This window comes from Martinezella miluonensis (assembly GCF_900094545.1).
Classification (GTDB): Bacteria; Pseudomonadota; Alphaproteobacteria; order Rhizobiales; family Rhizobiaceae; genus Rhizobium; species Rhizobium miluonense.
Genome location: NZ_FMAH01000026.1, coordinates 1 through 55,690 on the forward strand (window position 1 = coordinate 1; position 55,690 = coordinate 55,690).

Here is a 55,690-nt window from a genome sequence, read left to right on the forward strand (position 1 = left end):
TCGCGATTTGCGCTGGTAACGCGGGGTGGAGCAGCCCGGTAGCTCGTCAGGCTCATAACCTGAAGGCCGCAGGTTCAAATCCTGCCCCCGCAACCAAATCTTACAGCCTGGATCAATAAGTCCGGTAGCTCCTCAGCCGCAGAACCTCAAGCGGGGGCCGCCCTCGAGCATAGCGAAATCGAACAGGGCTAAGCAGGACTGCGCGAAGCTACAAACAGGGCTAAGCAGGACCAAAAACCAGTGTCAAAATGCCCGCGTCCTGCGGGCTTTTGTATTTGGTGACGCGTCGAGGATTGAACGACTTCTCAGGCCCCCGCAAGCAGCCTAAGCCGACAAAGCCCAGCTCGATCGAACAGCCCCACTGGATGCGCGCTTCGCGAAAGTTGGACAGTTATTCCGCCAATTCCCGGACAACAGTTTCACTAAAGTCCGGACAGTTTGACGAGGTTGGCCCTCGGCAGCCTGGTTTCTATCAGGGTTGATTGATTTCGCCGTTTTCAGCAGCCGTCAAGAGGGGTGCGTTCTTTTGCTTTCGCATGCTCTCGCCCCGCAGCGTAATGCGATGGGCATTATGCACGATGCGGTCGAGTATGGCGTCGGCGACCGTGCTGTCGGCAATAAGGTCGTGCCAGCTTGCCACTGGGACTTGGGCTGTGATCAGGGTGGACTTTCTCTGATAGCGTTCCTCGACGATTTCGAAGAGATGGAAGCGCTGCTGATCCGAGAGCGCATGTGTTCCAAAGTCGTCGAGGATGAGGAGCTGGACGCGGGTGAGCTTGTCGATGAGGCGGGGAAAGGAGCCATCGAGGCGGGCAAGTGCGAGATCCTCGAACATGCGCGGCACGCGCACATAGAGCACGGAGTGCCCGAGTCTGGCCGCTTGCCTGCCGAAGGCACAGGCCAGCCATGATTTGCCGGTGCCGGTGTGGCCGGTGATGATCAGGCCCTCATGGGCGGTGAGCCACTGCCCCTGGGCCAGCGCCATGGTGTTGCGCCGGTCGAGACCACGGGCGGCGGCGAAGTCGATATCTTCAATGCAGGCCTGGGCGAAGCGTAGCTTGGCGGAGGCGAGCCGGTTGCGGATGCGCTTGTCGGCGCGCAGGGTAACTTCGCGGTCGAGCATCAGGCCGAGCCACTCATCGCGGCTGAGCTCATTAGTGCCGGACTGCTCGGTCAATTCGCGCCAGGCGGCGGCCATGCCCATCAGCCCGAGGGCCTGCATCTGGTCGAGGGTGGGGTTTGTCAGCATTCTTGCTTCCTTCACTGATAGTAGGATCGGCCACGGATATTGGTATGCGCAGGCGTGGCGGCCGCATGTTCCGCCTGCGGTCTTTCCCGGTCGAGGCCGGATTTGAGGATAGAGGCGACGGAGGAATAGGTGATGGCATTGATGGTAAGCGCCCGCTCACAGGCCGCATCGAGGCGCTGCGATCCATAGCGTGGCGCCAGCGACAGAATCCCCATGGCCGAGCGGTATCCCTGTTCCGGATGCGGCCTGTCGCGCATCATGCGTTCGACCAGGATGGCGGCATTGGGGCCGATCTGGGTCGCACGGCCGATCAGATTGGCTGGCGTGGTGTTGGCATAGCGCTGATGCGCCTTGGGCATATGGTCGTTGACAGTGACGTGCCCAGAACGCTGGGAGCGGCGAACGTGGCTGGCGACACGCTGGTGATCGTGGAAGATCTCGACCACCCGGTGGGTGAGGCGCACCTGGAGGGTGCATCCGATCAGCCGGTGCGGCACCGAGTAGAAGGTCTTGTCGACCTCGACATGATAGTCCGGGTGAACCTTCGCCGCCTTCCATTCCGCATATTCGAACGGCATCACTGGCAGGGGCTTCAAGGCTGCCCGTTCGATCTCCTCAAACAGTTCGCGGCGGCTTTTGCCGACATGGCGCATCGGCCGGTTGTTCAGCTCCTCGAGCAATTCGGCAATCGCCGTGTTGAGGGCGGCAAGCGAGAAGAAGGTCCGGTTCCGAAGCCGAGCCAGGATCCAACGCTCGACGATCAATACCGCTCCTTCGACCCGGCCTTTGTCACGCGGTTTCCGGCTGCGGGTCGGCAGAATCGTGGTGTCGTAATGCTCGGCCATGGCGGCGAACGTTGCAGTCAACGTCGGCTCGAACCAAAGGGCCTTGGCCACCCCCGCTTTGAGGTTATCGCACACGATTGCCTTGGTGACCCCACCATAGAAAGTCAGCGCGCGCACCTGGCCGTCAATCCAGTCCGGCAACTGCTGGCTAAAGCTGGCATGGGCGAAGGTCAGGTTGGAGGCGCCCAGCACCGCGACAAAGATTTGGGCCGGATGGAGGACACCGGTCGCCGGATCGATCACCGGCACCGTCGGTCCGGCATAGTCGGTCTGCATCACCGCGCCCGCCGCGTGCCGATTACGGAACGCTACACTCGTGCGCTGCCGAAAGGCGGCAACCTGTTCGCAGAACCACGTGAAGCCGTAACCATCAGGATGGCTTGCACGGTATTCCTGCCACAAAAGCGTCAGCGTCACGCCTTTGCGCTTCAGCTCCCGAACCACCAGCGCCCAGTCCGGTTCGCTGAGATCGCGCGGCGGTCGACCGGCTCGGCCGAACAGCCGCCGCTCCAGCTTTGCATCCTCGTCCGAGCCAGACGGCAAGGGCCACGAAAGCCCGGCTTCCCGAGCTCGCAGCAAATAGGTCGATACCGAGCTCTTGCCGATCTTCAGCCGCTCGGCAATCTCGCGCACCGAAAGACCCTCTTCGTGGGTCAGGCGCAGAATAGTCCGGATATCCCTCACTGTCGTTCGTCTTGCTTGCTTCCGTCTCGGCATCGGCCCCTCTCAACGTTGTCGTGAGAGGCCTAACCAACAAGACGGCGCAGCCGCGAACCAACCGTCAAACCGCCGCCGGAAACTGTCCGGGATTTAGCGGAATCACTGTCCGGGAATTACTGAAAACTGTGTCCGGAGATTACCGGAAATCCTGTCCGGACTTTTCCGAAACCCGCACACTGGACCCTCATGAAGCAATAAGCAGCGCCCCCAGCGAGGCCATAAGCCTAGAAATGGGTATACGGTTCGACGGTGACGTTGGCTACGGCGACTATGTTGTTGGCTGCGCGCCAGACGGGTCCGTTAGGACTTCACCATTTCCGTCCTGCATCGCGGTCGGTTTCGATTGATGCCTCACGGCGCCGACCTTCGAAATTCCCAGTCCATCTTCAGCAGACGCAGCTGTGGCATGCCCCGGAAGGGGAGTGTCTTGACGCTATAGCTTTGGTCAAATAATAAACAGAGTACGCGCTTTATTTAAGGGGCATCAATGCGTACTCGCGATCCCGAAAAACATGCCCTGCAACTGGAGGCTATCCTTGAGGCTGCCAAGATCTGCTTCGCCCGGACCGGCTTTCACAGGACCAGCACCGAAGCCATCTGTGGCGAGGCTGGTGTGAGTTCCGGAAAATTGTTTCACTATTTTCCGAACAAGAAGGCGATCATCCTCGCCGTCGTCCACGAACAGACGAGCCAGACGGCGACCTATATTGGCGAGTTGCTTCAACAGGCGGATTTGGCGGCAGCCCTGCTGGATTTCTTTGATGTCGTTCTGCACCTAGCCGCGGATGCGCTGGAGAGGCGGTTGATATTGGAGATCGCGGCTGAAGCAACGCGAGACGAGGATGTCGGCGCGCTCAATGCCGCCGGCGACAGGCTTCTCAGGGATGGTCTCACAGCGCTTTTGAGCGGCGCGGCCGAGCGTGGCCAAGTCAAGCTTATGGTACCGCTCGAACATGCCGTTCGGTTTCTGATGATCGTCATCGACGGGATCTTCAACCGCGCGTCGATCGATGCCAGCTTCGATCCCGCTGAAGAGCGTGCTTCGCTCCGAACCATCATCAGCAACGTTCTTTGCATCACCGGGGAAAATCCCGATGCGTGATCGTGGTCGCATTACCAATATCGACCCATTGCGCGGCTTTGCCCTGTTCGGGATATTACAGGTCAATATTCTCGCGTTCTCCTCGGTCTATTATGGCACCGGTCTTCAGGCAGCGGATGGGTGGTCGTCGCTCGACGCTGTTCTGGCTTTCGCGATTTCGGCTGTCTTCGAGCTGAAATTCTATCTGCTCTTTTCGTTTCTGTTTGGCTACAGCGTCACGCTACAAATGCAATCGGCGCAAAAGGCGGACGTGGCTTTTCTGCCGCGCATGTTGCGCCGTCAGGCCGGATTGTTCCTGATCGGGGCCATTCATGCGCTCGTTCTGTTTCACGGCGACATACTCACCACTTACGCTGTCCTCGGCTTGCTGCTCCTCGCCGTGAGAGAGGTGCGCGGCGGCTTCAAGATCCGCTTTGCGGCAACGCTCGTCGCTGTAACGGCGGTGCTTTGGTTCGTTTTCGCGCTTCTGCAATGGAGTATGCCGGATCAGGACGATAGCGCTCTCGTGATGGACCATGCGCAAACGGCGCTCGCCGCCTATCGGGGAACGCCTCCTTCCATCATGGGGCAGCATAGGGAGGATATCGTGTCGTTCCTGCCGATGCTGTTGCTGCTTCAAGCCCCCTGTGCATTGGCCATGTTCCTCATCGGCTTCGTTTTCGGGCGGCGAAAGCTGCTGGAAAATCGGGATCTCTATCGACCGTATCTCGGCCGGATGATTGGATGGGGACTGGCAGTCGGTTTGCCCGGCGGTGTTGCGTACGCCTGCGCAACACAGTTTGCTCCCGGCAGCTCGCTGGAAACGGCAGGCTTGGCGCTCTCCATTCTCACCTCGCCATTCCTGACTGGAGCCATCATCGCAGGGGTGCTGACGGCGTTGGATTCCGGCCGGATGGGCAGTTGGCGCGATTATCTGGCAAGCGCCGGACGTATGGCGCTGTCAAACTATCTCATGCAATCGGTTGCCTGTGCCCTGATCTTTCATGGTTATGGTTTCGGACTGATCGGCCAACTCTCTTTCGCCATGACGCTGGCTGTGGCCGTCGTCCTCTTCGGTGTTCAGCTTCTTCTCAGTCGCTGGTGGCTTCGGCGCTTCAACTATGGACCGGTCGAATGGCTGCTTCGCGCGGTCACCATAGGTCATTGGCCCCGATGGGATTCGAGCGGAAGCAGCAATCTCTGAGGGCGTGAACATCCGTCCATGCGACAGAGCTTTGCCTCTCTGAACGACAATCGCTGCCATCCGCAAAATGAAACTGCCCGTCTGGAACCAGACGGGCAGTTTTTGGCTTAGGGCTTATGTGGCCGAGAGATCAGCTGCGCGGCTTGAGGTTCTCGGCGTCGTAGAGCGGCTTGTAGCCGACGGCGACGACTTCGACTGGGTAGGTCTCGCCGAAATATTCGACCTTGAGCTTGCGTCCTTCCTGGGCGTAGGACCAAGGCAGGTAGGTCAGCGCAATGTTCTTGCCGATGGTCGGGCCGTAGGCGATCGAGGTGGTGAAGGAGCGGCGGCCGAGTTCGTCGACCAGCGTTTCGCCGGTTTCGGGATCCATGACAGGCAGGATGCCGACCGGGTAGCGGGCCACGCCGTTGGAGTCCACATTGTCTGTCATGACGAGCGTGCAGAGCATGGCCGGCTGATGCTCGCGGGCGCGATATTCGAGATGCTTGGCCTTGCCGCGGAAATCGGCTTCCTTGACCTTCGGGCGGGCAAGATCGGCTTCGAGAAGATTGTATTCCGTCAGCAGGTCGGCATTCTGAAGTCGGAGGCTCTTTTCCATGCGGCGGCTGTTGGCATAGGTTTCGACGCCGACGGCGATGGCGCCCGTCGAGCGCAGTGCGTCCCAAACAGCGAGCGCATCACCATAAGCCATATGCAGTTCCCAGCCCTGTTCGCCGACATAGGAGATGCGGAATGCCGTGACGTTCTTGCCGGCGATCCGGATCTGCTTGATCGCGGCGAAGGGGAAGTTTTCCTGCGACAGGCTTTCCGGGTTCTCGACCACCTTCTGCAGGTTGGCGCGGGCGTTCGGCCCCCAGATGCCGATCGTGACGTAGCGTTCGGTGACATCGGTGATGGTGACGTCGAAACCCTTGTCCTCAGCGACACGGCGCATGTAGTGGAAGTCGCGCGGGCCGGCATCGGCGCCGTCGATGAGGCGGCAGCGGTCGGCCATGCGGATCACGGTGAAGTCGGCACGCACCATGCCCTCGTCGTCGAGGAAGTGGGTATAGATGCCCTTGCCGATATTGGCGTCACCGCCGATCTTGGCCGCGCAGAGCCATTCCAGCAGCTCGACATGATCAGGCCCCTCGATGTCGTACATGGCGAAATGCGAGAGGTTGATGATGCCGCAATCTTCGCTCAGCGCCAGATGCTCGGCATTGGAAACGCGCCAGAAATGGCGGTTGTCCCATTCGTTTTCACGCACCGGTATGCGATCGCCATATTTTTCGAGCAGGTGCTCGTTTGCCGCGTAGCCGTGAGCACGCTCCCAGCCGCCGAGCTCCATGAAATAGCCGCCGAGCTCCTTCTCGCGCTCCCAGAAGGGCGAGCGGCGGACACTGCGGCCGGTCGCATAGGGTTCGCGCGGATGGACGGCGGGATTGTAGATCTTCTGGGCAGCCTCGGTGCAGCGGCTTTCGATGAAGCTCTCCTCCAGCATATGCGGGTAGAAGCGGGAATAGTCGATCCTGTTGTGGTCGATCGCCGTGCGGCCGTCGGTCATCCAGTCGGCAACGAGCTTGCCGAAGGCTGGACCGTCCTTCACCCAGATGGCAACGCAATACCAGAGGCCCCGGACCTTCTGGCTTTCGCCGACGGATGGGCCGCCATCGGTCGTGACTTGCAGCAGACCGTTGAAGGAATGACCTTCGTTGTAACCGAGTTCGCCGAGGATCGGCGTCAGCTCCATGGCGCGTTCGAGCGGCTCGATGATCTGCTCCATGTCGAGGTCGCGCTGCGAGGGCGAAAGACGGGCCTCGTGCTTTTCGAGGAGATCACGGGGATGGCAGAGGCGCGGGTTCTTTTCTTCGTAGTAACCCCATTCGATCTGGCCGCCTTCGGCCGTCTTCGGGTCGCCTGTGTCGCGCATATAGGCGGAGTTGCCCTGGTCGCGCATCAGCGGGAAGCCGATTTCCTTGCCCGTGCCGGCAAATTCGTTGTAGGGGCCGAAGAAGGTCAGCGGGTGGTCGACGGGCATGACCGGCAGGTCCTCGCCGACCATCTCGGCGATCAGGCGACCCCAGAGGCCGGCACAGACGATGACGTATTCGGCCTCGATGGTGCCGCGGTGGGTGACGACGCCGGAGATGCGCCCGTCCTTGACGATGAGAGATTGGGCGGGCGTATTGGCGAAGGAGAGGAGCTTGCCGCTCTTTTCGCCTTCATCGATGAGCTTGCCGGCAACCGTCTGCGAGCGCGGGATGACGAGGCCGGCATCAGGATCCCACATGCCGCCCTGCACCATGCTTTCCTCGATCAGCGGAAACTTTTCCTTGATCTCGGCGGGGTCGACCAGGCTCACGCGCGTGCCGAAGGCCTTGCCCGAGGTCACCTTGCGCTTGATTTCCGCCATGCGGTCGTCGTCGCCGACGCGGGCGACTTCCAGGCCGCCGACGCGGGCATAATGGCCGAGCTTATCGTAGAAATCGATGGAATAGAGGGTCGTCCAGCAGGACAGGAAATCATGGCTGGTCGTGTAGCAGAAATCGGATGCGTGAGCGGTCGAGCCGATATCCGTGGGGATACCGGACTTGTCGATGCCGACAATATCGTCCCAGCCGCGCTCGATCAGATGGTGGGCGATCGATGCGCCGACGATACCGCCGAGCCCGATGATTACGACCTTCGCCTTTTGAGGAAATGCTGCCATTGCGTGCGACCCTGATTGATACTGGAGGCGGATTTTATGATGTGTGCGGCGGCGACCAGAGCCTGTCTACGACATATTCAAGATGCTTGCACGACGACCTGCGGGCCGTCGCAGTCGAGAAGCGGAGGATTTTACCGCAATGAACGCATTCGGTAGATGTCGCAAAGGCGATGGCAAGCTTCCCGCCTGTGTCCGCAACGCTATTGCGGGATGGATTGCATCATGACCTCGCGGCGCAAGATCGGGCCTTCATTGCCGAAATAGGTCGCAAGCAGCTTCGTGAAATCATCCGACTGGTAGAGATCGGTCAGCGTCTGATCGACGAGCAGGCGAAAGGCCGAGTCATCCTGCCTGAGCGCGATCCCATAGGGTTCGTGCGTGAAGAGGCGATTGCCAATGGCGAGCGTGAAAGGGTTGCGGGCATGGGCTGCGAGGTCGAAGAGTAGCGCGCGATCGGCGAAATAGGCATCGATCTTCCGGCTTTCGAGGGCGGCCAGGCCGTCCTGATGGGTGGCAAAATCCTCGATGCGTGTTTGCGGCACGTCAGGTCCGAGCGCCTCGCGCAGCGTCGCGCCGGTGGTCGTGTCGGAGCGGACGCCGATCGTGCTCTTTGTCGGCACCTGCTTGCTGGAGGCAAGGGTCGGCCGCTTGTCGAGGAAAAGCACCATCAGATAGTCGGGCGAATCTTTGCGTAGCAAGGCGCTTGCGCCGGTCAGGAAGATCGGCTGCGAGAAATCGACGCTTTGACGTCTGGCGAGATTGATGGTCAAGGCGCCGCAGAGGAGGTCGATGCGGCCGTCTTTCACGGCATTGAAGCCGTCGGCGAGGGTCATTTCGACATAATCCCGCTTCAGGTCGGTAACCTTGCGGCCGACGGCGTCCGCGATCTTGCCGCAGATATCGACGGCATAGCCGGTGGGACTACCGTCCTTCTTCCTGAAGGAGAATGGCGCCTCGTCGTTGATATAGCCGATACGGATCAAGCCCTTTTGCGCGACGATATCGAGCGTCTGGGCGGCCGTGGCTGCATAGGCTGAGAGGCCAAGGGCAATGCCTGCCAAAATCAATCGTCTCATGCAGTTCGCCAGCATGGTCATGATCTCCTGGAGAATGGTGGCGATCGCAAAGGCTTAAGCGCAGATTATGGTCTGGCTGACTTTTGTCAACGATGGATTGTCTCGGGCGATTGCCGGTCGAACAAGGGTAGCAGCCGTATCGTCGTCATATTCGCTCATTCCCGGTATCACGAAGAGTTTCGTTACCCTGCCGCGATTTCCGGCCTATCTATCCTGCAGGGTTGTCTACCCATGAGAACGCTTGCACAGGAGACGAACGTGATGCGACAGCCAAGTGCCACGACCCGGAAAGCGGTCTTTACCTTCAGTTCCTGTTTTGCAGCTTTTTGTACGGCCTTCAGCCCGGTGCTGACATCGCCGGCGATGGCGCAGACGATCATAGACGAGTGGCATGAGGCGAAACCGCCTGCACCGCCGGAGCTGAAGCCCGTCACGATCGATCCGAAGACGACGGCATTGCTGATCCTTGATTTCAATGGCGCACAGGATCCGACCAAGGGGCCTTGCAACGAGAAAACCAAACCGCGTTGCCTCGCCTCCGTGCCCAAGGTCAAAACCCTGCTGGATCAGGCGCGAGCCAAAGAGATGCTTGTCGTTTTCAGCTTGGCCGGCGCCGGCCAGCCGCAGGATATCGCAACGGCTCTGGCGCCTTTGGCGAGCGAGCCGATCGTCAAATCCGGGGCTGACAAATTCATCGGCACCAATCTGCGCAGCATTCTCGCCGACAAGGGCATCAAGACCGTCATCGTGACGGGCACGGCCTCGGAAGGCGCCGTTCTCGATACGGCGACGGATGCCGCTTTGAACGGCATGAACATCGTGCTGCCCGTTGACGGCATGTCGTCCACCGAACTTTATGGCGAGCAATATGTCGCCTGGCACATGGTCAATGCACCTGGCGTTTCGCAAAAGACGACATTGACCAGCATCGGGCTGATCAGATTCTGATCCGGCAGCGGCTCCATGGCCTTTAGACCGGGTGGAAAACATCGCGCTTTCGGCATGACAGCGCGATGGTGGTATCGTTTGACTATGCCAAGGCTTCGCCGAACAGATTCAGAAGGCGTTTCCAGTGCCTTTCGGCGCCGGTCTTGTCATAGACGCCATGGTCCGGCACCGTCCATCCGTGCGCCATGCCGACGTAGTTTTCGATGATATGGTCGACGCCGCCGGTGCGAAGCGCCTCGGCGAGACGGGCGGATTGCTCCGGCGGAAAGCTGTTGTCGATACCGGCAACGCCGACATAGACGCGCGCCTTGATATCGGCCGCAAGGCGGTGCGGGCTGTCTTCCGCTTCGCTGGCGGGATTGCCGCCGTGGAAGCTGGCCGCCACCGTGATACGCTCGGGATAGGCGGCAGCGGCCGTCAGCGCGCGAGCGCCACCCATGCAATATCCGACTGCGCCAGCTGGACCCTTGGCGCCTGCGGCAGACAATGTGTCGAGGAAGGCGGCGCTGTCGTTTCTCGTCATTTGTTGCGTCGTTCCGCGCAACATTGTCATGATGGTCTCCCGCGATGCCGGATTGCCGAAGGCGCTGCCGTCGAAGGGGCCATAGGCGCCGAAGCGATAGAAGAGGTCCGGAAGCAGCACGATATAGCCGGCATCGGCAAGCCGCTGCGCCATTCCGTAAAGCGAGGCGCGGGGACCCATGGCATCCATGTAGAAGATCACGCCGCTCTTGGCCGGAGCATCGTTGCCGGGGCGGAAGAGGGTGGCTTTGGCAACACCGTCGGCCGTCTTGATGTCGATGTCTTGTTTCATCGTCGTATCCCTTACGATTTTCTGTTGTCGGATTGGTTTCCCCGAGGCTGTCGCCAGACTGGCAAATGGTTGGTGGGGGCTCAATAGTATCGCTTGCTGAAAATGACGTGATCGACGGATCGGCGATCAATATGTCTTGAGTTTCCGTGCTTGCCTGCGGTGACATAGTATAGCCGGCAATGACGGCTATGGCCGGACCTTTGAGGATAATTCCGATGTCTCTTCGCCAGATGATTCCGAGCTTGTTATTGGCGCTCTCGGTGATGTCCATGCCGGCTTTTGCCGCGTCGCCGGAGCAGCCTCATACGGTGCGGGAAGGTGGCGGGGGTGTCCTCTCGCTGCTGCCGCCCGATGCGGTGAGCGACCATATGCTGAATGCCGGTGGCAAGAGCATTGCCTATACGGCGACGGCCGGTACACTCGATCTTTTCGGGCAGGATGGCCAGCGCAGCGCAGCGATCTTCTATACCGCCTATGCCGCGAAGAACCGCGACGCCGGCCGGCCTGTTACCTTCATATTCAATGGTGGGCCGGGAGCCGCATCGGCCTTTCTCAATCTCGGCCTCGTCGGGCCGAAGATTCTCGATTTCGGTCCGGATGGCCGCGATGGCGCCAATGCCAAGCTGGTCGATAATGCGCAGAGCTGGCTCGATTTCACCGATCTCGTCCTGATCGATCCGATCGGCACGGGCTGGAGCCGGACGGTGAAGCCGGACGATGCGAACGACTTCTACACGGTGGAGAGCGATGCCGAGAGCCTTGCCAAGGCGATCGCCCTCTATGTCGCCCATAATGGGCGCGCGGCCTCGCCGAAATACATTCTCGGGGAAAGCTATGGCGGCTTCCGTTCGGTCAAGGTCGCCAACAGCCTGCGCGAGGACCAAGGCATACTGATCTCGGGCATCGTCATGCTCTCGCCCTTGCTCGAGGGCCGGCTCGTTTTCGGTGGTAGCAACGATGCGCTTGGTGCCGCCCTGATGCTCCCTTCGCTGGCAGCAGCCGAACTGGAGCGGCGAAACGCGTTCAGCGATAAGGCGGTTCAGGCCGCCCAGGCTTTCGCTCTCAGCGAATATCTGCCCGCACTTGCCGGCCCACCGCCTTCCGGAGACGCCGGCAGAGCCTTCTATGCTCGGGTCGCGAAACTGACCGGCATCCCCGACGATATCGTCGCCAGGAGCCAGGGGTTTATCGGTGGCGTCTATCAGAAACATTCCGATGGCGGCGGTGGCGAAGTGGCGAGCGCCTATGATGCTTCCTTGCTGGCGCCCGATCCCTATCCGCAGTCGGATTCCGAGCGCGGCGGCGACCCCATCCTCGACGGTTTCGTTCGAGCTTATGGCGGCGCCTATTCGAGCTATGCGCGCGATGAACTCGGCTTTCGTACCGAGATGACCTATACGCTCCTGTCGACATCGGTGAACAGGCTGTGGAAATGGGGCGGGCGTGACGGCGGTTCGCGCCTCAGCGCCGGCGTCACCGACGATCTCAAGGAACTGCTGTCGCTGTCACCCTCGTTCCGGCTCATGGTGGGGCAGGGCTACAGCGATCTCGTCATTCCCTTCGGGGTCAACAAATATGTGCTCGACCATATGCCGGCGGCCTTCGCCGATCGCGTGGCGCTGAAACTCTATCGCGGCGGCCATATGTTCTACACCCGTCCGGCATCGCGCGAGCAGTTCACCATGGATGCCAAGGCATTCTTTGCGGCACAGAGCCAGGCTGCACCGACGGCGAAGTCGAACTAGCGAGGCTCAACATCGGTGTCGTGGGACCGAGCGTTATGCATCTGCACCGCAGCGACCTCGACGTCCGGGCTGCACCTGGCCGAAACGCAGGATGTGGCCTAGTCATGCTGCTGCAGCTGGAAGAGATGTTTGATGCGGGAGCTCAGCGAGCTGACGGGAGCGCCGTTGACCAGCACATCGGCGCTGGCGAACAGATGGTGCTCGGCCTCGATGCGTTTTGCCATGATGGCACCCAGCTCCTCGGCAAGGGCCGGCCGGTCATGCAGCAGTGGCGACAGGCAGTCCTCGCCGATTTCATAGGTGACGACGAAGGTCAGGGCGCGAACCGTCCCGACTTCGCCCGATCCCATCAACAGGCCGTTCTCCCCGAAGTAATCGCCGGGAGCGAGGCGGGTCAGCTCGATCTGCCGATGTCCTTCGCGGCGGGTGATGCTGACGACGCCGGATCGGACGATCGTCAGCGCGCGAAGCTTGGCATCCTGTTCGGCGATAACAGCATCCTTGCGATAGGTGCGGCGCTGCATGTGCGACGCCAGATGCTCCTTCTCGTCCTCGGTCAGCGATGAGAATAGCGGGATATTGCTGACCAGCCGCCATGGCGTTCCCGGAGCATGCTGCTGATCGGCGGGCGTTTCCGTTGTGTGCTCGGTGGTAACCGTGATCGTGCCGGGAGGTCCGGCTAGTTTCAAACCACCGGCCTTCGAATGACGGTAAAGAAGATCGTAGATCTCGTTCTTTGCCGCTATCGTCATCGATATATCGCGCACGCGGAACGAAAGCAGCAGCTCGATCGCCTGCCCGTCGACGGAAGTGATGGCGACGCTGGGCTCAGGCACTTTCTGGATCGAGTTGCAGCTGATCAATACATTCTCCATCAGATCGGCGATGATGCGCGGAAGAGTGGTCGGCTGAACGCGCACCGTCACCGTCGCGCCGTGGCTTTCCTCCGGTGAGGAGAGATTGGTGAGCCGCGTCTTGGCAAGGACGCTGTTGGGGATCACCACGAGATCGTTCGTGCCGTTCAGCAGGTGCGTTGCCCGCCAGTTGGTCTCGACGACACGGCCCTGAATATCATTTTCGAGCACGATCCAGTCGCCGACGGAGTAGGGCCGGCCGAGATTGAGCGCGATGCCGGAGAAGACGTCGCTCAACGTGCTTTGCAGGGCGAGACCGAGAATGATGGCAAAGACGCCCGATGTCGCGATCAACGTGCCGATCGGGACGCTGAACACGTCGCCGACGATGGAGAGGATCGCGCCGAGATAGATGATGCCGACGATCAGATCCTGCAGCAGCCGGCCCTCGCGGGGCTTGCGCTCGAAGATCAGGAACAGGCGCACGAAGGCGATCAGCACCCATGCACCGTTGATCCACCAAATGATCTTGGCAAAGCCCGTGAAGGTGCGCAGCGTCACCGAGTCTTGCGGCGGGCTCGGTTCATAAGGAATGATGCCGTGATAGAGCAGCAGCACGGTCAGGGAAACGAAGAAGACGATCTGCCCAATGAGACGTCCTGCACGCTGATGGCGCAGCATGATGCGGCTGACGAATGTGCCGATGACGACCAGAATGCAGAACTGGACAATCGGATCACCAAGAAGTGCAATGGACATGGGGGCTTGGCCGCACTCTGTCTTTCGGATGGACGCTAAATTGGCACGAAAGTGGCCGCAACGCCATATGGCGATGGATCGCCTGTTTTCGACTTCCGCGATGCTGCGCCCAAAGGTCGCTGGCGCCTCGATCTCGCTGTTTCGGTCTTGATAATTAGATGACGATTATCATCTTACATCTGTCGTCTCATCCTGCTATCTGCTCTCGCGAGCGCACCTTCCGGTGCTTCGACATCATCAAGGAATATCCATGACCCAGTCTTTTGTGATTAACGGCGATTTGCTGATCGGCGCGGATTCGACCGGCGAAAACAGAACCGCGCGCGCCATCAATCCGGCAACGGGCGCCAATCTGGAGCCGGCCTTTGCGATTGCCAGCGAGACCGATGTGGCAAAGGCCTGTGAACTGGCGGCTCAGGCATTCGACACCTATCGTGCGACCAGCCCGGAGCAACGTGCGGCATTCCTCGAAAGGATTGCCGACAATATCATGGAGATCGGTGATGCGCTGATCGAGCGGGCGACGGAAGAGACCGGCCTGCCGGTGGCGCGGCTGCAGGGCGAGCGCGCCCGCACCGTCGGCCAGCTTCGGCTGTTTGCTGAGGTGGTCCGCGCCGGCGAGTGGCTCGATCTGCGCGTCGATCCGGCATTGCCGGAGCGTAAGCCGATGCCGCGGTCCGATTTGCGCCTGCGCCAGATCCCGCTCGGCCCGGTCGCCGTTTTCGGCGCCAGCAATTTCCCGCTCGCCTTCTCGGTTGCCGGCGGTGATACGGCCTCGGCGCTCGCCGCCGGTTGCCCGGTCGTCGTCAAGGGTCATCTTGCTCATCCGGGCACGGGCGAACTTGTGGGACGCGCTATCCGTGCTGCCGTTGCCGCTTGCGGTCTTCCGGAAGGCACGTTCTCGCTGTTGACCGGTGCCAATGAAACCGGCGCGGCGCTGGTGCGTGATCCTCGCATCAAGGCTGTCGGCTTCACCGGTTCGCGTGGCGGCGGCATGGCGCTTGGTGCCATTGCGGCAGCGCGGCCGGAGCCGATCCCGGTCTATGCCGAGATGAGCAGCGTCAATCCCGTTTTCCTCTTTCCCGCCGCGCTTGCCGCGCGCGCCGAGGCGATCGGTACAGGTTTCATCGATTCCCTGACGCTTGGCGCCGGCCAGTTCTGCACCAATCCGGGCCTGCTTTTCGCCATCGAGAGCCCCGATCTCGACCGTTTCGTCCAGGCCGCCAGCGATGCCCTGACCGGCCGCGCACCGGCGCCGATGCTGACACCGGGCATTCACGCCGCCTTCGACAAGAGCGTTGCCGCATTGGCCGAGCATGAAGCGGTCAAGACCGTCGCTCACGGCGCGCCGGCCGAGGGCGTCAACCGCAGCCCCGGCATTTTCTTCGAGACGGATGTCGAGCCCTTCCTGGCCGACGAGCGCCTGGGTCATGAGGTTTTCGGCGCCGCAAGCTTGCTGGTGCGATGCAAGGACATCGAGCAGATGATCGCAGTTGCGGAAAAGCTCGAGGGTCAGCTGACAGCGACCTTGCAGATCGAAGCGGATGACTATGCCACGGCCGCGAAGCTGGTGCCGGTGTTGGAGCGCAAGGCCGGGCGCATTCTCGCCAATGGCTGGCCGACAGGCGTCGAAGTCTCCCATGCCATGGTGCATGGAGGCCCGTTCCCGGCCACGTCCGACAGCCGCACGACGTCGGTCGGCACGCTTGCCATCCGTCGCTTCCTGCGCCCGGTCTCCTATCAGGATCTTCCGGAGGGACTGTTGCCATCAGAGCTTCGCGACGATGGCGTCAAGTCGCTGCCGCATCTTCTCGATGGCGTGCGCAAGGGCAGCTAAGCCGTTATCCCGATGAGGTAAAATAACGTCTCCGGAGCGGGCCTAATTGGCCCGCTTTCCTATGCGCGATGCTAGGCGGCCGAACCTTGAAGACGAGCTTCGAGATGTGCCTTGTAGTGCTGGAGAGAGAGTTCCGCTCCGAGATGAGAAAGCTCGGTAGCGACGGCTTCGGCGGCATGTTCGGCAGGCTCGATGACGCGTTCGAACATGTCCGTTTCATAGGCTTTGACGGCCTTTTTCCAGTCGCCGCCTTCGAGAAGCTGACGTGCAAGTTCCGCCGCGTCCAGCATGGCCGCATTCACACCTTCGCCGCCGAATGGCGACATCACATGCGCTGCGTCGCCAATGAGCGTTATGCCGATACGGTTCTGCCAATGATGACCGACCGGCAGCGCGTAGATCGGCCGCGAAACGATGTGATCGTTACTGGCTTCGATAAGGCCGACGATCTCTGGCGCCCAGCCTTCGAATTCGGCAGCGAGCCGCGCGCGAGTTTTCGCCGGTCTAGCAAGGTCGAAGGTCTTCTCAGCCCAGTCGGTCGGCACGCGGAAAATCGCGTAACCCCTGACATGGGCGTTGCCATTGCGCTGCACGATCAAGCCGCGCCCATCAGCCTCGACGCCGATCTTGCCATGTCCGACAAGGGCTGCGAGATCTGGATGACTGGAATCAACGTCGTCGATGCCGAATTCGATGAAGGTGATGCCGCTATATTGCGGACGATAGGAGGATACGAGCGGCCTGACTTTGGACCAGCTGCCATCGGCGCCGACGACGAGATCGAAGGGGCCGATCTTTCCGCTTTCGAAGATCAGATCGTAGGCGCCATCGTCGCGTGGGATAACCTCTCGCAGGCCGTGATTCCAGCGGATGATCTCTTCCGGCAGGGAGGCCAGCAGGATCTGCCGCAGCGCCGTGCGATCCACTTCCGGTCTTTCTGAATCGTCGGCATCGTCATCGGCAAAGAGTAGCGTGCCGTCCTTGTCATAAAGCCGGCTTCCCTGATCCTCGTAGCGTGCGATCTTCAGGAATTCCTCGTAGAGGCCGGCGCGGCGCAGTGCGAGCTGGCCGGAGTCCAGATGCAGATCGAGCGTGCCGCCTTGCGGCCGGGAAAGCGCGTGTTCTTCGCGTTCGAAGACGGTGGCTGCAACGCCGGCCTGATGGAGGATGCGAGCCAGCGTCAGGCCGCCAGGGCCGGCGCCGATGATGGCGATGCGGGGATGGGATGGCATGGACAAAATTCTCTTCTTCCTGTAGATAGGTGCCTATATAGATTAACATAGGTACCTATTCAAGTGACGAAAATATGACCGATTGGGACTTGTTCGAAAACCCGGCACCGCTCATCAACATGGCCTCCCGCAGCTTCGCGCGGCTGGGCGAGCGCCGGGTGAAGGCGCTGGGCTTCAACATTGGCCAACTGCCAGTGCTCTATCTGCTTCGCAACGGAGCGCAGATGTCGCAGAAGGAATTGGCGAAGTTCGCGAAAATCGAGCAGCCTTCCATGGCGCAAATGCTAGCCCGCATGGAGCGTGATGGTCTGATCCGGCGGACGCCCGATCCGACGGATGGACGTAGCAGCCTCGTATCCCTGACCGAGACGGCTTTGGAAAAGCTTCCAGCTGCCCGTCACGCCTTGGACGAGGGGCGGGGGGCGGTTCTTGCCGGGTTCAGTGAAGACGAGGTTCAAACGCTGCTGCAATTGATGCGGCGGCTTAACCGGAACCTCGACCGGATGGTAGCCGAAGAGGATGCATCGTAGGCGCGCTGGTCCGCGCGCCTACGATTTCCAGCAGTCAGATTTCGGCGTAGACGATGCCGGTGAATGAGCCCGCATGATGCAGGAGCTCCCGCTCGCCCGAGCCATCGAGGCTCGCGGAATAGAGATTACCGCCGATATCGGTGAAGAACATGCGATTACCAGGCAGATCGAGCGACAGGCCGATGCCTTCGTCGAGACCTTCGAGAACGACCTCTGACGTTGCGGCGATATCGTCCATCTGAGCGCGGTTGACGGTATTGCCGCGCGGAAGATTGCCGCGGTCGGTCCAGTAGATCGTGCGGGTGGCAAGGTCCAGTTCGAGATCGATCGGTTCCGGCAGCTTGTCGAGCAGGATCTCGATATCGCTGCGGTTTGTGGCGGTTTCGCCAGTGGGGATATTGATGCCGGCGCGGAAGATGCGGCCGAGGCCGGCATCCGGCGGCCCCTTCTGGGTCCAGTAGATCTGGCCGAGCGGCAGATCGAGGGCGATGCCGACGCACCAGCGCTCGATATCGGCGCTGTCTTCCGGGCTATCGCCATTCTGCACGAGGGTCTCGATATCGCTGCCGTCGATATTGGCGCGCATGACGCGCATGCCTTCGCGGTCGCACCAATAGAGCTTGCCGTTGTCGCGATCGATCTGGATCTGCTTCGGCGTGACCAATGTGCTGCCCGACGGGATCAGGGTGATATGGTTGCCGCCGTCGAGGTCCATGCGCTCGATCGAGCCGTCATGGGCATTGTAGTCATTGCCCATTTCCGTCCAGTAGATCCAGCCATTCTCGCTGTCGACGAGAATGCCGTCCGGGCTGCGGCCCGGCCGCTGGACGATGAGCTTGAGATCGGTGCCATCGATGGCGGAGGAGAGAATGCGTCCATCGTTGATATCGAGGAAGAACAGTCTTTCGGTCTTGTCGGTGGAAGTGGCAGGCGTCCGTGCTTCTGCTTCTGACATGAGAGCATCCTTTCGAGGGGGCGGATCTGCGGATCACAGCGCGGCAATCATGGCATCGGTTGATGACAGCATCATTCGCCGCTGCGATCCCGATAATGATCTGTTGCGCCGCAGCGAAGATCAAGGGGCTGAATGTCGCGGCTGGAGCACCCCTCCGTCAAATAACTGTCATTGCTCTGATATAAATCCCCATCATTTCCAGGGGCTGTTCCAATCGGGGCTGAAGTCCGAAGCCGGAGGTGCTTGATATCATGTCGACGCTCCAGCAGGTCGCTTTTCGTGCCGGCTGTTCGGTCGCGACCGCCAGCCGCGTGCTGAACCGCAACGGTCCCGTCAGCGACGAGATGGTGCGCCGCGTGCGCCGGGCGGCGGCGGAACTCGGCTATCGGGCGGGTGGGCGTACCGGCAACGGGCGGCCGGCAATCGGCGTGCTCATTCCCAGCGTTACCAATCCCGTTTTTGCGGCGTCGCTTTCCAGCATCCAGAACCGAGCCTTTCATGCGGGTCACAGCGTGTTGATTGCGCAGTCGAACTATGACCCGGCGCAGGAGCCGGACGCAGTCGCCTCGCTTCTTCAGCAGCAGCCGACCGGCCTCATCCTCACGGTCTGCGATCCCGAACGCAGTATGGCTCTGTCTTCCGCCCTGCCGCCGACCGTGCTGCTCGGCAATCTGCCGACGACCCGTTTCACCGCCGCCGTTGCGACCGACAATTTCGGCGCGGGCCGAGATCTGACGGATCATCTGCTGCAGAAGGGCCATCGGCGCATCCTCTTCATCTCCGGCCATTTCGCCGCATCGGATCGGGCAAAGCTGCGCTATCTCGGCTATATCAAGGCGATGGAGGCGGCGGGGCAGCAACCTCTCGCCGCCCTGGAGATCTCCTTCGTGTGCAGTCTGGAACAGCTCGATCTTTCCGACACGATCTCTCGCCTAGACCCGACGGCGATCATCGCTTCCAACGATCTTCTCGCGCTCGGCGTGATGGGTGCGCTGCGGCGACAGGGTTTTTCGATCCCGCACGATATCTCGGTTGCCGGCTTTGACGGCATTTCCCTTGGTTTTCTGGGTGAGGTTTCGCTAACGACGGTGGAGATTCCGGACGGAACCATGGGAGCGGCGGCCGCCTCGCTGCTGCTCGATATGGCGGAAAATGCCGCGCCACCGCGCCATCTGATCGTCCCGTATCGGCTGCGCTCGGGCGGCACGGTGCGCAATCTTGCCAATTAGAGCATTTCCGCTTTTCTTCGAATCGCGAAAACGCTCTATCTTCTTGTTTCTTTACGCATTCCGGACGGAAAACCGCTGCGCACTTTTCCTGGAAATGCTCTAACGTTTCTTGGAAACGCTTCGGTTCTGACGCGTCTCCGCACATGAAAACGCCGCCTCCGTAAGGAAGCGGCGCAGATTTTAAACCCGATCCAGCAATCAGCTGCGCGGCAGCATGCCTTCGACGTCGGAAGCGGCGTCGTTAAGCGCATCCTTCGGCGCGGCCGAACCATCGACGATACGCGAGAGGTTGTCGACGATGGTCTGCGTGACCTTGACGCCGTTGGCGCCCGGGAAGGCGTACCAGGGGATCATGACCGGCATCTGGCTCAGACCAGCCTGGAACAGCGGGTTCTTCTTGTAGAAGTCGCCGAGATATTCGGCAGACTTGGCGGCAAGCTCATTGTTCGGAACATAGCCGGTGCCGGGAACGACGACGGAGGCGCCATAGGGGCCGGCGGCGAACTTGGCGAACTTCCAGGCGGCTTCTTCCTTGACCGGATCATGCGTCAGGATGACGACGGCGTTGCCGCCTGTGGGAAGGCGGCCGTTGACTGGGTCGATCAGCGGGATCTTGGCGGTACGCAGGTCGAACTTGGTGCCGACATTCTTGATGGTGTTGACGAGAGCACCGGTGGTCTGGAATTCGAAGCCGACCTTGCCGGCAGCAAAGGCCTGTTCGCCGGCAGCCTTAGTGAAGACCGGCATGCCGCCTTCCTTGACGAAGCGCTGGATCATCTCGACGGCCTTCTGTCCTTCCGGACCGTTGAAGGCGACCTTGCTTTCGTCGTCGCTCAGCATCTTGCCGCCGGCGCCGAAGAGGAGGGCGGAGAACATCCAGTCGTCGCCCTGCCAGCGGAAGTCCATGCCGTCGACGCCGTTGCCGAGCGCCTTGATCTTGCCGGCGAGCGCGATGACTTCGTCCCAGGTCTTCGGCGGGTTGTCCGGATTGCCGCCGGCAGCCTTCACCAGGTCGGCGTTGTAATACATGATCGGGTTCGACGTCGCGAAGGCGAGGCCGACCTGCTTGCCCTTGACCTGAGCGAGCTTCAGGATCGTGTCCGAGAAGCCCTTCTCGGCCATGTTGCCCTCTTTCTTGACGAGGGGGCCGAGATCGACGGCGACATTGCGCTCGTCCATCATGCGCAGGCGGTTGAGGCCGATGAAGGTGACATCCGGCATTTCGCTGGTGCCGGCCTGACGCAGGATGGTCTGGATGCCTTCCTCATAGGTGGCCGAAGGAGCGGCGAACTGGATCTTGATGTCGGGATTTTCTTCCATGAACTTCTTCGAGATCGTGTCCATCACGTTCTTGAAGAAGCCGGGCATGGGATAGTGGACCGTCAGGGTGGTTTCGGCATAGGCCGGGACCGTCACGACCATCGAGATGGCCGCGGCGGCGAGAATCTGGGTGATATGCTTCATCGCTCGTTCTCCTGTTTCGAACCGATCAGCCTTTGAGACCGGTCATGGTAATGCCCTCGACGAAACGCTTCTGTGCGAGAAGGAATGCGGCGACGAGGGGAAGGGTAATCATGAGGGTTGCCGCCATGAGCGCGCCGTAGTCGTCGCCGGCTTCGGCGGCGCGGAAATACATGAGGCCCAGCGGCGGCGTGAAATAGGCCTGCTTGGTGATGACGATCAGCGGCCAGTAGAGGTCGTTCCAGTGCGCGACGACCGAGAAGATCGCGAAGGCCGTGACCGCCGGCCAGGCATTCGGCACGATGACGCGCGCGACGATGCCGAGTTCCGACATGCCGTCGAGGCGGGCGGCATGGATCAGATCGTCCGGCATGGCGCGGAAGAATTGCAGGAACATGAAGATCGCGAAGACCGAGATCGAGAAGGGCGCGACCAGAGCCGTGTAGCTGTTCAGGAGCGACAGGCTGTTGAAGCCGACATAGAGGGGTAGCGCCGTCGCATGGATCGGGATCAGCAGGCCGAGCATGATCAGCACCATCATGGTGCGCGCAGCCGGGAATTTCAGCTTCGCCATGGCATAGGCGCAGGGAATGGCGATCAGCACCTGGAAGAAGAAGATCAGCCCGCAGACGAGGACGCCGTTGAACAGCAACGTCCCCATCGAAACCTTGCTCAGCGCCTTGACGATGTTCTCGACGTAGAAGAAATGCGTCGGGATCAGCTTCAATGCGGAGGTGAAAATATCGTCCTGTGCCTTGCCGGCCGTCGAGATCATGAAGATGTATGGCGCCAGGAAGACGAGCGAGCCGAGGATCAGCAGAGAGAGGCGCAGGATACGGCCGGGAGTGAAGCCTGTCGAGGTCATGTGTAATGCACCTGCTGGTCTTGGACGCGATATTGCAGGAAGGTCAGCACCACCAGGATGGCGAGAAATACCGTGGTCATCGCCGAGGCATAGCCGACCCGGAGATAGACGAAACCTTCCTGGTAGATGGTGAAGAGCAGGACCTCGGAGGCATGGTTCGGGCCGCCGTCGGTCAGGGCCTTCACGGTGTCGAAGACCTTCACCGCATTGATGATGCTGATTGTGGTAACGAAGAGCGTCGTCGGCCCGAGCATTGGCCAAGTGACCAGCCAGAAGCGGTCGAAAGACGACTTTGCGCCGTCCACCTCGGCTGCGGCGTAAAGCTCGCGCGGGATGGCGGTAAGGCCGGCGAGAAACAGCACCATGTTGAAGCCGACCGACTGCCAGACGCCGATGATCGACAGGCTGTAAAGTGCGGTCGCCGAAGAGCCGAGCCAGTTCGGTCCGCGCACGCCGATCTCGGCGAGAAGCGCATTGATCGGGCCGATCGTCGGATGAAAGAGGTACTGCCAGACGGTTGCCATCGCGACGATCAGCGAGGCGACGGGCAGGAAGTAGGCTGTGCGGAAGAAGCTGCGGCCGATGCCTTCGCTCTCGATCAGCAATGCGACGCCGAGGCCAAGCACGATCGAGACGGGTGCGACGATCGCGGTATAAGTCGCCGTGTTCCAGAGCGATTTCTGGAAGGCGCGATCTTTCAGCAGATGCGCATAATTCTCGAAGGCGACGAAGCGCAGGCTCTTGTCGCCGAGCTGGAAATCCGTGAAGCCGAGCACGACGACGGCGATGATCGGCAGCAGGATGAAGAGCACGATCAGGATGATAGCGGGCAGGGCGAACAGGAGCGCCGTGCGGGCTTCGCTGCGTTCGCGCGCCGCGGCCGTCCGCATCGGCAGGGACGTGGCGGCAATGCTAGCCATGCGCCTTCTCCCTGGCGGCATCGACTGTTGTGGGGATAGCACGCAGGCGACGGCCGTCTTCGGCGAAAACCAGGGCCTGCTCGGCTGCTAGCGACAGCGCGACGGGCATTCCGGCAGAGAGGCCAGCGGCCTCGGCAGGAGCAAGCTTGACGATCATGGTTTCGCCGATCGCATCGAGCTTGGCGTAGAGGATGACCTCTGAGCCGAGGAATTCCATGCGTTCGATATGGGCCGCGAGCGCATCCTGGCGATTATGGGCGAGGCTCACGAATTCCGGACGGATGCCGAGGGTGACATTGTTGCCGGCAACGCTGCCGTCTTCGAGTGCGAGGCGGATGCCGCCGAAGGCGACGATGCCGTTTTCCGCGAGCGCCGGCAGCAAGTTGATGCGCGGCTGGCCGACGAAGCGGGCGACCTCGACATGGGTGGGATCGTCATAGATCGTCTGCGGTGAGGCGAGCTGCAGCAACTGCCCACCGATCATGACGGCGACGCGATCCGCCATCGACAGCGCTTCGGCCTGATCGTGGGTGACGTAGACCGTCGGCACGCCGGCGCGGCGGTGCAGGTCGACGATCTCGCCTCGGGCATGGACGCGCAGATTGGCATCGAGATTGGAGAGCGGCTCGTCCATGAGGAAGACGGCGGGACGGCGCACCATGGCGCGGGCGAGCGCCACGCGCTGACGCTGGCCGCCGGACATCTGGCCGGGCTTGCGGTCGAGCAGATGGTCGATCTTCAGCGAGACAGCCATTTCGCGGACGTCGCGGATGATGCCGGTGCGCGCGGCGCGCTGGCCGGGGATCAGCGAGCCGATGAAGGGCAGGCGCTGGGCGCGCGACAGGCGGCGCATGGCGAGCGGCACGGCGATGTTTTCGGACGCCGTCAGATGCGGATAGAGCGCATAGGACTGGAAGACCATGGCGATGTTGCGGTCCGCCGCCGCAACGCCGGAGACATCGCTGCCGCCAAGGACGATTTCGCCGCTGTCGGCATGGTCGAGGCCAGCGAGGATGCGCAGCAGCGTGCTCTTGCCGCAGCCAGAAGGGCCGACGAGGGCGATGAATTCGCCGGGTTCGACGTCGAGATCGACGCCCTTGAGAATGGCATTGCCGCCGAAGGATTTGGCGATGCCGCGAAGCGAGAGTGCACTCATTCAGCGGGCTCCTTCTTTGCCTTGGGTGCGGCTTGCGGATAGACTTCCATGACGACGTCATCGAGGAAGTAGGCGGTCATGCCTGATACGGCGACGAGCTCGGTCGATACGGTCTCGCCAAGTTCATGGATCGCGGCGCCGATCAGCCTTTCGCCAGGCATCTCGCGCTCCATCTTGTCGAGGATGAAGGCGGCCGGCGGCGCCCAGACGAGGGCGGTATCGTTGAAACGGCCTTCCCAGGTCCAGTGGAGATGGCCGCTGCCGAGCAGGGCGACGTCATGGGCCGAGATCAGATCATAGAGCCGGCGGCGCTGCGCCGGGCGCACGCTCCAGTAGCCGGTATCGCCCTCGTCGGGCGCGTCGACGAAGAGCGGCTTGTGTGCAAACAGAGCGACGCGACGATCGCCACGGCTTTCGAGCATGTCCTGCAGCCAGTCGAACTGCTTCTGCTCTTCGGCGTCCTCGAAGCCCATCAGCAGGCTGTTGAGGCCGATGAGGCGCCAGTTGTCGACGTCCTTTGCCCAGTAATCCGGGCCGACGAGGCGGCGCCAGCGCGCCAGCCGCTCGGGATTGACGGGCTGATAAGAGCCGGGCAGGTGGCCGACATCGTGATTGCCGGGCACGATGAGCATCGGTATCGAGACCTGCCGCATCATGTCCATGGAGAAGGTGAGATCCTCGTCCTTGTCGGCGCCGTCGACGCTGAGATCGCCGGTGTGAACGACGAGATCGGCGCCGCTTGCCTCGATCCATTTCGCCAGCGGCTCCCAATTGCCGTTGAAATGCGGCTTGTTGGGGCTCAAATGCGTGTCGGTGATCTGGATGATCTTCAAGGCGCGTCTCCGAAGTCTTCAGAATGGGTGCGCCTGCGGAAGGGGTAGCCTTCAAAGCCGGCACGTCTCTGCGCTCTCTTTAGAAGGCCCCCATGTCAGGAAGGTAACGGGTCTTTTCAGCTGTTTTTCAGTTTTGTCACATCACAGTCAAACGGCGTCGTCACTCGCCGGGGGGTGAATTGAGGCCTGTACCTGCATGCTTCGGATGATATAGATCGCTGCCGAAGGGAATTGGATATGTCAGACGAAGAGAACCGCATCACGACACTCGAAGAGATGGTCGCCTATCAGGCGAAGACGATCGAGGAACTGTCCGATCAGATTGCCGAGCAATGGAAGGTGATCGAGCAGACCAGGCATAAGCTCGATCGGCTGACGGAGCGCTTCCTGACGCTGGAGGAGCAATCGCTCGACGCGCCTGGTATCACCAAGCCGCCGCACTACTGATCGGCTCTATTCTATCTTCACGTTTCGGTGTTACACGCGGCGTGTGTAACAAAAGTGTCTGTCTTCCCGTATTTCCTTATGACCGGAGCATTTGCCATCGCGGTCGAGAGGAAATCACCATGAAGACTTTATCGACAGACATGATCCGCATTTATTCGGCACGCGTCGCCCGCTTCGCCGGCCTTACGGCGGTGGCGGTATTGCTTGGCGGCGTTGCGCTGCAATTCGTTGGCCGCGCTTCGGCCGAGGACGCGCGCGTCATTCCTGCGCCGAGCGTGGATGAAAAGGCAGGGTCTGCCGGTACTGAGACGGCGGTGCTTGCCGGCGGCTGCTTCTGGGGCGTCCAGGGCGTGTTCCAGCATGTCAACGGCGTCATCAGCGCCACATCCGGCTATACCGGCGGCAGCAAGGATGCGGCCCATTATGAAATGGTGAGCAGCGGCGACACCGGCCACGCAGAATCCGTGCGCATCGTCTTCGATCCGCACAAGGTCAGCTATGGCCATCTGCTGCAGATCTACTTCTCGGTGACGCATGATCCAACCGAGCTGAACTATCAGGGACCCGACACCGGCACACAATATCGTTCCGCCATTTTCCCGACGAGCCAGTCACAGGCCGATATCGCGCATGCCTATATCGATCAGCTCAATCACGCCAAGGTCTTCGACGCTAATATCGTCACCAAGATCGAGCCGGCGCGGCAATTCTATGTTGCGGAGAATTATCATCAGGATTTCCTGACGACACATCCGACCTATCCCTACATCGTCATCAACGATCTGCCGAAGATCAAGAACCTTCAGCACCTTTTTCCCAGCGACTATCGGGCCGACCCGGTTCTGGTGACGGCGAGCGCCGGCGCGAACTGACCGATACGTGATGGGCTGGCCGGCGAGCGATGTTCGCCGGTCACGGCCGCCTTGCAAGAAACGCTCGTTACTCGCTGCGCGTCTGGTGTATTGCTGCGCCACCTGACATTCATCGAGAGTGCGCTTCGCCATGATCGTCCGCGACCGGCCGAATCTTTTCCAGCTTTTCTTCATCGTCCGCGGTTCGATCGTCCGGCGCATTCTGCCGCAGATCATCGCCATCTTCCTCCTGTCCATGCTCATCGTCTGGGGTCATGCGGAACGGCCGAACCTTGTCGTTTCCTTCAACGGCTCGGCGCTTTCGCTACTCGGCATCGCCCTTTCGATCTTCCTCGGCTTCCGCAACAATGCCTGCTACGACCGCTGGTGGGAGGGTCGGCGCGACTGGGGGCAACTCGTTTATCTCGCGCGGGGTTTTGCCCGTCAGACACTGGTGCTGGAGAGTGCGGGCGAGTCGGGCGTCGGGGCGCGCAAGAACCTGCTGCGTCTGACCATGGCCTTCACGCAGGCGTTGGTCTGTCTTCTGCGACCCGGCAGCGACGAGGGCAAGGTGCTCCGTCTGCTGACTTCAAGCGAGGCCGAATTCTACCATGCGGCCCGCAACCGGCCCGATCTCATTCTGCGCCTCATGTCTGCCGATCTCGCGCGATTGAAGGCATCAGGCGCGATTTCGGATATCCACTATCAGATGCTGGATATGAGTATCGGCCAGATGGGTGCGGCCCAAGCCGCTTGCGAGCGCCTCCGCAACACGCCGCTGCCCTTCGGTTATACGCTGCTTCTGCATCGCACCGCCTATCTCTTCTGCTTCCTGCTGCCCTTCGGCTATGTCGATACGCTCGGTTGGGGCTCGCCCTTCGTCACGGCGCTGATCGCCTATACTTTCTTCGGCCTCGATGCGTTGGGTGACGAGCTGGAGGATCCTTTCGGCCATCGCCCCAATGCACTCGCCATCGGCGCCCTTGCCGATACGATCGAGATCAATCTGCGCGAGGCGCTCGGCGAAACCGATCTGCCGCCGCTGCCGCAGCCGAAGGACTTCCTGCTGATGTAAAAAATCAGCAAAAATATTCGCCGGGTGATGGAATAGAATCCGGAGTGCTTCCGTATATAGGTGTATGGAACGCAAAGGACGCACATTCGATGTTTTGGGGCAGCTCGGTTCGCTGAGACGTTACGCCCGCTCGCTCGTGCGCAATGCGGACGACGCCGAAGACCTGGTGCATGACGCGCTGGTCAAGGCCTATGAGCGGAAGGCGTCCTTCCGGCGTGACGGCAATCTGCGCACCTGGCTGCTGTCGATCCTGCACAATGTGCATATCGACCGTCTGCGCCAGAAGAAATCGCTGAACCGTCGTCACGAGGAAGCGGCTGGCGAGATCGAGCCGGCATTGCCCGCGCCGCAGGATCATACAGTGCGCCTGAGCCAGGTGCGCGAGGCCTTCTTCAGTCTGCCCGAGGAACAGCGCGAGGCGCTGCATCTCGTGGCGATCGAGGATCTCTCCTATCAGGAGGCGGCAGCCGCGCTCGGCATTCCAGTCGGCACGCTGATGTCCCGCATTGCGCGGGCTCGCGCCAGCCTGCGTAATTTCGAAGAGGCTAGCTCCAAGGTTTCACATCTGCGGCTTATCGAGGGAGGCGGCAATGAAAAACGTTGATCCGATCATCGATACCGATCTCGACGCCTATGTCGATGGCGAGTTGTCGGTCGCGCGCCGTGTCGAGGTGGAATCCTATCTCTCGGAGCATCCCGAGATCGCCGCCAAGGTGATGGCGGACATGAGCATCCGTGGCGAGTTGCGCATGGCGCTGGCCGGCGAGAGCCTCGTGCTCAAAGCCGAGACGCGCGAGGCGGCGCGGCGGCTGGAGCGCGGGCTGGTCTACGGGCGCATACTGGGCTCTTTCCAGCGTGTCGCCGCCGTTGCCATGCTGGTGACGACCGGCTGGGTCGCGCATACGTCCTTCGGCGCCTTTACGGCGAGTGAGGTCAATGCGTCCGCACGGCCGCCGGCTTTTGTCGACGATGCGGTGCGCGCCTACAAGACGACCGCCGTGCGCGAAGAAATCAAGCCGCAATCGGCGGTCGCCAGTTACAATGCGGATGAAATCCGCGCGTCGACGGCAATCGTCTTGCCGGCGCTGCCGGGCGACTGGCGCGTCACCGATGCGCAGATCTACCCATCCGAGTTCGGTCCGAGCGTCGAAATGATGGTCGATGCCGGCACGGATGGGCAATTGTCACTTTTCGCCGTCCGTCCGGGCAATTTCGCCGTCCAGGAAGTCAGTCATATCAAGCGTGACGATGTCCAGGCTGCCTACTGGCAGATCGGCGAAGTCGCCTATGCGCTGATCGGCAACGGCAAGGCGGGGCAGCTTGACGGCGATGCCGAAAAGCTCGCCCGCAGCCTGTATTGAGTTTGAGTTAAAGGAGAACGACCATGAATCCGACCAATCCGCGATACGGCTATGGAGCCGGCGCAGGCTCGCAGGCGCTCTTCGACGAAGGTCTGCGCCAGCATATGCTGCGCGTCTACAACTACATGGGTATCGGCCTGGTCGTGACGGGCATTGTCGCGATGATCGTCGGCACGACGCCGGCGCTCTACGTGCCGATCTTCCAGACGCCGCTGAAGTGGGTCGTCATGCTGGCGCCGCTCGCCTTTGTGTTCTTCTTCTCGTTCCGCATCCAGTCCATGTCGGCAAGCACGGCGCAGACGATGTTCTGGGCGTTCTGTGCGGTCATGGGCCTGTCGCTGGCCTCGGTCTTCCTGGTTTTCACCGGCACGAGCATCGCGCGCACCTTCTTCATCGCCGCGACCATGTTCGGCGCGACCAGCCTTTACGGCTACACGACGAAGCGTGATCTTTCCAACATCGGCTCGTTCCTGATGATGGGCCTGTTCGGTGTGATCATTGCCAGCATCGTCAATATCTTCCTGGGTTCGAGCGCTCTGCAGTTCGCAATCTCGGTGATCGGTATCGTCGTCTTCGTCGGCCTGACCGTCTGGGATACGCAGAACATCAAGGAACAATATGCCGAAAACCACGATCAGGAATCGCAGCAGAAGCTCGCCGTCTTCGGTGCCCTGTCGCTCTACCTGAACTTCGTCAACATCTTCCAGCTGCTGCTGAATCTCACCGGCGAACGGGAGTAAGTTTGAAATTGCCTGCTTGAGCATGGTCTGAGCTAGAGGGCACTCCACGCCTTTTGGTGATCATGCTCTGGGAATGCGTCTCCCTGGGGGCTTGTTGAGACGCATGACGCGCCTGCAGTATCTGCGCCGATACTGCAGGCGCAACTTTTTTGAGAGTAGCAAACCGAGTTTGCAGCCATTTTCGCCGCAGCGCGGCAAAGGGGAAAGGTGCCGGACTAAAAGAGCACTGTCTAAAGAAAGGGCCCGATAGCGCAAATCTGCTGCCATCGGGCCCGTAATCATTGCGGATATCAGGCCCTTCGTCTGTCAGGAGAGGGCCGTGATCTTACCACTCGGCGACGCTACCGTCCTCGTGGCGCCAGACCGGGTTGCGCCAGCGATGGCCTTCCTTGGCGCGCTCGATGACATAGGCTTCGTCGACCTCGATGCCGAGGCCTGGTCCCTGCGGGATCGAGACGAAGCCGTCGGCATACTGGAACACCTCCTTGTTGGAGATGTAGTCGAGGATGTCGTTGCCCTTATTGTAGTGGATGCCGAGGCTCTGCTCCTGGATGAAAGCATTGTAGCTGACGGCATCGACCTGCAGGCAGGCGGCAAGCGCGATCGGACCGAGCGGGCAATGCGGCGCCAGCGCCACGTCATAGGCTTCGGCCATGGCCGCGATCTTGCGGCATTCGGTGATGCCGCCGGCATGGGAGAGGTCGGGCTGGAGAATGTCGACATAGCCATCCGACAGGACCGACTTGAAGTCCCAGCGCGAATAGAGACGTTCGCCAAGCGCGATCGGCGTCGAGCAATGATTGGCGATTTCCTTCAGCGCCTCCCGGTTTTCCGACAGCACGGGCTCTTCGATGAAGAGCAGCTTGTAGGGCTCCAGCTCCTTGGCGAGTACCTTGGCCATCGGCCGGTGGACGCGGCCGTGGAAATCGACGCCGATACCGATATAGGGGCCGATCGCCTCGCGGATGGTGGCGATGGTCTCGACCGCCTTTTCCACCTTGTCGTAGGTGTCGACGATCTGCATTTCCTCGCAGCCGTTGAGCTTGATTGCCTTGAAGCCGCGGGCAACGACGTCCTTGGCGTTGTTGGCGACGTCGGAGGGACGGTCGCCGCCGATCCAGGAGTAAACCTTGATCTTGTCGCGCACCTGGCCGCCGAGCAGCGAGTGGATCGGCTGTCCGAGCGCCTTGCCCTTGATGTCCCAGAGCGCCTGGTCGATGCCGGCAATCGCCGACATATGGACGGCGCCGCCGCGATAGAAGCCGGCGCGGTACATGACGTTCCAGTGATCCTCGATCAGGAAGGGATCCTTGCCGATCAGATAGTCTTCAAGCTCGTGCACGGCTGCCTGCACGGTCAGCGCACGGCCTTCCACGACCGGCTCGCCCCAGCCGACAATGCCCTCATCCGTCTCGATTTTCAGGAACAGCCACCGTGGCGGCACTATGTAGGTCGTCAGTTTCGTGATCTTCATGGCATTGCTTCCATTTCGACTTTGAATCGTATCAGCGGCGCGATGCCGCGGATGTCGGGGTTTCGGGATTGGTTTTCCGCCCGCCATCCGGCCGTCGTTCGACGGCAAGGTCACGGGCGGCAAGATCGAGCATGCGATGGGCGCAGTCGCGGGCCGCAGCGCGGTCGCGCAGACGTAGCGCCTCCACCAGCTGGCCGTGGACGACGATCGCCTCGTCCCGGCTGTGAGCGGCGACATTCGAGGCGTGCAGCGCATATTTGAGGCCGGCATGCATGGCGCTCGACAGGCGGCGGAACACCTGGTTGTGGCTGGCGCTCAGCAGCAGTTTGTGAAAAGTCACGTCGGCTTCGGTGAAGCCTTCCGGATCGTCGCCGCTATCGCGCATCTGCCGCCAGGCATTGTCGAGATCGGCAATCTCCTGAGCGGTGGCCCGCTCGGCGGCATATTCAGCGGCAACGGGCTCGATCGTGCGGCGAGCCTCCAGGATGGAGCCGAGAATATCGAAACCGGCGATGTAGGGACCCATCCATTCGAGCACATCCTGATCGAGGATGTTCCAGTCGTTCTTGTCGCAGACTGATGTGCCGATGCGCGGCTTGCCGCGCACGAGCCCCTTCGATTCCAGTATCTTGAGGGATTCGCGGATGACCGTGCGGCTGACGCCATAAATCGCACACAGATCGTTCTCGCGCGGCAGGGTCGAGCCCGAGGGATAGCGCTCGGAGCAAATGTCTTCGGCAATCGACGCGGTCACGTTCTTGCGGACGCGCGGACGGCGCGCCGGCTGAGCCGAGGAGTCATGCCCCTGTCCTTCAACCGAATCCACCCTACTTCCTCCAGACCATTGTGCGCTCCCGAAATCACTTGCCGCGAGGGGCGGATGTCGGCCGTGCATGCAGCCAATGCCCGCTTGCGTTCCAAGCGCTTTTCGCATGGGCGCCAAGATACGTTAATCATCATACATTAGCAATGGTCTTGTATGATGATTAAATGGCATCACCCCATCGCAGGCGGGAACAATTCGCCGCGCTGCGCTTTGTTGAAGTCGGCGCCGCTCCTGTTATGGCGGCGTCGTCTTCGATGGATAGAAGGATTATGGTGTCCGTGCGGCCGGCGTGAATGCCATTGCCGTCGGATCATCGCGGGAAGCGAGGATTCTGCTCCCAAGGCTCAGTTCAACGACAAGGAGGACGACATGCAGATCAATCGTACAGGTTCGGCTCAATGGTCCGGCGGTCTGAAGGATGGCAAAGGCCAGATCTCGACGCAGAGCGGCGCGCTCAGTCATTATCCCTACGGTTTCGCCAGCCGCTTCGAAGGCGTCCCCGGCACTAATCCGGAAGAGCTGATCGGGGCTGCGCATGCCGGCTGCTTTACCATGGCCTTGTCGCTGATCCTCAATGAGGCTGGCTTCACTGCCGAAAGCATGGAGACCACGGCCAAGGTCACGCTGGAAAGCGTCGAAGGCGGCTTTGCCATCACCGCAATCCATCTGACCCTGACGGGCAAGATTCCAGGCGCCGATGAAGCCACCTTCACCGAGCTTGCCAACAAGGCCAAGGCCGGCTGCCCGGTTTCCAAGGCTCTCGCTTCGGTTCCGATTTCGCTGGAAGTTCACGCCGCCTGAACCGGCCATTTCAGCTTTCGCGTCGCGCTGGTTGGCGCGGCGCGTTTCGCATATATTCCGCATTCGGGCATGGGCTGTCATTCATGGGAATGCGGTGCTCAAGGGAGAGGCGAATGTCAGGAATTCTCTTAATTCACGTCGTCATAAGTTTGATTGCGATCGTCAGCGGCATTGTCGTCGCTCACGGCTTTCTTACCGCCAATCGTCACGAGCGATCGACACTGGTCTATATGGTCGCGACCATTCTCACCAGCTTGACGGGTTTTCTGTTTCCGTTTCACGCTGCCACACCGGCAATCATCGTCGGCGGTCTGTGCGTTCTCATCTTCATACCGACCGCGCTGGCACGCTACAGCTTCCATCTTGCCGGCATCTGGCGCCCTGTTTTCATCGTGGGGGCCATGGTGCTGCTGTTCTTCAACTGTCTGGTGCTGATCATTCAATCGTTCCAGAAGGTACCGGCGCTGAATGCGCTGGCACCCAATGGTAACGAGCCGCCGATACTGGTGGCGCAGGTGGCTCTCCTCGTGGTGTGCCTGCTTGTCGGCTATCTGAGCATCCGTCGCTTCCGTCCTGCGCTCCTGGGGATCTGACCGGACGCCACCGCTCCATCGCATGTTGGACACTTTCGGCCCGTTCCGCAGGGAGCGTTGCCGATCATTTAACCCTTGTTGCAAGTTGTTCGGCGCGTTTCAACTTCATCGCGTAGCATTCGAAAACCGCCCGCGATTGCAGGCGGTTTTCTTGACATCGGCGCTCTGATGATTTACGAGTGACGAAAATTGAAAATCGTCACTCGTAAATCATCAGGTTCTATCTATGCTCGATCTTCCCGATGTCAGCGCCGACCCTGCGCGTCAGGACAACATCGCGCGTATCCTCGAAGCCGCTGAACGGCTGTTTCGCCACTATGGCTATAGCAAGACGACCGTGGCCGATATCGCCCGTGATCTCGGCATGTCGACGGCGAACATCTACCGGTTCTTCGGCTCCAAGGTTGAAATCCATCAGGCTCTTTGCGGGCGTATGCTCCAGCAGAGCTATCAGATGGCTTTCAATATTCGTAACCAGCCGCTTAGCGCAGCCGATCGGCTGAGGGCCTATACCATGGGCCAATACAAGATGACGTTGGAGACCATGCTCGACGAGCAGAAGGTTCATGAGATGGTCATCGTCGCCATAGAGCGCGACTGGCATGTCATCGAAAAGCACATCGAACATATGCAGGATCTGGTCGCCGAGATCATCGCCGAAGGGATTGCTGCCGGCGAGTTTGCCGAGCAGGACCCGCGTGTCGCAGCCAAGTGCTTTGCCGCGGCGACCGTCGATCTCTGCCATCCGCAGATGGTGGCGCAGTGTCTTGCCAAATCATACCAGGCCGAGCCCGAAGATCTCATCGAATTCGTCATCAGGGCCTTGAAGAAATAGCAGTTCGCGCACCGGATGGCCGGAGCGCTCCCGTTTTTATTCGACTTTAGGAGAGCGACATGGTTTCGCTGACGACCAACACTCTAAGGGCTGCAGCCGGCGCGGTTCTCATTGCCGCCCTGGGGCTTGGGCTCTCGGGCTGCAACGAGAAGAAGGAAGAGACGGCGGAGGTGATCCGTCCGGTGAAGGTGGTCGAGATCGCCCAGGCAGACACGACACGCAAGCTCGACTATTCCGGCGCCGTGCGCGCGCGCACCGAGATGAATCTCGGCTTCCGCATCAACGGCAAGATCGTCGAGCGCAAGGTGGATATCGGCCAGAGAGTGAAGCCCGGCGATGTGCTCGCCCGCATCGATGCGACCGATTATACCCTTGCCGTTCGTCGTTCCCAGGCAACTCTGGATTCAGCTGAAAAGCAGGTGCAGACGGCCGAGCTCGCCCGCAATCGCGCCCAGGCGCTGTTCGACAAGAACGTCACCTCCAAGTCGCAGCTCGAACAGGCCGAGCTCTCCTATGAGCAAGCTGTTTCGTCGCGCGATTCCGCCGTCTCGGCGCTCACCGAAGCGAAGAACCAGGTCGCCTATGCCGACCTGGCATCGGACATGAACGGCATCGTCACATCAATCAATGCCGATGTCGGTCAGGTGGTCGCTTCGGGCACGCCGGTCGTCACCGTTGCAGTCGATGGCGAGAAGGAAGTGCAGGTCGCCGTACCGGAAATGGACATTGCCCAGTTCAAGGTCGGCAAGGACGTCAAGGCGCGCTTCTGGTCGGACTCGGCACTCGTACTGGACGGAAAGGTGCGGGAAGTATCCGGTAGCGCCGATCAGTCGCGCACGTTTGCGGTGCGCGTGAGCCTGCCGGCCGATCAGCGCGTGCTGCTCGGCATGACAGCGACGATCGAGGCATTCGCCGACAACACCCAGCCGTTCGTTTCCATTCCGCTCAGCGCACTTGCGCAGAAGGACGGAAAGCAGATCGTCTGGCTCGTCGATCGCAGCGCTGGCACCGTCCATTCGCGTGCCGTCAAGGTTGCCGATTTCGCCGATGACGGCGTGCGCGTCGCCGATGGCCTCAAGGCCGGCGATGTCGTCGTTGCCGCCGGCACCCAGTTCATGACCGAGAACATGAAGGTCAAACTGTCTGGTGCCGCAGCCCAGCAGGCAGCCGCAGAAACCAAAGCCGCTTCGGCGGATATCGTACGCTGACCCGGATCGAGAGGGACGACATCATGTCCATCAACAGCACCTCCTCCGAGAGGAAGCGTTTCAACCTGTCGCGTTGGGCGATTGCCCATCCAAGCATCGCGCGCTTCCTGTTCGGGCTCATCATCATCGCCGGCGCGCTCGGCCTGACCCATATGGGCCAGAAGGAAGACCCGGATTTCACCTTCCGCGTCATGGTCGTGCAGACCGTGTGGCCCGGCGCTTCCCTGCAGGACATGGAAGACCAGGTGGTCAACAAGATCGAGCGCAAGCTGCAGGAAACGCCGCATCTCGATTGGGTCAAATCCTACACCCGTGCCGGCTTTGCCATCACGACAGTCCAGATCAAGGGCGATACCAATACGGCCGAGGTGAAGGATGCCTTCTACCAGATCCGCAAGAAGATCGGCGATATCAACAACGAGCTGCCGTCCGGCCTGCTCGGCCCTTATTTCAACGACGAGTTCGGCGATACCTTCATCACGCTGCATTCGATCAGCGGCGACGGCTATACCTATCCGGAGCTGAAGAAATTCGCCATCCAGGCGCGCGACATGCTGCTCTCGACGCCCGGCGTCGAGAAGGCCACCATCATCGGCGACCAGGCTGAGCAGATCTATATCGATGTCTCTTCCAAGGTTCTGGCCGAGCGTCGACTGACGCTCACCGATTTGAAGAGTGCCATCGTCGGCCAGAACAATGTCGATCCCGCCGGCACCGTCGATACCAGCACGCGTTCGGTGCGCATCTCGGTCGGAGGCGACGTCAACAAAATCGAGGATATCAAGAACCTGCGGCTGACCGCCGGCGGCCAGGTGACCCGCCTTGGCGACATCGCCACGGTCACCGCCGGTCTGCAGGACCCCTACACCGCCAAATTCCTGTATAACGGCCATCCGAGCGTGCAACTCGGCGTCGTTATGGCCAATGGCTTCAAGGTGACCGATGTCGGCAAGTCTGTTGAGGAAACCTACAAGCGCTTCGAGGCCTCGCTGCCGGTCGGCGTTCAGGTCGATCAGATTGCCAACCAGCCCGACGTTGTGACCGACGCTATCAGCGAGTTCATGCATGCGCTCGGCGAAGCTCTCGTCATCGTTCTGATCGTGTCGTTCCTGTCGATCGGCTGGCGCTCCGGCCTCGTGATCGCCATCGCCATTCCGCTGGTGCTGGCAGCCACCTTCGCCATCATGTACGAGTTCGGCATCGACCTGCAGCGCATCTCTCTCGGCGCGCTCATCATCGCCCTCGGCCTGCTGGTGGATGACGCCATGATCGTGGTCGAGCTCATGGAGCGCAAGCTGGAAGAGGGGCTGGTGAAGCTCGATGCCGCCAGCTTCGCCTATTCCTCGACCGCCTTCCCGATGCTGACGGGTACGCTGATCACGACCGCCGGCTTCATTCCGGTGGGATTTGCGGCGTCGACGGCCGGCGAATATGTCCGCACGCTGTTCTACGTCGTCGGCATAGCGCTCGTGATCTCCTGGTTCGTCGCAGTCTATTTCACGCCCTGGCTCGGCTATATGATCCTCAGGCAGCGCCATCATGCCGGCGAGCATCATGACGTGTTCGATACGCGCTTCTATCGCCGTCTGCACTCTTCAGTCGCCTGGGCCGTGCGCCATCGCATCATCGTTCTGGCTCTGACGCTTGCCGCCTTCGTCGGCAGCTTGTGGTCCTTCCAGTTCATTCCGCAGAACTTCTTCCCGCAGTCGTCGCGTCCGGAAATTCTGGTCGATCTCTGGCTGCCGGAAGGCACCAGCATCAAGGAAGTCGAGCGGCAGGCGCAGGCCTTGGAAGCCCGCATGGCCGATGATCCGGACAAGCGCTTCATCGCCACCTATGTCGGCCAGGGCGCGCCGCGCTTCTTCCTGCCGCTCGATCAGCAGCTCACCAATCCGAACTATGCCCAAATGCTTGTTATGGCCAAGGACGAGCCGGCCCGCGAGCGTCTGATCGTCAAGATGCGTGGCATCCTGGCAGCAGATTTCCCGTCGGTCCGCGGCAAGGTCGATCGCCTGTTCCTCGGCCCTCCCACAGGCTGGCCCGTGCAGATGCGCGTCATGGGTCCGGACCGGCAGCAAGTTCGCCATATTGCCGACGAGGTGAAGCAGCGCTTTGCCCAGAATCCGCTGCTCGGCGCCATCCATGATGACTGGCTCGAGCCGGTGCCCGCCATGAAGCTGGTGATCGATCAGGACCGCGCCCGCGCCCTCGGTGTCACCTCGCAGCGCATCCGCCAGATGCTGCAAGCTTCGATGTCCGGTGTCACGCTCGACAACTATCGCGAGGGCGAGGAAACCGTCGGGATTGTTGCCCGCGAGCCGGAGGAAAGCCGTCATCTGCTGACGTCGGTCAACTCGGTCTATATTCCGACCGACTCCGGCGGTTTCGTGCCGCTATCGCAGGTCGCCAAGATCGTGCCTGCGATGGAGCAGGGCATCGAATGGCGCCGCGACCGCTTGCCGACCATCACGGTGCGGGCAACCCTGCCTGACAACGTGCAGTCGAACGACGTGACGGCCAAGCTCTATAACGACATGGCTGATCTCAGGAACAGCCTGCCGGCCAGCTATAAGATCCAGATCCAGGGCGGTGCCGAAGACAGTGCCGAAAGCCAGGCCTCGATCGCTGCCAAGGCGCCGATCATGCTCGTCGTCATCGTTGTGCTGTTGATGGTGCAGCTGCAGCACTTCGGCAAGGCGATGCTGGTGCTGGCGACCGGCCCGCTCGGCATCATCGGCGCGGCAGCGGCCCTCTTGATCAGCGGTGCGCCCTTTGGCTTCGTAGCGATCCTCGGCGTCATCGCGCTGCTCGGCATCATCATCCGCAACTCGATCATTCTCGTCGACCAGATCGACCAGGATATTGCGGCGGGTATGGACCGGAAGGAAGCGATCATCGGTTCGGCCGTGCGTCGTTTCCGGCCGATCATGCTGACGGCGCTGACGGCCGTGCTGGCGCTGATCCCGATTTCGCGCGGTGTCTTCTGGGGTCCGCTCGCCTATGCGATGATGGGCGGCATTCTCGTGGCGACGATCCTGACGATCTTCGTATTGCCCGCCGGCTATGCACTGTTCTTCGGCCGCGAGCCGAAGAACAAATCGGCCGAGCCGCCGGCCAAGGATCAGTCCGACGACGAGGAGAATACAATCCAGCTTCCCCCCGCGATGGCGGCGGAGTGAGGCACCTGAGAAACAAACCCCGGCTTCAGGCCGGGGTTTTCGTTTGGGCTGTCTAAATCGGTGGCAGAATCATCTGTCTGCCGTTGGCGATCTTGAGGATCGTCAGGGTTCCGCCCATGGAAACGGCTGTATCGATGCCAATGCGGCTTAGGCCGAAAACGGGATGGGAGCCCGGCGTGTGACCGTGGATCACCAGTAGCGGCAATTGCGGCCCCTCTGACAGGAACGGCTCGCGGATCCACATCAGATCCTCATCCGTCTGCTCGCCTAAACCAACGCCCGGCTGGATGCCTGCATGGACGAAGAGCGTCGAGCCGAGAGTGACGGCTACGGCCAGCGAGCGCAGCAGATCGACATGTGCTGGCGGCATTGCCTTGAGGGTCAGGTCGCGCAGCTCCCCAATGCTATACCCCAGGTCGAAAAGCACATGTCTGGCGTCGATGCCATAGGACAGAAGCGTCGGCAGCGCGCCGAACTCAAGCCAGTGGATATTGGCATCGGGATCGTCCAGAAAGCGCAGGAAGGCATCATCGTGATTGCCGCAAAGAGCATAGCGGTCGAAACCTTCGGGCGGCGGGGCGCAGAGATGCGCCAGGACATCGCTCGAGCGCGGCCCACGATCGACATAATCGCCGAGATACATCAGCAGCTTTCGGCCGGGAAGGCCGCGGGCATCCTCAACGATGCGTCTTTCGGCCGCCACCATCTCATCGTAGCTGCCATGGATATCGCTCAGTGCATAGATCGCCGTGTAGTCGCGTCCAGTGAGATCGATACGGCCCCGTTGATGCTGCATGAAATCGACCGTTTCCTGCCGGGTCGCGCCTGAATGGCCGCGGCAGTCCAATTGCTTGAAATGGTTTCGAGAAACCCGATTTTGACAAGCCTGCGCAAGACGGTATTCCAAGCATCGATTTATCGCAAGTCTTGCGGGCACCGGCATTGGTCCGAATCGTTGAAATTGCGGGGAATTTAGCGTCACCCTTGTGCGGTCGCACTTTGTACAACCTCCCAATAGTCAAGATGTTCAGCCGCGATAGGCGGCTTCGAGGCCGGCAATATCGAGCTTGACCATCTGCATCATGGCCTGCATGACGCGGGCGGCCTTGGCCGGATCCGGATCGGCGATATACTTGCTGAGCACGGTCGGCACGATCTGCCAGGAAACGCCGTAACGGTCCGTTATCCAACCGCATGCCACGGGTGTTCCGCCATCGGCAAGCCCGTCCCACAGGCAGTCGACTTCGGTTTGATCGACGCAATCCACCTCCAGCGAGATGGCGTGGGTGAACTCGATGCGGTTGCCGCCGTTCAGCGCCATGAAGCGCTGATCGGCAAGCGTGAAGTTGACGACGAGAACCTGATCGGCCTTGCCGGCGGGCGTGTCGATAACGTTCTTCTGCACATGATCGATACGGGAATTCGGAAAGAGCGAAACATAGAGGTTCGCTGCTTCCTCTGCTTCTCGTGCAAACCACAGGCATGGGGCAATCTTGGACATCGTGTGCTCCTCTCTCCTATTGGATGCCCGTAGGACGAAAGAGGAGCGGCAAGACCGACAAGGGGCGAAAATTTTTTTGAACCCATGCCGGGCGGTGGCGTTTATACCAACCGTCCGCCACCATCGATATGCAGGACCTCTCCCGTCACGAAGCGGTTCGCCATCAGGAAAAGGATCGCCTGTGCGATATCCTCCGGCCGGCCGATATTGCGGCTGGGCAGGGTCGAGGCGGTCTGTTCGAGCACCTGCCGCTTGGCCTCGCCCATCAACCCGTCGAGCAGCGGGGTATCCACCCATCCCGGCGAAACCGCGTTGATACGCATCGGCGACAGTTCAATGGCAAGGGCGCGAACCGTACTTTCGACCGCGGAGACGGCGGCTGCCACGATCGCACCGATGGCGGCGGGGCGGGAGGCGAACTGCCCAGAGGTCATGGTAATCGAGCTTGCCGCATGCAGAAGGGGAAGAGCAGCCTTGATGGCGAGCAGGGGTCCGATCAGGCGCTCGCGGATGACCTTCGAGAGATCTGCCTCCGACTGATCCTTGAGCGACTGCAGGTGCACCGTTCCGGCGGTGATCAGCAGATGATCGATCCTGTCGATCCCTGCAAATATCGCCGGCTGCGGGGCGGCGATGTCTGCGACAATCTGGGTCGCGCCGCCGACCACTTCGGCAGCTTCCCGAAGACGCTCAGGATTGCGGGATACCAGAAAGAGATTTGCGCCGGCATTCTTGGCCTGCCTGGCGGTCGCTAGCCCGATCCCCGAGGAGCCGCCGATGATGACGATGTTCTGCCCCTGGAACGACTGAGCCTGTGTATTACCCGTTTGAATGGTGCTGGTCTGCAAGACTGGTTCTCCGATTGGATTGTTGACCGGCCCGAACATCGTCGATCGGCATATGCTTTAGAAGAAAGCGAATGACGATGTCATTTATCGTAAAAGACGATAGAATGCGGCCATGGATATGCTTTCGGCCATGCGCATCTTCACTCGTGTCGTCGAACGCGGCAGCCTTTCGGCCGCCGCGCGCGATCTCGGCCTCGGTCAGCCCACCGTAAGCGAACGCGTCGAAAAGCTGGAAAAGCATTTGGGCGCGCGGCTCCTCTACCGGACGACACGTTCGGTGCAGGCGACCGATGCCGGTGCACGCTTCTACGAATATGCCAAGCGCGCCATCGAAGCAGCCGAGGAGGCGGAGGCTTCCGTCGCCTCGGCCGAGACATCTTTGACCGGAACGTTTCGGATCGCAGCGCCGCATGGCCTTGGAGAGATGACATTGCCGAGGCTGCTCATCGAATTCCAGACATTGCATCCGGCTCTGGCTGTAGATGTGACCTTGAACGATCGCTTCGTCGATCCGATGACCGAAGGTGTGGATCTCTCTATCCGTATCGGCGAGATCGGCAGCGGCAATTTCATTGCGCGCCGGCTGGGGACGATGCGGCGGCTCCTGCTGGCCGCTCCCGGCTATATCGAGCGGCAAGGGCTGCCGCGCGAACCGGCAGAGCTTGCGGCCCACCCCTTCATCCGTTTCACCGGTTTCGCGGCGGATGAGCGCCTGCATCTGATCGATCTCGACGGCGGGCCGATAGAAGTGCCCATCCGCACCGCATGGCGCGTCAATCACTGGCGGCCGCTCATGGAGGCGGTGCTGGCGGAAAGGGGAATAGGTGCATTGTTCGCTGCCGTCTGTGGCCGGGAAATCGCTGATGGACGGCTCGTTCCCGTGCTGCCCTCCTATGAGTTCAGGCGAGTGGACGTCCATGCCATCTATCCACCGGGGCCGCGCCCGGCTGCCCGGACGAAAGCCTTTCTTGCGCTGCTCGCCGAGCGGACCGATCTGCTTTTTGGCGAGACATCCGGGGCTTCTCGAGCGTCCTAACGGCCGGCCGCAAGCCTTTCGGCGAATTCGATCGCCTCGATCAGGCTGCGTTCATTGGCAATGCCCTTGCCGGCGATGTCGAAAGCCGTGCCGTGATCGACGGAGGTGCGCACGATCGGCAGGCCAAGCGTGATGTTGACGCCGGAAAGATCCATCCACCTTCCCGTTGCCGGATCGATTTCGAACCCCAGCAGCTTGACCGGGATATGGCCCTGATCGTGATACATCGCGACAACCGCATCATATTGGCCAGCGCGCAGCTTGACGAAGACGGTATCGCCGGGGACGGGGCCGACGATATCGAGCCCGTCGGATACTGCCTTGGCGATGGTGGGCGCGGAGATGTCGATATCCTGACGGCCGAAGAGCCCGCCTTCGCCGGCATGCGGATTGAGCGCCGCCACCGCAATCTTCGGCCTGGCGATGCCGAGATGCTTGAGTGCCTGGTCGGTCAAGTCGATGACGAGCCGCAGCCGCTCAGGCGTCAGGCGCTTTGGCACATCCTCCAGTGCGACATGGGTGGTGACGTGGCTGACGCGCATATTGCCATGGGCCAGCATCATGACAGAGCCGCGCGCGCCGGTGAGTTCCGCCAGCAGTTCGGTGTGGCCGGCATAGTGGAAGCCGGCCTTGTTCAATGCTTCCTTGTTGAGCGGCGCAGTGACGATACCACCGACCTTGCCCGACATGGCGAGCTGAACGCCCTTTTCGACCGCCTTGAAGGCCATGCGGCCGCCATCGGCTGAAAGTTGGCCGGGCAGGATCGGTTCGCCTTCGGCATCGGCCTGAATGAAGCAGAGGTTCGGCCAGCCGCTCTCCATCTGCGCTTCAGGGATCTTGATATCGAGGCCGAGCTGCTGTTCGGCGAAGCGCAGGGCAGGGCCGCTGCCGATAATCGTTAGTTTCAACTTACCGTCGTCAAGCCTGTCCTTCAGTTGGGCTGCGGCCTTGACGATGATTTCCGGGCCGATGCCGGCGGGATCGCCCATGGTGATTGCAAGGTGCCGCGTCATGGTTCTTCTCCTCCGGCGATCAGCGCGTTTTCATTCAGGAGATCGCGCCATAGGGTGGGGCCGCCGAATGCGCCTGATTTGGAGATGACCGTGGTCCCTTGCCACGGGCCGCCGACAATCGTCGAGCGCGGCAGGCCGGGCGCTGCCTGGCCGGTGATGCTGAGGGCGGTGACGCTGAGCGCCGAGCAAAGATTGCGTAGAGTCTCGCCACCGGCGACAATCAATGTGGCGGGAGCAGGCAGTGCACTCGCTATGCTGCCGAAGGTTGCCGCGATGCGCTTTGCTGCATCGTCGCGATCAAGCCCCGCCGGCAGATCGAGGCTGACCATGGCGACACCGCTCTGCTGGATCTGGCGATCGACGGCGTCGGCGTCCGCACCTTCCGCAAGCTTCAGCCAATAGGGGCCGCATGCCTGGAGTTGCGCCAGCGTGATTGGCTGGTCCGAGCCGAACAGGCCGAGCACCGGCCTTTGCAGCCGGCGCGAAACGGGCACGGCCGGCGCCGGGCGCTTTTTGCCTGAGGGTTTTTCGGGATGAGGGCGATGATGCGTCGCCAGGTCGATATTCCGTGCAAGGGCCCGGGCCAGCCCGCCGGTGCCGCTCCAAAGGACCGGTCCCTCCAGCTGCGATGATACCCATGCGATGACGGCGTCCAGATCGTCGTCCGAATGGGCATCGAAAACATGGATGCCATCGGGAATGAGCTGGTTTTCAACGCCAGGCGTCGTGTTGAAGGCAGGCAGTCCTTCGGCTCGCAAGTGAGCGACCAGATCGCCGCTGACATCGCGCCAGGCGTCTTTCCCGGCAAACAGCACCTGCCGTCCGCCCCTTGTGTGCCGTCCGTGATGCGGAAAAGCCGGCGCGAGGATGCAATGCCGCCAGTGGCCGAGCCGGAAACAGGCAGCGAGCTCCACCGCCCAGGGGCCGCGAAACAGGCTATCCACCTTCTTGAAGGCAAGATCGGCACCCTCCAGCAGCGGCGCGATGCCGCCGACGATAATCTCAGCTTCGGCAGCCGTTTTCTCGCGCGTGCCGCTGTCGATCGCCAGATAATCCGGCAGGCTTGCCGGCAGCGCATCTTCGCGCTGCACCTCGATCGGCCCGTAGACACCGACGAATTCGACTGCGGTATCGAGCGCGCCTGTGAGATCGTCAGCGATGAGGCGGAGGGTGGGCATGAACTTAACGAGCCTTCAGCGGGCCTTGCGGGTATCGGATATGGACGTGAAAGCCAAACCTTACGGCTGTTCGGACGAAGCGCAATCTTCAGCCTTCCATGAAGGATGTCAACGGGTTGCTTTGTCAACGCTTCATTGATCCTGGCTGCGACATTCGTTGAGTTTACTCCGTGGCGCATATACGGATATGCTTGTATCTGAACGATGCAGCGGGTTGCTCCCGCCGCTTCAAGGAGGGCTGGGTGAGTTACGATTTCCATGTGGGCCAGAAGGTCGTCTGTATCGATGACAAGTTCAAGCATGTCAGCATCGATCAGCTGATCCGCAAGGGGACGATCTACACCATCCGCTGGGTCGGCGAATACACGCATTATGTCGACGGCACCTTCATCGGCGTGAAGCTCGAGGAGATCCATCGCGGCAATGATGACGGCCCGGAAGGTTATGGCGCTGCCGACATGCCCTATCGCGCCAGCCGCTTCCGCCCGCTGGTGAAGGACAAGATCGCCTCGCTCAGAAAGCTGCTGGCACCGACGCCCGATGCGCCGGCCGAGCCGAAGGTCAAGACCAAGAAGACGGAAAAGGTCTGATGGCGGGCGTCGCCGACCTGCGAACTAGGCCTGCCGCGCCCGCGCAAGCCCATGCTCGATCAGGCGGCCAACGAGCTCCGGATAGGAAATGCCCGAGGCGCCCATGGCCTTGGGATACATGCTGATGTTGGTGAAGCCCGGCATGGTGTTGATCTCGTTGATGACGACGCTTCCATCCGGCGCCAAGAAGAAATCGACGCGCGCCAGCCCTTCGCAGCCGAGCGCGCGGAAGCCATCCGCCGCCATCCGCTTCAGCACGTCTGCCGTCTCGGCCGGAATATCCGCCGGCACGGTGACGACGGCGCCGTCCTGATCGAGATATTTCGCCTCGTAGGAGTAGAAGCCATGCGCCGGCGCCGTGGCGATCTCGCCCGGCACCGAGACGAAGAGCGTACCATCAGGCTCTTCCAGAACAGCGCATTCGATCTCGCGGGCGCGGACGAACTCCTCGACCAGCACCTTGCGGTCATGCCGGAAGGCCTCGGCCAGCGCGCTTTCGAACTCTGCGGCATCCTGCACCTTGCTGACGCCGACCGACGAGCCCTGGCGCGTCGGCTTGACGAAGACGGGCGAGCCGAGCGTGGCTGCGATCTCATCGAAATCGGGCTTTTCGCCGCGCGTTAGCGTGACGGAGCGGGCCACCGGCAGGCCGGCCTCGCGCAGCAGGCGCTTTGCCATATCCTTATCGATTGCGTTTGCCGAGCCCAGAATGCCGCAGCCGACGAGGGGGAGGCCGACGATCTGGGCGAGGCCCTGAATGGAGCCATCCTCGCCGTTCAGCCCATGCAGCACCGGAAACAGCACGTCGACCGCAGGCAGTTCGCGCGCGTCCGAGCCTTCCAGCGCCATCAGTCGCCCCTTGCCGCCCGGAGCCAGGCAGACTTCCGTGCCTTCATAGGCAATCGGCTCCGGCAGCGCGCCGCCCTTTTCCGTAACCAGCAGCCAGCGCCCGGCGCGATCGATCAGGATCGGCACGATCTCGTATCTCCCGCCGTCGATCGCCTTGATGACATTGCGGGCCGACATGACGGAAACCTCATGCTCGGTGGACTGACCGCCAAACAGAACGGCGACGCGTAGTTTCGACATTGAGGCTTCTCTCCCGGGGCAAGATGGATGTGATGGGAGAAGGGTTTAAATGGGGGATTGCAGCTAAATTGGGGAGGGGGTGGGGGTGGCCGTGCTTTCGGGAACTGTGTTTGTGTGTGGACCAAATATTGCACATGTAATTTTACTAGGCCACCCGCATTGTTTTGTAAGAGGTCAATGGTCGTAACTCACAAAGCTCGTAGGTTTGTTAGATCCATATCACGCGAGTAAATACTTACCCGATCTAGTTGAAAAGAATCCCTTTGTAGCTTACTTAAGTTTTGGTCCGGGCGGAGTGAAGAAATTCACTAGCTCACGTATGTGGGTTATGGTTATCAAGAGAGGTTCGCCTGAGCTTATGCTGCATTCGTTTTACGAGTGCTTAGTCGCTATGAGTGTTTGCGTCCGGACCACCTCAGAATTTTTGGTTTATCATGATGGCAGCATCCACGATTGATAACATTAACGACCGTATATGGATAACCTCTAGGGTCCGGATGATTGCCGAGAGCAAGGCGTTGAGGAATCAAAAATTTAGTTATGTTGCCGTAACTTATTACTCTCTATTTACAGTAATTTTATCAATATTCTCTGCTTATTATACCAAATCATATCCACTGTTGGAGCAGATTAATCTTTCAGCTTCTGTTGTTGTACTGGTCGCTTCTCTAGTTGCGGGCGGCTTCCGATTTGAGGCGAGTGCGTCTTTTTATCGGGAATGTTACTTGAAACTTCAAAGGCTTCATGCAGAAGATCTGTCGCCGTTAGATAAATCAAGGCAATACAACGAAATACTATGGGATTACCCTAATCATTCTAATAGAGATTACTATGATTTCCTTGTTAGCCAAATTTGCTTTGAAGGAAATAAGCTCAAAAATGGCGATCACGAACTAAATTATACGTATTGCATGTTGTTTTCGTATTTATTTAGGCGCGTTATATACTATGGGGTGCTAGCGATCCTCTTTTTTGTCCCATTGTTGTTTCTCTTTGCTCCTTTCATTTTGCTCATGGGCTAAATAAATGAAAGCGAAGGATGTTTTTGAGCAAGAGTTCGCATTTGAACGACTGATGGCGATTTTTGATGATCGCATCTCGGAGACTTCCACGGTAGGAAAAGACGGGGTTCATCCCTCCGCTTTCACTCAGTCATTAGACAGTGAGATAGGTCGGATAGCGGAGAAAGTCAGAAACGGCACTTACCATTTTACGGCGTTTAAACAGAAGCTAATCTTAAAAGGTCCCCGCAAGCCCCCTCGCGAGATCTCCATAGCAACCGTCAGAGACCGGGTTACCCTACGTGCTCTCACTAATGCGCTGATGTCAATCTTTGGAGACGCGCGTCTGCCGCCTGCACATTATATCATCGAGGAAATTTCTGATTTCATTCGGCCGTTAAACGATGACTATTCATTTATCCAAATAGACATCAAAGATTTTTATCCGAGTGTTGTGCATGATGAGTTGATGCATCGGCTGAGAAGGCGAATACGCTACAAGCCATTCCTCAATCTTATCCTCAAGGCGGTTCAAACACCCACTGGCGACGTTGATCGAGGCGATCGTAACCCTATCGGAATCCCGCAGGGTCTTAGCGTCTCAAATATTCTCTCTTCGATTTACATGACCGATTTTGACTCGACGGCGCAATCTAAGTTTACTTACTTCAGATATGTTGATGACATTATTATTGTTTGTAAAACGTTGGAGGCTAAGCGTAATTTCCGGCTAGTTAGTCGGCGGCTGGAGCGAATAGGTCTTCGCTGCCACCAACTGACCGACAATAGCAAGACCAAGATAGTTCCGCTCTCAAAGGGGGTGGACTACTTAGGCTATCATCTCACGCCATCGTTAATATCTGTTCGGAAGAGCTCTTATCGTAGGATGATCGAAAATATCATGACTGTCGTAACGAGCGCAAAATATAATGCAAACCAGGCGAAGATATTGATGAGACTGAACTTGAAGATCACGGGCTGTATCTTCAATGGCAAGCGAATGGGCTGGATGTTCTTTTTCTCTATGACTGAGGACATCAAACAGCTTCAGAGGCTTGATGCTTTCGTCTCTCGGGCATGGCGGCGCCTAGGGATGGAACAATATGGACACCCAAAGCGGTTCGTAAAGGCTTATCACGAGATCAAGTTTAATCTCTCTGGTTCACGATATATTCCTCATTTTGACGATTATACGATGGATCAAAAAATGGAACTTATCTCTGTTATGCTTGTGAGGGATATCGCTGAGATTGCTACTTGGACACCGGATCGAATCAACAGGCAGTTCTTGCGATTAATTAAAAAGGAAGTGGCGGAGCTTGAAAAGGATATTACTCCGCTCAGTTAAACATTCAGGCTGCGCAGGTGGAGTTGCCCATTGTAATTTTCCTCGGCTATCCGTTGCGGAAGGCTGATTAAAAATCATGCCTGGAGAGTTTAGATTTTCAGAGAAAAAACTGGTGCTGCTAGAGAGATTTGAACTCTCGGCCTCTCCCTTACCAAGGGAGTGCTCTACCCCTGAGCTATAGCAGCAATCCGTGGCGCGGGTAGGTGCGCCGTATTGGGCGAGGCGGCTATTGCCATAGGTCGGGGCGGAGTGCAAGCCGCAAATTGCAAGTTCTTTGAAAGATCGTTGGAAAAAATGTGTCGGTCTTTTGAAGGCTGAGGTTTTCGGCTATGGAAAAGCCATGGGTGCAGACAAGACGAAAATCGATGAAGGGCAGGCTTTGCAGGGTGGTTCGACGCCCGGTGAGGCAGGCGAAGGCGTGAAGCAGATCACCGAGGCGGATCGGCGGCGGGAGCGTGCGGCGCAGAAGCTCAGGGAAAATCTTTCGCGGCGCAAACAGCAGGTCCGGGCACGCCGCGCCGGCCAGGCCGACGAGACGGATGGGCTGCCGGCGGCAAAAGCAAAGACTGCAAAAACAGGGGATGAGTAGGGCGTTGCCGCAAAAATGGACGAATCGCAATGATTGATGTCGCCCATCATCAAACGAATTGAAGCCTTCATCTATTTCGTCTAAACAGCGCTCTCTCCCCAAATGCGTGGAATTTGGCGCACGGAACTTCAGGAAAGGCGGGCCTCGCCCGTATTGCACATATGGATCGTATCAGGATTGTCGGCGGCAATGAGCTCAACGGTATCATTCCGATCTCCGGCGCCAAGAATGCCGCCCTGCCGCTGATGATCGCCTCGCTTCTGACCAGCGATACGCTGACGCTCGAAAACGTGCCGCATCTGGCCGATGTCGAGCTTTTGATGCGCATCCTCGGCAATCACGGCGTTGACGTCGCCGTCAATGGCCGGCGCGAGCGCCAGGAAGACGGCTATTCCCGCACCATCCATTTCACCTGCCGCACCATCGTCGACACGACCGCACCTTACGAGCTGGTCGCCAAGATGCGCGCGAGCTTCTGGGTCATCGGGCCGCTGCTCGCCCGCGAGGGGCAGGCGCGCGTTTCGCTGCCCGGCGGCTGCGCCATCGGCACGCGCCCGGTCGATCTGTTCATCGAGGGTCTCGAGGCGCTCGGCGCCACCATGGAAATCGACGGCGGCTATATCAACGCCACCGCGCCGAAGGGCGGCCTCATCGGCGCCCGCTACGTCTTCCCGAAGGTTTCCGTCGGCGCGACGCATGTGCTGATGATGGCCGCGACGCTTGCCCGCGGCACGACCGTGATCGGCAATGCGGCGCGCGAGCCTGAAGTCGTCGATCTTGCCAACTGCCTGATCGCCATGGGCGCCAAGATTTCCGGCGCCGGCACCAGCACGATCACCATCGAGGGCGTCACCTCGCTCTCGGGCGCCCGTCATCGCGTGCTGCCCGACCGCATCGAGACCGGCACCTATGCCATGGCCGTCGCCATGACCGGCGGCGACGTCACGCTCGAAAATACCGACATGACGCTGCTCGATACCGCGCTCGAAAGCCTGCGCCGGGCCGGCGCCGACGTTTCGCCGACCAACAACGGCATCCGCATCATGCGCAATGGCGGCGGCATCAAGCCCGTCGACGTCGTCACCGATCCGTTCCCCGGCTTCCCGACCGACCTGCAGGCGCAGTTCATGGCGCTGATGACCCGCTCCTCGGGCATTTCGCATATCACCGAGACCATTTTCGAAAATCGCTTCATGCACGTGCAGGAGCTTGCTCGCCTCGGCGCCAAGATCTCGCTCTCCGGCCAGACGGCCCGCATCGAGGGCGTCGAGAAGCTGAAGGGCGCGCCGGTCATGGCCACCGACCTTCGCGCCTCCGTCTCGCTCGTCATTGCCGGCCTTGCCGCCGAAGGCGAGACGCTGGTGTCGCGCATCTATCACCTCGATCGCGGCTTCGAGCGGCTGGAAGACAAGCTGACGCGCTGCGGCGCCGTCGTCGAGCGCATCAGCGACTAAGGCGCGCGATTTCGCGAGACAGCTCCGTTTCGTGCCTATCGCTGTCGCAAAACCGTGACACGGTTTTGCGTGGCATGCGTTAATTCCATCTGATGGCGCGAAGAGAGCGGGCAAGCCCGTTTTCTTCGGTTGCGTCTTTGGCGCTCTCATCTTATGTCCACAGAAGAGAAACGCTGGAAACGGCGTTTGACTGGCGCGATCGGGGATAAAGGGCGAATGAGCGATCTCAAGCTAATGGCACTCGACAACGAAGATCTGGATGTCATTTCTGCCTATATGCAGGATAGCGTTTTCAAGGTCGGCGACATGTCCTTTGCGCCGAAGCAAGAGCAGTTTTCGCTTGCTGCCAATCGCTTCGCCTGGGAGCAATCCGATCGGCGCAGCAAGCCTTACGAGCGCCATCGTGCCGCGCTGGTGTTCAAGCGCGTGCAGGCGGTCCGTTCCAATGGCATCAACCAGCGCAACCGCGACGAGGTGCTGTCGCTGCTCGCCATCCGCTTCGATCAGAGAGGCGAGGGCCCCGACGGCACGATCGAGCTGGCCCTTGCCGGTCAGGCCACCATTGCGCTCGATGTCGAATGCATCGAGGCCCAGCTTGCGGATATCGGCGGCGCGTGGGAAACGGCGCACAAGCCAAGGCATCCGGATGCGGGCGAATAGGCTTGTAACGGTTGGATACGGCCGCTGAACGCGGCCTCGATGGAAGAGGAATATCAGCATTGGCTATCTGGCTGGATCAGGCGTCTGAAGAGTTCGAACAGCAGTTTGCCGCTTTCCTGACGACCAAGCGGGAAGTGTCCGAGGATGTGAACGCCGTGGTGCGTGCCATCATCGACGATGTGCGGACGCGTGGTGATGCAGCCCTTGCGGACTATTCCAGCAAGTTCGACGGCGTCGATTTCGCCACGACGCCGATGCGCGTCAGCGAAGCGGAGATCGATGCGGCGATCGAGGCTGTTCCGGCCGAGGTTCTGGGCGCGCTGAAGGTCGCCGCCACCCGCATCGAATCGCATCATCGCCGGCAGCTGCCGAAGGACGATATCTATGAGGACGATCTCGGCGTCGGCCTCGGCTCGCGCTGGACGGCGATCGAGGCTGTCGGCCTCTATGTGCCCGGCGGCACGGCGAGCTATCCGAGCTCGGTGCTGATGAATGCCGTGCCGGCCAAGGTCGCCGGCGTCGACCGCATCGTCATCGTCGTGCCGACCAAAGATGGCGCCGTCAATCCGGCCGTGCTTGCCGCCGCGCGCATGGCCGGCGTCGAGGAAATCTATCGCATCGGCGGCGCGCAGGCAATTGCAGCGCTTGCCTATGGTACCGAGACGATCGAGCCGGTCTACAAGATCACCGGTCCCGGCAATGCCTATGTGGCTGCTGCCAAACGCCAGGTCTTCGGCACCGTCGGCATCGACATGATCGCCGGCCCGTCGGAAGTGCTCGTCATCGCCGACAAGAACAACGATCCGGATTGGATCGCCGCCGATCTCCTCGCACAGGCCGAGCATGACGAAAGCGCGCAATCGATCCTGATTACCGATGATGCCGAATTCGGTAGGGACGTGGAAGCGGCGGTCGAGCGACAGCTTGCGCGGCTCAGCCGGTCCAAGACGGCGGCCGCAAGCTGGCGCGATTTCGGCGCTGTCATTCTGGTTTCCGAGCTGAAGAAGGCCATTCCGCTTGCCAACCGCATCGCGGCCGAGCATCTGGAACTTGCGGTTGACGATCCCGAGCCGCTTCTGGCCGGTGTCCGCAACGCTGGCGCCATCTTCGTCGGCCGCCACACACCGGAAGTGATCGGCGATTATGTCGGCGGCTCGAACCATGTACTGCCGACGGCCCGCTCCGCACGCTTCTCCTCCGGCCTTTCCGTGCTGGATTTCGTCAAGCGCACCTCGATCCTGCGGCTCGGTGCGGAGCAGCTTCGTGCACTCGGGCCGGCGGCGATCGCGCTTGCCAATTCCGAGGGGCTGGATGCACATGCGCGGTCCGTTGCGATCCGCCTCAATCTCGAAGGGTAAGGCATGGCCAAGGGCGTCTTCCGGCTGAGCGATGTGGTCCTGGACGACACGATCGGCCGTTCGACGCCGGATGTCGAGCATGAGCGCGCCGTCGCCATCTTCGATCTGATCGAAGAAAACAGCTTCGAGCCTGTTGGGCATAAGGGCGGACCTTATCTGCTCAACCTGTCTCTGGTCGACCAGAAGCTCGTCTTCGACATTCGCGTCGAGGATGGCAGCATGGTCGCCACGCATATCCTGTCGCTGACCCCGTTTCGCCGGATCGTCAAGGACTACTTCATGATCTGCGAGAGCTATTACGAAGCGATCCGCTCAGCCACCCCCAGCCGGATCGAGGCGATCGACATGGGCCGGCGCGGCATTCACAACGAAGGCTCTCAAACGCTTATGGATCGGCTGGACGGCAAGATCACCGTGGATTTCGACACGGCGCGCCGGCTCTTCACGCTTGTCTGCGTACTTTATTGGCGCGGGTGACCGGCATGGAGCTGCCGCAGGCGATCGAGCACAACGGCAAAGCGCCCGGCGCCATCCTCTTCATGTGCGGGCTCAATGCCATCCGTTCGCCGATGGCCGAAGCCATCGCACGCAGCATGCTGCCGCAAGGCACCTATATCGCGTCTGCCGGCGTGCGGGCCGGCGAGCGCAATCCCTTCGTCGATGTGGTGCTGGACGAGATCGGGCTTTCGCTCGGGCGCCGGCAGCCGCAGACCATGGAGGAGCTGGAAGATGATTTCTTCGATATCATCATCACGCTCTCGCCGGAGGCCCACCACGCCGCCCTGGAATTGACGCGAGCCAAGGCCGTGGAGGTCATCTATTGGCCGACCATCGACCCGTCGGCGACCGATGGCACGCGCGAACAGGTTCTGGATGCCTATCGCGAAGTTCGGGACCATCTGCTGGGCCTGATCGAGAACCGACTTGTGGAGCATCGCGGTTCGCTTTAGAGCTGCCGATGAAACAAATGCAGAAACCCTTATCAACGAGGTTCACAAAACCGCGACGATTGTGTAGTTTCCGCGCAATTTCCGGCGACCCCCGGCTTTTTGCCATGGGCGCCGGCCTCAACCGACAGGAAAAGAAGCTTTAATGCCGAAAGAAGAAGTCCTCGAATTTCCCGGTGTCGTCACCGAACTCCTGCCGAACGCGACCTTCCGCGTGAAGCTGGAAAACGAGCATGAGATCATCGCCCACACGGCGGGCCGCATGCGCAAGAACCGCATCCGCGTTCTTGCCGGCGACAAGGTGCTGGTGGAAATGACCCCCTATGACCTGACCAAGGGCCGCATCACCTACCGTTTCAAGTAGTTCGCCGCTCTCGGTTCAAAGAAGTGGAGCATGATGTCGCCCGAAAACGGCCGACACTTTTCGGCATCATGCTCTGGAGCCGGTTCTCATTCCCGCATGACAGGTCGAGGTCTGATGGCGTTGAAACACAAGCTGATACTGGCTTCCGGATCGCCGCGCCGCGTCGAACTCCTGCACCAGTCAGGCATCGAGCCCGCGCGCCTCATGCCCATGGACATCGACGAGACGCCGAAGAAGTCGGAGCATCCGCGCTCGCTGGCGCGGCGGCTTTCGGGGGAAAAGGGCGAGGCGGCGTTTGCGGCCGTCAGAAGCGATGCCGCCTGGCAGGGCAGCTATATTCTGTCTGCCGATACGGTAGTCGCCGTCGGGCGGCGCATCCTGCCGAAGGCGGAATTCGTGGATGAGGCTTCGTCGGCGCTGCATCTGCTTTCGGGTCGCGGCCACGTCGTTTATACCGGCATCTGCCTGATCACGCCGGACCGCAAGCTGCGCCAGAAGGTTGTCGAGACCAAAGTGCGCTTCAAGCGGCTTTCCGGCCGCGATATCGAAATGTATCTGGCATCGGGCCAGTGGCGCGGCAAGGCGGGAGCCTATGGCATTCAGGGGCTTGCGGGCTCCTTCGTGCAGAAACTTGTCGGTTCCTACACCAATGTCGTCGGATTGCCGCTTTATGAAACCATGCTGCTGCTGGCGGGCGAGGGCTTTGATGTCCACGCCGGATGGCAGGAAGGATAGCGACCATGGCGAAGATCGATGAGATCAAGGTAGGCTCGAAGATCGAGCCGCTGCGCAAGACGCGCCCCTGCGCGGAATGCGGCCAGCCCTCGGCGCGAGAACACTATCCTTTCTGTTCGGATCGTTGCCGCGAGCTCGATCTTTCGCGTTGGCTGAAGGGCTCCTACGCCATCCCCGTCACCGAGGATGAGACGAAGGCCGACGGTTCCGATCAGGGCTGAACGCGGTTTTCCCGTGCTGCCCGACCTTACGAACCCCTTCATTTTGTTCGCGAATTACCAAAATTCCATTTCCTGTCAAAAAAGAGTCATTTGCTGCTGGACATGGCCGAACAAGATGCTATAACCCCGCTCGCTTCCGGGGCGAACCAACCGCCCAGTGCCTGCCAAGGCCCTTCGTTTGACGTGAAGTCTGGATGCCCAGATAGCTCAGTTGGTAGAGCAGCGGATTGAAAATCCGCGTGTCGCTGGTTCGATTCCGGCTCTGGGCACCATCTTTTCTCCCAAATCATGCGGACAATAGAGTTCGACGCTGGCTTTGACCAATTGTTCGTTGAGATCGGGTTTTCACATGGAAAGCTCGTGTGAGTTCCCTAGCGAGAATATGCATCCTGTGATGATGTTATTGTCATCACAACAACTTGAAGGTTGTGCTTCATTAATTCGGTGTACGAGTACTTCAAGATGTTGATGGCATTCACAATCAGGCGTACGAATTATTGTACGAGTCACCTATTGATTCGAAGCGACTGATACCGCACCTTAGATACTAGCGGGATACGTGATCTCGTTAAGTCCGGCGTTTATTGCAATAGCAAGCTATCGAGGCGCCATGTCAAACAACGATGTTCTATTCAGCACGTTCGCCCGTACTTTCGAAGCACGGCGCGAAGCCGAGATGTCATTCTCCGAGTACCTGGAAGCGTGCCGGGACGACTCGCTCATGTACGCAAATGCGGCGGAGCGGCTGCTGGCAGCCATGGGAGAACCACTGCTGATCGATACGGCCAAGGACACGAGACTTGGGCGTATCTTCATGAACCGGACGATCCGGACCTATCCGGCTTTTTCGGGCTTCTTCGGCATGGAAGAGACGATAGAACGTATCGTCGCCTTCTTCCGGCATGCTGCTCAAGGGCTGGAGGAGCGCAAGCAGATCCTCTATCTGCTCGGGCCTGTCGGCGGCGGCAAGTCATCGCTCGCCGAGCGTCTGAAATCGCTGATGGAAGTTCACCCCATCTACGTGCTTAAGGCCGGCAACGAGCTGAGCCCGGTTTTCGAGAGCCCGCTCAGTCTCTTCGACCCTGTCACCATGGGACCGATGATTGAGGAGCGCTACGGCATCCCGCGCCGGCGTTTGACCGGTCTCATGAGCCCTTGGTGCCTGAAGCGGCTGGAAGAGTTCGAAGGCGATATTTCCCGTTTCCGCGTCGTTCGGATGCAGCCCTCCAGGTTGAGGCAAATCGGCGTCGCCAAGACGGAGCCGGGTGACGAGAACAACCAGGATATCTCCTCGCTGGTCGGCAAGGTGGATATCCGCAAGCTCGAAAGCCTGGCGCAGAACGATCCCGATGCCTACAGCTAT

Annotated in this window: 53 protein-coding genes and 3 tRNA genes (1 of these 56 cut by a window edge); 34 read left to right on the forward strand and 22 right to left on the reverse strand. The window is 60.4% G+C overall.

Annotated features, from left to right (window positions below; all coding sequences use genetic code 11):
- Positions 1-19 precede the first annotated feature (19 nt).
- Positions 20-96, forward strand: a tRNA-Met gene (locus GA0061102_RS19775).
- 376 nt (positions 97-472) lie between these two features.
- Here the strand turns inward: GA0061102_RS19775 and istB are convergent.
- Both istB and istA read right to left on the reverse strand, forming a co-directional pair.
- The gene (gene istB, locus GA0061102_RS19780) at positions 473-1,249 is read right to left on the reverse strand and encodes an IS21-like element ISRsp2 family helper ATPase IstB (RefSeq protein ID WP_167668023.1); all 777 of its coding nucleotides are present in this window, start codon (positions 1,247-1,249) and stop codon (positions 473-475) included.
- 11 nt (positions 1,250-1,260) lie between these two features.
- Positions 1,261-2,811 carry an IS21 family transposase gene (gene istA, locus GA0061102_RS19785; protein ID WP_092852401.1) on the reverse strand — a complete coding sequence of 517 codons (1,551 nt, stop codon included), beginning with the start codon at positions 2,809-2,811 and terminating at the stop codon, positions 1,261-1,263.
- 490 nt (positions 2,812-3,301) lie between these two features.
- Between istA and GA0061102_RS19790 the strand changes: the two genes are divergently transcribed.
- Entirely contained in the window at positions 3,302-3,916 is a 615-nt protein-coding gene (locus tag GA0061102_RS19790; protein ID WP_092852403.1) for a TetR/AcrR family transcriptional regulator, read from the forward strand.
- Complete coding sequence (locus GA0061102_RS19795) at positions 3,909-5,099, forward strand: DUF418 domain-containing protein (RefSeq protein WP_167668025.1); 1,191 nt, start codon at positions 3,909-3,911, stop codon at positions 5,097-5,099. The genes GA0061102_RS19790 and GA0061102_RS19795 overlap by 8 nt, the downstream gene beginning before the upstream one ends.
- Before the next feature lie 130 nt (positions 5,100-5,229).
- On the opposite strand, the gene GA0061102_RS19800 is transcribed toward GA0061102_RS19795, so the two are convergent.
- Positions 5,230-7,791, reverse strand: coding sequence for a GcvT family protein (locus GA0061102_RS19800; protein WP_092852407.1), 2,562 nt, complete (start codon positions 7,789-7,791; stop codon positions 5,230-5,232).
- Positions 7,792-7,991: 200 nt separating this feature from the next.
- Positions 7,992-8,882: an amino acid ABC transporter substrate-binding protein gene (locus GA0061102_RS19805; RefSeq protein WP_092852559.1), complete on the reverse strand. Its 891-nt coding sequence runs from the start codon at positions 8,880-8,882 to the stop codon at positions 7,992-7,994.
- Positions 8,883-9,128: 246 nt separating this feature from the next.
- Here GA0061102_RS19805 and GA0061102_RS19810 point away from each other — a divergent pair, with 246 nt between their 5' ends.
- Entirely contained in the window at positions 9,129-9,815 is a 687-nt protein-coding gene (locus GA0061102_RS19810) for a cysteine hydrolase family protein (protein ID WP_245298072.1), read from the forward strand.
- Between the two features lie 82 nt (positions 9,816-9,897).
- Here GA0061102_RS19810 and GA0061102_RS19815 read toward each other — a convergent pair whose 3' ends face one another.
- Positions 9,898-10,629: a dienelactone hydrolase family protein gene (locus GA0061102_RS19815; protein ID WP_092852411.1), complete on the reverse strand. Its 732-nt coding sequence runs from the start codon at positions 10,627-10,629 to the stop codon at positions 9,898-9,900.
- A 215-nt stretch (positions 10,630-10,844) separates the two neighbouring features.
- Between GA0061102_RS19815 and GA0061102_RS19820 the strand changes: the two genes are divergently transcribed.
- Complete coding sequence (locus tag GA0061102_RS19820; RefSeq protein WP_092852413.1) at positions 10,845-12,374, forward strand: S10 family peptidase; 1,530 nt, start codon at positions 10,845-10,847, stop codon at positions 12,372-12,374.
- 98 nt (positions 12,375-12,472) lie between these two features.
- Here GA0061102_RS19820 and GA0061102_RS19825 read toward each other — a convergent pair whose 3' ends face one another.
- The gene (locus GA0061102_RS19825) at positions 12,473-13,987 is read right to left on the reverse strand and encodes a mechanosensitive ion channel family protein (protein WP_092852415.1); all 1,515 of its coding nucleotides are present in this window, start codon (positions 13,985-13,987) and stop codon (positions 12,473-12,475) included.
- A 250-nt stretch (positions 13,988-14,237) separates the two neighbouring features.
- On the opposite strand from GA0061102_RS19825, the gene GA0061102_RS19830 reads away from it, so the two are divergent.
- The gene (locus GA0061102_RS19830) at positions 14,238-15,824 is read left to right on the forward strand and encodes an aldehyde dehydrogenase (NADP(+)) (RefSeq protein ID WP_092852417.1); all 1,587 of its coding nucleotides are present in this window, start codon (positions 14,238-14,240) and stop codon (positions 15,822-15,824) included.
- Between the two features lie 71 nt (positions 15,825-15,895).
- Here GA0061102_RS19830 and GA0061102_RS19835 read toward each other — a convergent pair whose 3' ends face one another.
- The gene (locus tag GA0061102_RS19835; protein WP_092852419.1) at positions 15,896-17,056 is read right to left on the reverse strand and encodes an FAD-dependent oxidoreductase; all 1,161 of its coding nucleotides are present in this window, start codon (positions 17,054-17,056) and stop codon (positions 15,896-15,898) included.
- 74 nt (positions 17,057-17,130) lie between these two features.
- On the opposite strand from GA0061102_RS19835, the gene GA0061102_RS19840 reads away from it, so the two are divergent.
- Positions 17,131-17,586: a MarR family winged helix-turn-helix transcriptional regulator gene (locus GA0061102_RS19840; protein ID WP_092852421.1), complete on the forward strand. Its 456-nt coding sequence runs from the start codon at positions 17,131-17,133 to the stop codon at positions 17,584-17,586.
- Between the two features lie 34 nt (positions 17,587-17,620).
- Here the strand turns inward: GA0061102_RS19840 and GA0061102_RS19845 are convergent, their stop codons facing one another.
- The gene (locus GA0061102_RS19845; RefSeq protein ID WP_092852423.1) at positions 17,621-18,541 is read right to left on the reverse strand and encodes a YncE family protein; all 921 of its coding nucleotides are present in this window, start codon (positions 18,539-18,541) and stop codon (positions 17,621-17,623) included.
- Positions 18,542-18,792: 251 nt separating this feature from the next.
- Here GA0061102_RS19845 and GA0061102_RS19850 point away from each other — a divergent pair, with 251 nt between their 5' ends.
- Positions 18,793-19,770, forward strand: a complete 978-nt coding sequence (locus GA0061102_RS19850) for a LacI family DNA-binding transcriptional regulator (RefSeq protein ID WP_092852425.1) — start codon at positions 18,793-18,795, stop codon at positions 19,768-19,770.
- A 198-nt stretch (positions 19,771-19,968) separates the two neighbouring features.
- Here GA0061102_RS19850 and GA0061102_RS19855 read toward each other — a convergent pair whose 3' ends face one another.
- The 5 genes from GA0061102_RS19855 to GA0061102_RS19875 are packed head-to-tail and all read right to left on the reverse strand — an operon-like array spanning position 19,969 to position 25,005.
- Positions 19,969-21,234 (reverse strand): ABC transporter substrate-binding protein, encoded by a 1,266-nt coding sequence (locus GA0061102_RS19855; RefSeq protein ID WP_092852427.1) that lies wholly within the window; start codon positions 21,232-21,234, stop codon positions 19,969-19,971.
- 25 nt (positions 21,235-21,259) lie between these two features.
- Positions 21,260-22,096: a carbohydrate ABC transporter permease gene (locus GA0061102_RS19860; protein WP_092852429.1), complete on the reverse strand. Its 837-nt coding sequence runs from the start codon at positions 22,094-22,096 to the stop codon at positions 21,260-21,262.
- Positions 22,093-23,016, reverse strand: a complete 924-nt coding sequence (locus GA0061102_RS19865) for a carbohydrate ABC transporter permease (protein ID WP_092852431.1) — start codon at positions 23,014-23,016, stop codon at positions 22,093-22,095. Before GA0061102_RS19865 ends, GA0061102_RS19860 begins: the two co-directional genes overlap by 4 nt.
- Complete coding sequence (locus tag GA0061102_RS19870) at positions 23,009-24,172, reverse strand: ABC transporter ATP-binding protein (protein WP_092852433.1); 1,164 nt, start codon at positions 24,170-24,172, stop codon at positions 23,009-23,011. The genes GA0061102_RS19865 and GA0061102_RS19870 overlap by 8 nt, the downstream gene beginning before the upstream one ends.
- A complete protein-coding gene (locus GA0061102_RS19875) occupies positions 24,169-25,005 on the reverse strand; it encodes a metallophosphoesterase family protein (RefSeq protein WP_092852435.1) in 837 nt (278 codons plus the stop codon). The genes GA0061102_RS19870 and GA0061102_RS19875 overlap by 4 nt, the downstream gene beginning before the upstream one ends.
- A 237-nt stretch (positions 25,006-25,242) precedes the next feature.
- Here GA0061102_RS19875 and GA0061102_RS19880 point away from each other — a divergent pair, with 237 nt between their 5' ends.
- From GA0061102_RS19880 to GA0061102_RS19905, 6 genes are all read left to right on the forward strand, one after another.
- Positions 25,243-25,452 (forward strand): SlyX family protein, encoded by a 210-nt coding sequence (locus GA0061102_RS19880; RefSeq protein WP_092852437.1) that lies wholly within the window; start codon positions 25,243-25,245, stop codon positions 25,450-25,452.
- 119 nt (positions 25,453-25,571) lie between these two features.
- Entirely contained in the window at positions 25,572-26,324 is a 753-nt protein-coding gene (msrA, locus tag GA0061102_RS19885) for a peptide-methionine (S)-S-oxide reductase MsrA (protein WP_092852439.1), read from the forward strand.
- A 130-nt stretch (positions 26,325-26,454) separates the two neighbouring features.
- A complete protein-coding gene (locus GA0061102_RS19890; RefSeq protein WP_092852441.1) occupies positions 26,455-27,378 on the forward strand; it encodes a bestrophin family protein in 924 nt (307 codons plus the stop codon).
- 64 nt (positions 27,379-27,442) lie between these two features.
- Complete coding sequence (locus GA0061102_RS19895) at positions 27,443-27,982, forward strand: sigma-70 family RNA polymerase sigma factor (protein ID WP_092852443.1); 540 nt, start codon at positions 27,443-27,445, stop codon at positions 27,980-27,982.
- A complete protein-coding gene (locus tag GA0061102_RS19900; RefSeq protein ID WP_092852445.1) occupies positions 27,969-28,739 on the forward strand; it encodes an anti-sigma factor family protein in 771 nt (256 codons plus the stop codon). Before GA0061102_RS19895 ends, GA0061102_RS19900 begins: the two co-directional genes overlap by 14 nt.
- 23 nt (positions 28,740-28,762) lie before the next feature.
- The gene (locus GA0061102_RS19905) at positions 28,763-29,479 is read left to right on the forward strand and encodes a Bax inhibitor-1/YccA family protein (RefSeq protein ID WP_092852447.1); all 717 of its coding nucleotides are present in this window, start codon (positions 28,763-28,765) and stop codon (positions 29,477-29,479) included.
- 325 nt (positions 29,480-29,804) lie between these two features.
- Here GA0061102_RS19905 and dgoD read toward each other — a convergent pair whose 3' ends face one another.
- A complete protein-coding gene (dgoD, locus tag GA0061102_RS19910; RefSeq protein ID WP_092852449.1) occupies positions 29,805-30,953 on the reverse strand; it encodes a galactonate dehydratase in 1,149 nt (382 codons plus the stop codon).
- Positions 30,954-30,984: 31 nt separating this feature from the next.
- On the reverse strand, positions 30,985-31,779 hold the full coding sequence (locus GA0061102_RS19915; protein ID WP_245298073.1) for a FadR/GntR family transcriptional regulator: 795 nt from the start codon (positions 31,777-31,779) through the stop codon (positions 30,985-30,987).
- 369 nt (positions 31,780-32,148) lie between these two features.
- Between GA0061102_RS19915 and GA0061102_RS19920 the strand changes: the two genes are divergently transcribed.
- The 5 genes from GA0061102_RS19920 (at position 32,149) to GA0061102_RS19940 (ending at position 38,395) form a co-directional block, all read left to right on the forward strand.
- A complete protein-coding gene (locus tag GA0061102_RS19920) occupies positions 32,149-32,580 on the forward strand; it encodes an OsmC family protein (RefSeq protein WP_092852453.1) in 432 nt (143 codons plus the stop codon).
- Positions 32,581-32,693: 113 nt separating this feature from the next.
- Positions 32,694-33,173 (forward strand): hypothetical protein, encoded by a 480-nt coding sequence (locus tag GA0061102_RS19925; RefSeq protein WP_092852455.1) that lies wholly within the window; start codon positions 32,694-32,696, stop codon positions 33,171-33,173.
- A gap of 226 nt (positions 33,174-33,399) precedes the next feature.
- Positions 33,400-34,008 (forward strand): TetR/AcrR family transcriptional regulator, encoded by a 609-nt coding sequence (locus tag GA0061102_RS19930; RefSeq protein WP_092852457.1) that lies wholly within the window; start codon positions 33,400-33,402, stop codon positions 34,006-34,008.
- Between the two features lie 59 nt (positions 34,009-34,067).
- The gene (locus GA0061102_RS19935; protein WP_092852459.1) at positions 34,068-35,216 is read left to right on the forward strand and encodes an efflux RND transporter periplasmic adaptor subunit; all 1,149 of its coding nucleotides are present in this window, start codon (positions 34,068-34,070) and stop codon (positions 35,214-35,216) included.
- Positions 35,217-35,239: 23 nt separating this feature from the next.
- Positions 35,240-38,395: an efflux RND transporter permease subunit gene (locus GA0061102_RS19940; protein WP_092852461.1), complete on the forward strand. Its 3,156-nt coding sequence runs from the start codon at positions 35,240-35,242 to the stop codon at positions 38,393-38,395.
- 52 nt (positions 38,396-38,447) lie between these two features.
- Here GA0061102_RS19940 and GA0061102_RS19945 read toward each other — a convergent pair whose 3' ends face one another.
- The 3 genes from GA0061102_RS19945 to GA0061102_RS19955 all read right to left on the reverse strand — a co-directional run bounded on the left by GA0061102_RS19945 (position 38,448) and on the right by GA0061102_RS19955 (position 40,744).
- Positions 38,448-39,191 carry a metallophosphoesterase gene (locus GA0061102_RS19945; RefSeq protein ID WP_092852561.1) on the reverse strand — a complete coding sequence of 248 codons (744 nt, stop codon included), beginning with the start codon at positions 39,189-39,191 and terminating at the stop codon, positions 38,448-38,450.
- Positions 39,192-39,422: 231 nt separating this feature from the next.
- On the reverse strand, positions 39,423-39,896 hold the full coding sequence (locus GA0061102_RS19950) for a VOC family protein (RefSeq protein ID WP_092852463.1): 474 nt from the start codon (positions 39,894-39,896) through the stop codon (positions 39,423-39,425).
- 101 nt (positions 39,897-39,997) lie between these two features.
- Positions 39,998-40,744, reverse strand: a complete 747-nt coding sequence (locus tag GA0061102_RS19955; RefSeq protein ID WP_092852465.1) for an SDR family oxidoreductase — start codon at positions 40,742-40,744, stop codon at positions 39,998-40,000.
- Between the two features lie 112 nt (positions 40,745-40,856).
- Between GA0061102_RS19955 and GA0061102_RS19960 the strand changes: the two genes are divergently transcribed.
- Positions 40,857-41,780 (forward strand): LysR family transcriptional regulator, encoded by a 924-nt coding sequence (locus tag GA0061102_RS19960; protein ID WP_092852467.1) that lies wholly within the window; start codon positions 40,857-40,859, stop codon positions 41,778-41,780.
- Here GA0061102_RS19960 and pdxA read toward each other — a convergent pair.
- Together pdxA and GA0061102_RS19970 are read right to left on the reverse strand one after the other, a co-directional pair.
- Positions 41,777-42,793 carry a 4-hydroxythreonine-4-phosphate dehydrogenase PdxA gene (gene pdxA, locus GA0061102_RS19965; protein WP_092852469.1) on the reverse strand — a complete coding sequence of 339 codons (1,017 nt, stop codon included), beginning with the start codon at positions 42,791-42,793 and terminating at the stop codon, positions 41,777-41,779. The genes GA0061102_RS19960 and pdxA overlap by 4 nt on opposite strands.
- Entirely contained in the window at positions 42,790-43,971 is a 1,182-nt protein-coding gene (locus GA0061102_RS19970; RefSeq protein ID WP_092852471.1) for a four-carbon acid sugar kinase family protein, read from the reverse strand. Before GA0061102_RS19970 ends, pdxA begins: the two co-directional genes overlap by 4 nt.
- A gap of 242 nt (positions 43,972-44,213) precedes the next feature.
- Here GA0061102_RS19970 and GA0061102_RS19975 point away from each other — a divergent pair, with 242 nt between their 5' ends.
- Complete coding sequence (locus tag GA0061102_RS19975; protein WP_092852563.1) at positions 44,214-44,561, forward strand: CAP-Gly domain-containing protein; 348 nt, start codon at positions 44,214-44,216, stop codon at positions 44,559-44,561.
- A gap of 24 nt (positions 44,562-44,585) precedes the next feature.
- Here the strand turns inward: GA0061102_RS19975 and GA0061102_RS19980 are convergent, their stop codons facing one another.
- Positions 44,586-45,650 (reverse strand): D-alanine--D-alanine ligase family protein, encoded by a 1,065-nt coding sequence (locus tag GA0061102_RS19980; protein WP_092852473.1) that lies wholly within the window; start codon positions 45,648-45,650, stop codon positions 44,586-44,588.
- Positions 45,651-46,087: 437 nt separating this feature from the next.
- Here GA0061102_RS19980 and GA0061102_RS19985 point away from each other — a divergent pair, with 437 nt between their 5' ends.
- Entirely contained in the window at positions 46,088-46,672 is a 585-nt protein-coding gene (locus GA0061102_RS19985) for an SLATT domain-containing protein (protein ID WP_092852565.1), read from the forward strand.
- Between the two features lie 4 nt (positions 46,673-46,676).
- Entirely contained in the window at positions 46,677-47,999 is a 1,323-nt protein-coding gene (locus tag GA0061102_RS19990; RefSeq protein ID WP_092852475.1) for a reverse transcriptase domain-containing protein, read from the forward strand.
- 110 nt (positions 48,000-48,109) lie between these two features.
- Here GA0061102_RS19990 and GA0061102_RS19995 read toward each other — a convergent pair.
- Positions 48,110-48,184: transfer RNA gene (locus GA0061102_RS19995), tRNA-Thr, on the reverse strand.
- 155 nt (positions 48,185-48,339) lie between these two features.
- Between GA0061102_RS19995 and GA0061102_RS20000 the strand changes: the two genes are divergently transcribed.
- The 11 genes from GA0061102_RS20000 to GA0061102_RS20050 all read left to right on the forward strand — a co-directional run.
- Positions 48,340-48,588 carry a hypothetical protein gene (locus GA0061102_RS20000; RefSeq protein WP_245298074.1) on the forward strand — a complete coding sequence of 83 codons (249 nt, stop codon included), beginning with the start codon at positions 48,340-48,342 and terminating at the stop codon, positions 48,586-48,588.
- Between the two features lie 161 nt (positions 48,589-48,749).
- The gene (gene murA, locus GA0061102_RS20005; RefSeq protein WP_092852477.1) at positions 48,750-50,042 is read left to right on the forward strand and encodes a UDP-N-acetylglucosamine 1-carboxyvinyltransferase; all 1,293 of its coding nucleotides are present in this window, start codon (positions 48,750-48,752) and stop codon (positions 50,040-50,042) included.
- 216 nt (positions 50,043-50,258) lie between these two features.
- A complete protein-coding gene (locus GA0061102_RS20010; RefSeq protein WP_092852479.1) occupies positions 50,259-50,702 on the forward strand; it encodes a DUF2948 family protein in 444 nt (147 codons plus the stop codon).
- Between the two features lie 59 nt (positions 50,703-50,761).
- Entirely contained in the window at positions 50,762-52,060 is a 1,299-nt protein-coding gene (gene hisD / locus GA0061102_RS20015) for a histidinol dehydrogenase (RefSeq protein ID WP_092852481.1), read from the forward strand.
- 3 nt (positions 52,061-52,063) lie between these two features.
- A complete protein-coding gene (locus GA0061102_RS20020) occupies positions 52,064-52,537 on the forward strand; it encodes a UPF0262 family protein (RefSeq protein ID WP_037151803.1) in 474 nt (157 codons plus the stop codon).
- A 5-nt stretch (positions 52,538-52,542) separates the two neighbouring features.
- On the forward strand, positions 52,543-53,010 hold the full coding sequence (locus GA0061102_RS20025) for an arsenate-mycothiol transferase ArsC (protein WP_092852482.1): 468 nt from the start codon (positions 52,543-52,545) through the stop codon (positions 53,008-53,010).
- Positions 53,011-53,152: 142 nt separating this feature from the next.
- Entirely contained in the window at positions 53,153-53,371 is a 219-nt protein-coding gene (gene infA, locus GA0061102_RS20030; protein ID WP_004117876.1) for a translation initiation factor IF-1, read from the forward strand.
- A 114-nt stretch (positions 53,372-53,485) separates the two neighbouring features.
- Positions 53,486-54,106: a Maf-like protein gene (locus tag GA0061102_RS20035; protein ID WP_092852483.1), complete on the forward strand. Its 621-nt coding sequence runs from the start codon at positions 53,486-53,488 to the stop codon at positions 54,104-54,106.
- Positions 54,107-54,111: 5 nt separating this feature from the next.
- A complete protein-coding gene (gene yacG / locus GA0061102_RS20040) occupies positions 54,112-54,327 on the forward strand; it encodes a DNA gyrase inhibitor YacG (RefSeq protein WP_092852485.1) in 216 nt (71 codons plus the stop codon).
- A gap of 196 nt (positions 54,328-54,523) precedes the next feature.
- Positions 54,524-54,599 (forward strand) — tRNA-Phe (locus tag GA0061102_RS20045).
- Positions 54,600-54,937: 338 nt separating this feature from the next.
- Positions 54,938-55,690, forward strand: partial view of a PrkA family serine protein kinase gene (locus tag GA0061102_RS20050; protein WP_092852487.1) — the 5' portion only. 1,194 nt of this gene lie beyond the right edge of the window; only the first 753 of its 1,947 coding nucleotides appear in the window; it begins with the start codon at positions 54,938-54,940; its stop codon lies off the right edge, out of view.

Excerpts from the sequence above, each read along its gene's own strand:
- pdxA (WP_092852469.1), bottom strand. The coding sequence starts at position 42,793 with ATGACGCGGCACCTTGCAATCACCATGGGCGATCCCGCCGGCATCGGC.
- GA0061102_RS19860 (WP_092852429.1), bottom strand. The coding sequence starts at position 22,096 with ATGACCTCGACAGGCTTCACTCCCGGCCGTATCCTGCGCCTCTCTCTG.
- GA0061102_RS19925 (WP_092852455.1), top strand. The coding sequence starts at position 32,694 with ATGTCAGGAATTCTCTTAATTCACGTCGTCATAAGTTTGATTGCGATC.
- GA0061102_RS19850 (WP_092852425.1), top strand. The coding sequence starts at position 18,793 with ATGTCGACGCTCCAGCAGGTCGCTTTTCGTGCCGGCTGTTCGGTCGCG.
- GA0061102_RS19795 (WP_167668025.1), top strand. The coding sequence starts at position 3,909 with ATGCGTGATCGTGGTCGCATTACCAATATCGACCCATTGCGCGGCTTT.
- GA0061102_RS19960 (WP_092852467.1), top strand. The coding sequence starts at position 40,857 with ATGGATATGCTTTCGGCCATGCGCATCTTCACTCGTGTCGTCGAACGC.
- GA0061102_RS19870 (WP_092852433.1), bottom strand. The coding sequence starts at position 24,172 with ATGAGTGCACTCTCGCTTCGCGGCATCGCCAAATCCTTCGGCGGCAAT.
- GA0061102_RS19845 (WP_092852423.1), bottom strand. The coding sequence starts at position 18,541 with ATGTCAGAAGCAGAAGCACGGACGCCTGCCACTTCCACCGACAAGACC.
- GA0061102_RS19890 (WP_092852441.1), top strand. The coding sequence starts at position 26,455 with ATGATCGTCCGCGACCGGCCGAATCTTTTCCAGCTTTTCTTCATCGTC.
- yacG (WP_092852485.1), top strand. The coding sequence starts at position 54,112 with ATGGCGAAGATCGATGAGATCAAGGTAGGCTCGAAGATCGAGCCGCTG.
- GA0061102_RS19855 (WP_092852427.1), bottom strand. The coding sequence starts at position 21,234 with ATGAAGCATATCACCCAGATTCTCGCCGCCGCGGCCATCTCGATGGTC.
- GA0061102_RS19900 (WP_092852445.1), top strand. The coding sequence starts at position 27,969 with ATGAAAAACGTTGATCCGATCATCGATACCGATCTCGACGCCTATGTC.
- GA0061102_RS19950 (WP_092852463.1), bottom strand. The coding sequence starts at position 39,896 with ATGTCCAAGATTGCCCCATGCCTGTGGTTTGCACGAGAAGCAGAGGAA.
- GA0061102_RS19865 (WP_092852431.1), bottom strand. The coding sequence starts at position 23,016 with ATGGCTAGCATTGCCGCCACGTCCCTGCCGATGCGGACGGCCGCGGCG.
- GA0061102_RS19800 (WP_092852407.1), bottom strand. The coding sequence starts at position 7,791 with ATGGCAGCATTTCCTCAAAAGGCGAAGGTCGTAATCATCGGGCTCGGC.
- GA0061102_RS20035 (WP_092852483.1), top strand. The coding sequence starts at position 53,486 with ATGGCGTTGAAACACAAGCTGATACTGGCTTCCGGATCGCCGCGCCGC.
- GA0061102_RS19930 (WP_092852457.1), top strand. The coding sequence starts at position 33,400 with ATGCTCGATCTTCCCGATGTCAGCGCCGACCCTGCGCGTCAGGACAAC.
- GA0061102_RS19895 (WP_092852443.1), top strand. The coding sequence starts at position 27,443 with ATGGAACGCAAAGGACGCACATTCGATGTTTTGGGGCAGCTCGGTTCG.
- GA0061102_RS19790 (WP_092852403.1), top strand. The coding sequence starts at position 3,302 with ATGCGTACTCGCGATCCCGAAAAACATGCCCTGCAACTGGAGGCTATC.
- GA0061102_RS19815 (WP_092852411.1), bottom strand. The coding sequence starts at position 10,629 with ATGAAACAAGACATCGACATCAAGACGGCCGACGGTGTTGCCAAAGCC.
- murA (WP_092852477.1), top strand. The coding sequence starts at position 48,750 with ATGGATCGTATCAGGATTGTCGGCGGCAATGAGCTCAACGGTATCATT.
- GA0061102_RS19935 (WP_092852459.1), top strand. The coding sequence starts at position 34,068 with ATGGTTTCGCTGACGACCAACACTCTAAGGGCTGCAGCCGGCGCGGTT.
- istA (WP_092852401.1), bottom strand. The coding sequence starts at position 2,811 with ATGCCGAGACGGAAGCAAGCAAGACGAACGACAGTGAGGGATATCCGG.
- GA0061102_RS19880 (WP_092852437.1), top strand. The coding sequence starts at position 25,243 with ATGTCAGACGAAGAGAACCGCATCACGACACTCGAAGAGATGGTCGCC.
- GA0061102_RS19820 (WP_092852413.1), top strand. The coding sequence starts at position 10,845 with ATGTCTCTTCGCCAGATGATTCCGAGCTTGTTATTGGCGCTCTCGGTG.
- GA0061102_RS19835 (WP_092852419.1), bottom strand. The coding sequence starts at position 17,056 with ATGCCATCCCATCCCCGCATCGCCATCATCGGCGCCGGCCCTGGCGGC.
- GA0061102_RS19970 (WP_092852471.1), bottom strand. The coding sequence starts at position 43,971 with ATGCCCACCCTCCGCCTCATCGCTGACGATCTCACAGGCGCGCTCGAT.
- GA0061102_RS20025 (WP_092852482.1), top strand. The coding sequence starts at position 52,543 with ATGGAGCTGCCGCAGGCGATCGAGCACAACGGCAAAGCGCCCGGCGCC.
- infA (WP_004117876.1), top strand. The coding sequence starts at position 53,153 with ATGCCGAAAGAAGAAGTCCTCGAATTTCCCGGTGTCGTCACCGAACTC.
- GA0061102_RS20000 (WP_245298074.1), top strand. The coding sequence starts at position 48,340 with ATGGGTGCAGACAAGACGAAAATCGATGAAGGGCAGGCTTTGCAGGGT.
- GA0061102_RS19990 (WP_092852475.1), top strand. The coding sequence starts at position 46,677 with ATGAAAGCGAAGGATGTTTTTGAGCAAGAGTTCGCATTTGAACGACTG.
- GA0061102_RS19830 (WP_092852417.1), top strand. The coding sequence starts at position 14,238 with ATGACCCAGTCTTTTGTGATTAACGGCGATTTGCTGATCGGCGCGGAT.
- GA0061102_RS19945 (WP_092852561.1), bottom strand. The coding sequence starts at position 39,191 with ATGCAGCATCAACGGGGCCGTATCGATCTCACTGGACGCGACTACACG.
- GA0061102_RS19810 (WP_245298072.1), top strand. The coding sequence starts at position 9,129 with ATGCGACAGCCAAGTGCCACGACCCGGAAAGCGGTCTTTACCTTCAGT.
- GA0061102_RS19985 (WP_092852565.1), top strand. The coding sequence starts at position 46,088 with ATGGCAGCATCCACGATTGATAACATTAACGACCGTATATGGATAACC.
- GA0061102_RS19980 (WP_092852473.1), bottom strand. The coding sequence starts at position 45,650 with ATGTCGAAACTACGCGTCGCCGTTCTGTTTGGCGGTCAGTCCACCGAG.
- GA0061102_RS19920 (WP_092852453.1), top strand. The coding sequence starts at position 32,149 with ATGCAGATCAATCGTACAGGTTCGGCTCAATGGTCCGGCGGTCTGAAG.
- dgoD (WP_092852449.1), bottom strand. The coding sequence starts at position 30,953 with ATGAAGATCACGAAACTGACGACCTACATAGTGCCGCCACGGTGGCTG.
- GA0061102_RS19905 (WP_092852447.1), top strand. The coding sequence starts at position 28,763 with ATGAATCCGACCAATCCGCGATACGGCTATGGAGCCGGCGCAGGCTCG.
- GA0061102_RS19825 (WP_092852415.1), bottom strand. The coding sequence starts at position 13,987 with ATGTCCATTGCACTTCTTGGTGATCCGATTGTCCAGTTCTGCATTCTG.
- GA0061102_RS19940 (WP_092852461.1), top strand. The coding sequence starts at position 35,240 with ATGTCCATCAACAGCACCTCCTCCGAGAGGAAGCGTTTCAACCTGTCG.
- GA0061102_RS20010 (WP_092852479.1), top strand. The coding sequence starts at position 50,259 with ATGAGCGATCTCAAGCTAATGGCACTCGACAACGAAGATCTGGATGTC.
- GA0061102_RS20020 (WP_037151803.1), top strand. The coding sequence starts at position 52,064 with ATGGCCAAGGGCGTCTTCCGGCTGAGCGATGTGGTCCTGGACGACACG.
- msrA (WP_092852439.1), top strand. The coding sequence starts at position 25,572 with ATGAAGACTTTATCGACAGACATGATCCGCATTTATTCGGCACGCGTC.
- istB (WP_167668023.1), bottom strand. The coding sequence starts at position 1,249 with ATGCTGACAAACCCCACCCTCGACCAGATGCAGGCCCTCGGGCTGATG.
- GA0061102_RS19840 (WP_092852421.1), top strand. The coding sequence starts at position 17,131 with ATGACCGATTGGGACTTGTTCGAAAACCCGGCACCGCTCATCAACATG.
- GA0061102_RS19805 (WP_092852559.1), bottom strand. The coding sequence starts at position 8,882 with ATGCTGGCGAACTGCATGAGACGATTGATTTTGGCAGGCATTGCCCTT.